Below are 57671 nucleotides of genomic sequence, written 5' to 3'. Positions count from 1 at the left end.
ATTTTGTATTAATATGCTTTTATTCAATAATTCTTCCAGTAAACGTGCTTCTTTTGATGACATATTTTTTAATAGCTCTATAGTCTTATATGATATAGATTTAGGCGCATTAATTTCACTAGCTAATAGCTTAGCCCAAATCTCTTGCATCTCTTTATTACTAACAGTTCCGACTGCATCATAAAATTTAATAAACCAATCAAAATCAAATTTATGAATAGTATCATCTGTAGGTTTATCTTTGATATATTTATCAGCTATTACTGCAATCCCCTCAAAATTTGATGCTTTATAAAACTCGGTATATGTAATTAACTTATTATCTAGCAAAGTTTGTGCTATTTCACCAAGCTTAGCAATTTTTAGTTTTTCAAACTCAACAGCTTCTGTATTTTTCCTACAAAAAATAGTAGCAAAAATTCCTTTCGCTAATACCGTTACAATTGGGGTAGCAGGTGAGAGTGCCTGAACAATCGGAATCATACTATTTATATCCATATTGAATACTCCTATAAACCTATCAAAAACGGATAGCTCATTACGAGCTATCCGCTTATTTCTTTGGTGATCCAGGAGGGATTCGAACCCCCGACCCACGGCTTAGAAGGCCGTTGCTCTATCCAACTGAGCTACTGAACCATGTGGATTACCTATATATGTAATTATCTATTATAGTATAAATTATGTACTATGTATCGTCAACTGTGCTCTATTGCAGTTTACCCCAAAAAAGGCAAAAAAAAATGGAGCGGGTGAAGGGAATCGAACCCTCGCGACCAGCTTGGAAGGCTGGGGCTCTACCATTGAGCTACACCCGCAAATAAAAAAATGGTCGGAGCAGCAGGATTCGAACCTGCGACCCCCTGGTCCCAAGCCAGGTGCGCTACCAAACTGCGCTATGCCCCGTCATTAATTACTTGCTAATTATAGCAAACCTGGTAGTTGATGTCAACCACTACTCTTGCTGAGTTTTTACTCTGTTGAGTATCGCTCTGCAACGAAAATTATTATATCATTGATACAAATTAGTGACAAGTACTTTTTTACAACTTCATTAATTTTTTAAATTTTATTCATCTATATACAAAACATGCACCTCTTTCGAGGTGCATGTCATATTGTTCTATAGTTATTTTATGGTTATGCCAATGCTTTTACAGCAAATAGATTAACCTTCGTAGCTACCGTCTTCTACTACTTTAGGATTCTTAGCGATACCTTGTTTTACAGCAACTTCAGCAACTGCTTTTGCAACAGCTGGAGCTACACGAGGATCGAATACGGATGGCATTACGTTTTCTTCGTTCAATTCGCTATCTGGAATCAAGTTAGCCAATGCATCAGCAGCAGCTAATTTCATTTCGTCAGTGATTTTGGATGCGCGAACATCGATAGCACCGCGGAATACGCCAGGGAATACTGCTACGTTGTTGATTTGGTTAGGAGCATCGGAACGGCCAGTACCAGCGATGCGAATGCCAGCTGCTTTCATGTCAGCATATGTTGCTTCTGGGTTAGGGTTAGCCATTGCGAATACGATTGCATCGTCAGCCAAGTTTTCCAAGATGTCTTTAGTGAAAGCACCTGCTGCAGATACACCAAGAAGAATATCAGCACCTTTAGCATTTTCAGCCAAGTTGCCATGTTTTTCTTCAAGTTTAAGCAAGTCGATCAATTCAGCTTGCAAGGAGTCAAGACGTTTGTAATCTTTGTGCAATACGCCAGAAGATACTAACAATGTAATATCACGAGCGCCTGCAAGGTATAACAAACGAGCAATGTTTGCACCAGCAGCACCAGCACCGTTTACAATGATTTTAGCAGTAGCTAAATCTTTTTTAACTAAACGAAGAGCGCCTTTTACACCAGCCAAACATGCGATTGCAGTACCGTGTTGGTCATCATGGAATACAGGGATTTCCAATTCTTCTTTCAAACGGTTTTCGATTTCATAGCATTTAGGAGAAGAAATATCTTCCAAGTTAATGCCAGCAAAGTTTTTTTGCAATAATTTTACAGTGTTGATCAATGTATCAGCATCTTTTGTATCTACAACCAATGGAATGCAGTCTACATCGCCGAATTTTTTGAATAATAAAGATTTACCTTCCATTACAGGCAATGCTGCTGCAGCACCGATATCGCCAAGACCAAGTACACGAGTACCGTCGGATACAACGGCAACCATGTTGGAACGGCAAGTTAATTCAAAGGATTCTGCTTCATTATCTTTAATACGCAAGCATGGTTCTGCTACACCTGGTGTGTAAGCTACAGATAAATCATGAGCGTCTTTTAATTCATATTTTGTTCCTACAGTAAGGAAACCTTTTAATTCACGTTTCTTTTGTACAGCTAATTCACGTACGTCCATAATAATTCTCCTTTGTGGATAAACTCGGACTCTTTTGAGTCGGTAATTAATACCTTTAACTAATTGTATTATACAAAATGATATATAACAATTCAAGTTTTTTCGATATAGTTTTCCGAATATTTTAGAATTAAATTCAATTAATCTAATTTAGTAATAAAAATGATAATTAAATAAAAGTAGATAAGCCATATACGACTTATCTACTTTGGTACTATATACGTATTATCCGATAGGACACATAGCATACAGAATATATATTTTAGTTATGCTTTTACAGATGGCAAATTACGACCATAGAAAATTTCCATCATTTCTTGTTTTAACTGATGTTTAATTTGTTTGATTTCTCGTTCACTCAATTCAGATTCAGTAATACCAAAGAGATAGTTATCTAAATCAAATTCTTTTAACATCATTTTTGTGTGGAAAATATTTTCTTGATATACGTTTACATCAATCATGTTGTACATATTGCGAGTTTTTGCGTTGATGTAGTTTTGGATAGAGTTGATACGATGATCGATATAGATTTTCTTACCAGATACATCACGTGTAAAGCCACGTACATGGTAGTCCATTGTAAGGATATCGGAATCAAAGCTTTGAATCAAATAGTTAAGTGCTTTAAGGGGAGAAATCTGACCACATGTAGATACTTCAATATCGGCACGGAACGTACTAACCCCTTTGTGCGGATGGCTTTCAGGATAAGTATGTACAGTAAGATGAGATTTATCAAGATGCATGACTACATCTTCCTTTTCAATTTCCTCTTCAGAAATCAAAATCGTAACAGACGCACCCTGAGGGTCGTAGTCTTGTTTCGCTACGTTAAGGATGTTAGCACCGATAATGCGGCTTACTTCTGTTAAAATAGCTGTTAAACGATCTGCATTGTATACTTCATCAATGTACTGAATGTATTGCTTTTTCTCTTCTTCCGTACGAGTATAACAAATATCATAAATATTAAAACTCAATGTCTTTGTGAGATTATTAAAACCATATAATTTCATTTTAGGCTTTGCTTTAACTGGTGTATCCATGATATGTCATAACCCTTTCCATGCATAGACTTACTATTTTTTGAAAGCTTAACCCGTCGAGGCTCAAAGCTTTTACCATATAACTAAACAATATCTTGTTTATACACAAATTCTACACTAAACTGTCCATTATCGTAGGTAACGATAGCAAATGTACCGCCTGAGCGGTCACGAGCCAACGATATACTGCCGGGATTCACAAATACCGCATCACGAACACGAACCTCACCATGATGATGACTATGACCGGACACGATGAGTCGCGCCCCCATATCAGTGCCTAACTCAATCAGTTTTTGTATTCGATTATAATATGATACCTCATGACCATGAGTCATGTAAATATAGGTATCCTCTAGAGGAATCAACTGTTCCCGCGGTTCTAGAGGCTGTACACGGTCATTATTACCGCGCACTGCATACACAGGAATATCAGTATGTTCCTGCATATAGCGTGCATCATCACCATAATCACCAGCATGAAGCCACATATCAATTTCTTGGTCTGCTGTAGCCTCCAAGACAAGATCTATATCATCTAGATACCCATGAGTATCACTTAAAATACCAATTCGTTTCATTTTATAAGTTCTCTAATACTATTATATTACATATTTATATGAACTATACCATATAGTTCGAAAATATTAAAGCTTGTTAATTAATTTGCGTAAAGCACGGCCACGATGGCTGATGGTTTCCTTTTCTTCAATGCTAAGTTCTGCCATTGTCTTTTCAAATTCAGGTACATAGAAGTATGGATCATAGCCAAAACCATTGTCCCCTTTTGGCTCATCTTGAACAAGTCCATCACAATAGCCTTCAGCCGTCACTTCACGGCCATCAGGATATACGAGAGCTAAGGCACATACATAATGACCTGTGTGGTCACTTTTACCTTGCAGTTCGCGAATTAATTTTTCATTATTAGCTTGATCATCACCATGATGACCTGCATAACGCGCAGAATATACACCTGGTGCCCCATTAAGAGCATCTACGGTGATGCCAGAATCATCGGCAAGACATGGACGATTTGTTGCCTTTGCATAATAGTGAGCTTTTAAAAGAGCATTTTCCATAAAGGTTGTACCCGTTTCCTCAGGTTCCTCAATGGTAACAACCTCTTTTACCGGTATACAATCGATAGATAAATGAGAGAAAGCCTCAGAAAATTCACGAATTTTCCCTTTATTGCCTGTAGCTAATACGATTTGTTCCACCTTACACCTCCGGAGCTGTAGGATATACCTTACCTACTTTATCTGCTGTTGTGCCAAGTACTTCACGTTGTTTTGCCATGAGCTCATCTGTAGCAGCCTCTGCTAAATCAAGTAATGCATTGAGCTCATCACGGTTAAAGGTACCATGTTCGCCAGTACCTTGTACCTCAACCATATCACCAGAGCCGGTGCGCACCACGTTCATGTCAACGATAGCTGCACTATCCTCTTCGTAGCAAAGATCCGTAATAGGCCCCTCTGGACCAATACCTACTGAAATAGCAGCACAAAAATCGGTAATCGGGAATTTGCCTGCGCCACCAAAGGTGAAGTCCACCGCATCAACGAGGGCCACAAAAGCACCTGTAATAGATGCTGTACGCGTGCCGCCATCGGCTTGGATTACATCGCAGTCGATTGTAATAGAACGTTCACCTAATGCTTCAAGATCTACAACAGCACGTAATGCACGACCGATAAGGCGTTGAATTTCTACAGTACGGCCCGTTTGTTTACCCTTTGCAGCTTCACGGCTTACGCGAGTTTTCGTAGAACGTGGCAACAAGGAGTATTCAGCGGTTACCCAACCTTGGCCAGAACCTTTGAGCCAGCGCGGCACAGAATCCTCCACAGTAGCTGTACAGATAACCTTAGTCTTACCGCACTCAATGAGTACAGAACCTTCTGCATACTCTGTAAAATTCCGTGTTATTTTAATAGGTCGTAATTGACCTGCTGTTCTATTATCGCTGCGCATAGGAACCTCACCATTCTAAATCTAAACATTAGAACGCCCCTTACACAAAGGGGCGTTATCTTTTCTTATTATATCACAATTTAACTATTTTTTATCACTACGAATCAGATTATAGTTACCAATTCTAACACAGTATGGTTCATTACCAGGAGTCACAACTTTGAGAATCTACCACTATACCTCGTATTGTCCATCGCCAAGTGGATCTACCACAACATAACGGCTTGCACCGCCTTCTACTTTAGCCCGTTTGGCCTCTGTAATGGCATCTTGACGAGTTCCCTCATCAGCTTGCCAAGGAATGAACATGGCATAAACACTTTGTGGCCCATAGGGTCCATATTGGCCTCGTGAAAGTACACTATGCCAGCCCACCTTATCTTCATACATACGCACTTTTTCAAGACGCTCCTCTTGTACACCTGTTTCATCGTAGTACACATTGTAGCGGTTCGACCATATATCGCCTACACCAGTGCGTTCCTCTTCGGCCATCTTATGACGGTTAGCCCATTGTACCTTCCACTTAGCGATAAGGTCATCAATATAAGCGGTTACATTTTGGCTTTGCTTATATTTAACAGGGTCAAAGGCAGGTTCGACGACCTTGCTGTAATCAAGGCCTGCCATGGATAAAATAATACCAGTATTTACATATGGCAATGCTTCTTGTACGGAGTAACCACCTTCTAAGACAGCTATATCTGCTTGCAATAAATCTACAAGCTCAGCATAGCCCTTTGCGGTTACCTGCATATTAGCCAATAGATCGCTAAAGTGATTATCTTGCCCTGCAGAATTAATAACTATGTCTGGATTGAATTCTTCTAGGATTGGCAATACTAACTCACGCATAACCTTCATCAAGCCTTCGTCACCAGTCCCAGGTGGCAATGGGATATCTATATTTCCACCGATGGCTTGTGGACCACCAAATTCATCCATAAAGCCTGTGCCAGGATATAAGGTCCGTCCATCTTGGTGGAAACTAATGTATAGCGTATCTGGATCATGATAGAACACATCTTGAGAGCCATCACCATGATGTACATCTGTATCCACCACAGCAACCCGTTTAATACCATAGGTTTGACGCATATGTTGAATCATGACAGCTTCAATGTTAATGGTACAGAAACCACGAATACCATGAACCATGGCCATCGCATGATGCCCTGGCGGTCTTACTAAGGCAAAAGCGCGATCTACTTCACCGCGCATAACCGCATCAGCAGCGGCAATAGCACCACCTGCAGACACACGATGTGCTTCCGTTACCCAGGACTCTAAGTCAGGAGCGCCCACATGAACGCGCTCTATGGTATCCCAATCGGCCACGATAGGATTATATTCCACAATATTAGGTATATCTAATAAGCCTTCCTCAACGATTTGATCACGCGTATACAGCAACCGCTCTTGTCGTTCTGGATGAGTTTCAGAAATCTTCCAGTCAAAGGCAGGGAAAAACACTAGACCTAAACTATGCTTTGATGCATTTGTATCAGTATGTAACGTATCATCTACATTTGTATTAATACCTTTATTCATACCCGCATGTCCAAGTCCATGACGTTCACGATAGGATAAGCCTTTATTCCACATACTGTTTCACCCCCGCTGCTAGTTGTACTTTTACCATTATTAATCGTTCCATTGATTGCCAGCCCTCTACTACAGGGAAATCTTCTATACTAATGACCTCTATGTCTTGGTTTTTACCAAGGCCTAAACGCAATGCTTCTTCACTGAGAGCTTCTTTAGCTCGTTCCACCACTTGTTCTACTCGCTTCAACGTACAGGTTTGTTGTTTAATCCCTAGTTCAGGAATAACGAGTAAGCGTCGTTTTGTATCGACATGAACAGTGAGTTCAATAGTCGATAATGCTAGGGCTGCTCCGATAGCATTCGCCACCGCCGCATTTTCTGGTATGGTAATCGGTAAATCCATATATTTACCTATACTAGGTCCAAGGCTTGGCGCCGTTCCACCTACTACCACGATTTGAGCAGGCACAAAGACATCGGGGTTCACAATATCCGCTACTACATAGATAGGTCGTTTGTTTTCTGCCCTTACCACCTCATCGATGCCATGCTGAATTGTTTGCAACGCCTTATTTACGATTGATTGAGCAACGTCTGAAACAGTTACATCCTCTGCAAATTGTTGTTGAGTCTCAGTTGTATCTCCGTTTGTACTAGCATTTAGTCTATTAGCCAATACCTCCATAGCTCGTTCAGCTAATCCAACCTTACCATAACTCGCATAACCTAGTACAATGAGAGCATCCCCTAATGTAGGTTCTACACCTCCTAAAGCTACCGATGGGCCCACCCGTTCAGGTCCGACAGTAATTTCACCATCTACAATGCGAACGACAGATTCACCGCCAATACCAACAGAGGTAACGGCAAAGGAGCGTACCGCACTTGGGTATTCACGAATAGATACACCACTTTTAGTCATCAACGGTCTGCCTTGTTTCCACAAAGAAATATCTGTAGTGGTACCGCCAATATCTAAAGCAACTGTATGTTCATTCCCAATAGCTCCAAGAGCAGATAAGCCCAGTACGGTTGCCGCAGGTCCTGTAAAAGCGGTCTCTACTGGTCTACTCACCATATGTTCCATAGGTAAAGAACCTCCATCGGCCTTTAATATATGAAGTGGAGCCTTAATGTTTCGCACGCTCAACGCATCTTCTACATTCTTCTTAAATACTGTAAATACCGGTGTTACAGCGCTATTAAAATATGCACTAATAGTACGACGTGGAAAATTCAAAGAGCCGCTTAATAAGCTGCCATTAGAGATAGTATTATATCTATCTTTCAAGGCTTCTGTTATAGATAATTCTTCTTGAGGATTCCGTACCCCAAATTTAGCAGATACAGCAGCCAAATCTGTGCCACTGCGAGATTGTACCATTTCTGCTATATGTCGAACTGCATTTGTAGGTGTACGTTCCACCACAATACCTCTATGATCAGTATAGCCTTGAAGATAGATAGGATTTACAGGGAATATATCGTCCACATTTCGGCCAGGTCCCGTTACTACAAACAGGTCTACCACTTGCTCTTTCTCTTCCACGATGGTGTTTGTTACTACAGTAGTAGACAGCGTAACTTGATCAATATTTGTAGTATCACAATGTTGGAGAATTGCATCAATGGCCTCGCCTATGCCTTGCATTAAATTATCTTTGGTAGTCCGTCTTTTAGCAGATGCTACTACACGATGGCCATCGATGATGACCGCATCTGTAAAAGTACCACCTACGTCTAAACCTAGTAACATATGACCTCCTAATTAGTATAAAAAAAGCTGTACCCATCTCTATGTGATGAGTACAGCCTTCTGTTATTTACCAGATACAGATGCGTAATTTTTAATGATAACAATCGGAGTCATTTGACTATCATTACCAAATGGATTGTCAATTAACAATTGTGCAATTTTATTACCGTCAATACCACGGCTTGTACCTAACACAGCGGAACGTTTCAAGTCATTAACGTCAGCTACAACAGCGCCATAACAGCCTGTGCGTGATACGATTTTCTCAGCTACTTTATCTGGATCCTTTGGACCAAATACGATGTGCTTGTCGAATGGAGGCATTGTACCAGTTACATCATCTGTTAAAGATGCTGCACGAGCAATTGCATAGAATACACCTGGCTTGCGGAAAATCTTAGCAATAGCACCTAAAATGAAGGCACCCAATACTTTCCATTTACCATCTAGATTCATAGCGGATTGCATGCCATAAATGGATGCCATAGATCCATCTGGATGGATAAAGCGATTAATTAAACGAGCTTGCCAGCAAACATTTAGTTCTTCAGGACGTGTAAAACGACCTTGTGTAATAGCTACTACAGATTCAGCTACACATACGATATCTTCAGGTCCAATATTATGACCGCCAAATTCAACGATAGCATCCACGATGTCATCATTATCTGTAAGAATACGTGTTGGCACACATACTAACTCTAATTCTGCCATTGTTATGCCTCCTTATTGAACCAATGCTGCTTGAACTTCTTCAGCAGTCAAACGAATACGTTGTTTATCGATATGATAATCTGTACGGCCTACGATTTGGTAGTAAATATCGATGTCCATATAAGGGAAGCCCTTAATATCTTCACGAATATTGCCATTTTTACCTGTTAAGGTAACGAATACACGAATAGTACCACCTTTGCGAGGTTTGATAATAACAGCTTCAAAATAGCCATCATGACGAGGACGATTAATGTCCATAGCCCATGCATGTACTTTCACAGCATCAAAATGTTCCTCTGGCAACAATGGACGTGGGAATAAGTCCATAATTGTACCAAGTTGACGTCCTTTGTTCACAAATGGAATATCACAGAACAAGGTAATAGATTCAAAATTACGGTCAGATACTTGGAAGTTTGTTGCACGTTTTGGCAATAAAATAACCTTTTCATTACCTTGTTTCAATACGAACAAACGGAATAATAAATACAAAGCTGCAATAGCTACAATAATAGCTATTACTACACTTAGGATGTTATAAAACCACATAGGGCATCTCCTTTATAATGTAATATGTTCAATGCTGCGACGACTTGTATTAAGGAAAGAGGCGCTCAGCTTATCACCAAGCTCAATATCCTTTGTAAAATACAATGACACAGTACCCGCCGTTTTTTGAGGGTTAAATAAATCTTTACCCTCTAATCTGCGGCGAACAAGTTCACTCGTTTCAAAAGCAGGGTCGATGAATTGAATGCGCCCTGACGTTAGTTCCTCTAGCAAAGGTTGTACAAATGGGAAATGAGTACAGCCCAAAACTACGACCTCAATCTCTCTGGACAATAAAGGCTCTAGATATTCAGTACATACATCGCGTACAAAATGGTCATCTAAATGACCTTGCTCAATAAGGCCTGCCAATTCAGGACATGGTTGCTCCCATACGAGCACTTCATGATCAACTTCAAGGGCTACATGTTTATGAATATGACTATTCACAGTTGCTACCGTCGCCATGATACCAATGGTCTTGCTTTTGCTTTGACTAATCGCTGTTTTTACGCCTTGTGATACTCCAATAACGGGTACAGACACGCGTTCACGTACCGCATCAAGGGCTACAACAGTAAACGTATTGCAAGCAATAACCATCAATTTTACAGGCTGTTTTTCAAGAGCCTCTGCAATATGACAAGCTAAATAAGTAATTTCATCATCACTACGATTTCCCACCGGGTTATTCGCATTATCACCAATATAGATGAAGTCTTCGTTATGGAATTGTTCTTGTAAGACCTTTAAAACAGATAGCCCGCCTACACCGGAGTCAAACACGCCGATAGGCAATTGTTGTACATTACTCATTAGGCATCTCCTCAACAGCTGCTAACATAGGCTGATAAAAAGTATCGTCTAATCGCACAATTTTACCTGTTGATTTTGACATAAATGCATTCTTGGTCTCTCCCGTAGCTAGGAGCGCACCATCACTGGCACGGCGCATACGATAACGGAATATCATTTGAGCACGTGTCATCTTAACCAAATATGTTTCGATGTGAAGTTCATCATCAAAATTTGCTGGTTCTTTATAATTGCAAGATACATTCATGATAGGAAATACAATATCCTCATTCATCATATCCCACAAGGTTACACCGATTTGACGAAGGAATTCAATGCGTGCCATTTCAAACCATCTAAAATGATTACTATGGTGCGCAATACCCATCATATCGGTTTCGTAAAAGCGTACATTTACTGAAGCAATATGCATATATTTATCCTTTTTTTTCATAGAATACAACCTTCATTGTATATCTATTACTTTAGCGTGTCAAATAAATAAAGGCAGTTTAATCGCAACGGATCAAACTGCCTTAATGGTTAAAAGCTAGTTACTGCCACCAAATGGGAAGTATTTTTTTGCCTCTTCTTGATGACGAGTTTTAATGTAACGATTGGCAACCTTGAAGGCAAGGCCAAGCACGGCTACATCATCTATCCAACCTAATACAGGAATTGTATCCGGTACAATATCAATAGGTAATACGAGATACCCTAAGGCACCAGCAATGACTGCTTTTACATATTTTGGAGTGTCCTTGTCACGCATACAAAGGAACAAGGTCACTGCTCGTTGTACAAAGGCAAGCTTCTTACCATATCGTCCTAAAAAAGCGGCGAATTTAGATTCGTTAAAATACTTACCATATTTAATAATTTTTAATGGATTCATCTTCATAATCCTTTAGCGCCTATTTGCGCAAACCACCAATTTTATCTTTTGCTGTATTAACAGTGTTTGTAGCAACATCTTTTGCTGTTTCAACAGCATCATTAGCTTTAGTTTTTGCAGTTTCTACTGCAGCTTGTGCAGAAGCTTTAGCTACTTCTACGCCACCTTTAGCTAATTCTTTAGCTACATCAATATTTCCTTTAGCAACATCAATTTTCTCTTTTGCCGCATCGGTTACTTTCGCCACAACTTCTGCTGCATTGTCATGGATTTGATATTTTGTTTCTGTATTCCATTTATCGATAGCAGGTGTTACTTTTTCTTCGTAAACTTGTTTCAAAGTTTCTTTGGCAAGACCTGTTTCATTAGCAATACCAGCCCAAACGTCGCGTTGACCTTGTGTGAAAGGAATGCTAGCGCTTGCATCACGGATGATGTCACCTGCTATAGCTTTACCGCTTTCAAGGAATTCAGCAACCATTGGTTTATAACGTTCGATATCAGAAGGCATACCATCTTGGATCCAAATGTGAGCAATTTTACCGATAGCATATGTTAAACCAACTGCTACAGGAACGCGAACTGCTTTTAGAGGAACAAGAAGAGAAATAGCCGCTGTACCTACAGCTGTGCTAAGACCACCAACTAGACCCACTACGGCACCAGATTGCAATTCTACTTCGTAAAGATGTGCAATGCGAGTTACCATATACGTTGCATTGGCGCACAAAGCAACACTGCTGAATTTAGGGGATAATGCCAATGCCGCTGCACGACCTGCACCCCAGAAAATAAATTGTTCAACTTGATAGTCACGATCTTGAGAACCATCCATAAGTGGCTCAAGTGTTACGCCATTATATTCTGCCATAAGTATTCTCCTTTGTTGTGAACCAACTATAGGTCATATTATTAGTATTATTATACCATTCTATTGCTAGAAGTGAAATGAATTTTTCTAATTATCTATAGATTTAAAAAATAAAATAACTTCCAATATTTTCTATCTTACCAACTAGTGAGACCACCATCGATAGTCCATGCTGCCCCCGTTACAAAGGAAGCTTTATTACTCAATAAAAATACAATAACCTCCCCAATTTCATGAGGTTGACCAATGCGTCCCAAGGGATAATGTTGGCCCATTTCAGCCTTAGCAGCCTCTGCATTTTGCTGAGCATTTGCAATTTGTTTATCTACTAAAGAGGTATCCACATCCCCAGGACAAACACAGTTAACGCGCACATTATGTGGTGCCATTTCAAGGGATAATGATTTCGTAAAACTCACTACCGCACCTTTTGAAGCACCGTATACAGAGCAAGCCACATTGCCTTGTAAGCCTGCATCACTAGCTACCGTTACAATACTGCCCTTTGTAGCGCGCAAATAGGGCAATGCCGCTTGGCACAAGAAAACCGTACCTTTCACATTGGTGCCAAACATTTCATCAAAGGCTGCTTCTGTTACATCTGTTAGAAGCTCTTCTTCATAATAGCCTGCTGCTGTTACGAGAGCAGAAACACCGCCAAATAATTTCACGGTTTCTTTTACAATACGCTGACAATCTTCAATCTTCGATACATCCCCTTGGATGTACTGCACTCTTGAAGAATAGCGGCGCAATTTCATCTTAGCCTTTTGTCCTGATTTTTCATCACGACCGTTAATGACAACACACCAGCCCTCTTTAAGAAGCAATTTTGCCGTAGCAAATCCGATGCCCGATGTGCCACCACTAATCAATGCCACTTGTACATCACTTTTATGAGGCATACCTTGCCCTCCTATAATGTGGAAACATAGTCATAGACTAATTTCAACAACATAACTGTCGTTACCGACAAGAATACAACACGTACCAACGACGAACCCTTAGCAATAGCTAAATGAGATCCTAAGTAAGCACCTATAATTTGGCCTACCCCTGTAGCTAAGCCGTACTTAATATTGACGTGACCTAAACAGAAAAATACGATTAAGGATGCTAAATTACTGGTAAAATTCAATATTTTTGCATTCGCAGAAGCATGCAGAAAATCAAAGCCAGTAAAAATAAAGCCCATAATCAAAAATGTACCTGTCCCAGGGCCAATAAAACCATCATAAACACCAATGCCAAGAGCAAAAGCCATGCAAATATACAATGCTTTTCCTGCTACTGCTGAGGTACGGTTTATTTCGCCCCAATCCTTTTTAAATACCACAAAAAGTGTGACACAAACGAGTAGGACGATAATAATAGGCTTTACATACAAGGGTGGCAATGATACAACTGCTAAGGTACCAATCATGGATCCTATAAATGTAAAAGGTAGTAATTTACGAACTAGAGAAAAATCAACCATGTGATTTCTTAAGAATGTAATCGACGCACTGCCAGCTCCAAATATGCTAGACAGCTTATTACTGCCTAAGGCCATACTCGGCGGAAGGTTCGTTAATAGCATAGCAGGAACAGAGATTAGGCCCCCACCACCCACAATGGAGTCTACAAAGCCGGCAAAAGCACCTGCTACAGCGAGCAAAACGAGAATTAGGATATCAAATGGTAAACCTGTTACCTCAATAAGCCACTCCATATAAACCTCCTGTAGATAGCACATCAACGGTAGCCAAAAGGCCACCGTTGTCATGCTAGTTTATTTTATTTTGCACCTAGACGATCTAAAGCTAATGTATATCCATCAGCACCATAGACTAAGCATCGTTTGACACGACTAATAGTAGCCGTACTCGCACCTGTTTCTTCTACAATTTTTTCGTAGCTATCACCGGCACGTAGCATTTTTGCTACTTGTAAGCGTTGAGACAAAGCTTTCAATTCATTAATCGTACAGATATCTTCAAAGAATGCATAGCACTCCTCAGTATTTTCAAGCGTTAATATAGCGGTGAATAGCTCATCGTTTTGTTCACTTCTCAACTTCTCATTGATACTCATAGGATCCTCCTACTTCTTATTCATCGCTTTAGACCAAGCATCGCCAATCATTTGGACTAATTGTACCAAAATAACCAAGATGATAATGGTAGCAATCATAATATCAGCTTGGAAGCGTTGGTAACCATAGCGGATAGCAATATCACCAAGGCCACCGCCACCGATAGCACCAGCCATTGCAGAGTAACTGATGAGGTTAACGATAAGAACCGTTACATTATCGATAATCGTAGGCAATGCTTCAGGTAATAATACTTTCCAAATGATTTGGAGTGGACTTGCACCCATGGATTGGGCCGCTTCAATTACGCCAAAGTTAATATCTTTAATAGATGTTTCTACAAGGCGTGCTAAGAATGGAATTGCAGCGATTGTTAAAGGCACACAAGCTGCAGTGGTACCAATAGATGTGCCTGCCACCATACGAGTGAATGGAATGATAGCTACCATCAAAATGATAAATGGTACGGAACGCGTTGCATTAACGATAGCACCTAGCACCTTATTAAGCGCTACATTTTCTAAGATATGACCCTTAGAGGTTACTACTAAAATAACACCGAGAGGGATACCAAGTAACATAGCCATGACCGTAGAAATAATGGTCATTTGCAATGTATCAAGGGTACCAGTTATGAGAAGATTAATGATTTGCTCTGACATAACCGATCACCTCGCTTTCAATTGGTAATGTTTTGATGTAGTCTAAGCCCTCTTGCGCATTTTCTGGGTCACCATTCAAGATAACGATAAGGCGACCAACGCATGTATTTTGGATATAGTCGATGCCACCAAAAAGGATACTTACATCGAGGTTAAAGCGTCGTACGAGACCTGCCACTACAGGTTCATCTGTAGATTGACCTGTAAATTTAAGGCGTACTAATGGAGCTGTACCTGCAATCCATTGATCATGTAATTCCAAATGTTCTAACGCTTCTGGCGGTAAGTTATCACTCACAACAGAGCTGATGAATTCTTTTGTAGTATTTTCACGAGGATGTGTAAATACTTCAACAGTGCTACCTTCCTCGAGGATTACACCGCCTTCGATAACCGCTACACGATCACAGATTTCACGAATTACGTGCATTTCATGAGTGATGAGAACGATAGTAAGGCCCATTTTTTCGTTGATATCTTTCAACAATTTCAAAATGGATTCTGTTGTTTGCGGATCCAGAGCAGATGTAGCTTCATCACAAAGAAGAACCTTTGGATTAGACGCTAAGGCACGGGCAATACCAACACGTTGTTTTTGACCACCAGACAATTGAGATGGATAGTTATTCATACGCTCAGTAAGGCCTACGATATCAAGGATTGGCGTAATGCGTTCCTTGATTTCGGATTTGCTCAAGCCTTGTAATTCCAACGGAAATGCCACATTGTCATACACTGTACGAGAGGACAAAAGGTTAAAATGTTGGAAAATCATACCAATATCTTTGCGTGCTTTACGTAAATCGGATTTGCTAAGTGTTGTTAAATCTGTACCATTGACGATAACAGAGCCAGATGTAGGAGCTTCGAGCATGTTGATGCATCGAATCAATGTGGATTTACCGGCCCCTGATTGACCGATAATGCCAAAGATTTCACCCTCTTTAACATCAAGGTTAATATCTTTTAATGCTTCCACACGAGTAGCGCCCTCATAGACTTTACTAATGTGTTGTAATTGAATCAAAATAATGTCCTTTCTTAAGGTAAAAGTTTACCATGTAATGAAAGTAGATTACCTATTAAGGCAAACCTTCTTCCATCAATTTTTCTAGTGCTTCGCGTAGACGAAGTGTAATAGCACCTGGTTTACCACCAGATACTGGATTTCTGTCTAGCTTAGTAATTGGGATGACACCACCAATTGTATCGGTAAAGAATAATTCGTCCGCATCATCTACAAAGGCGCGGTCAAATTCTTTTTCGATGAGAGTAATACCTAGAGATGGTGCTACGCGGGTCAAAATCATTTGGCGCGTAATACCTTTTAAGATATGATTATCTGCTGGATGCGTGTACAAGATACCATCTTTGACAACAAATACATTAGATGTTGCACCTTCTGTACAGATGCCATCACGGAACAACATGGCAGTATAAGCAAATTTCTTCTCCGCTTTAGTTTGAGCCAAAATATTTGGAATCAAGTTAGTAGTTTTAATATCTACATGATCCCAACGTTCATCAGGCAATGCGATTGCTTTTACACCTTCACCCAATTTATTAACTGCATCCATATCCAAATTACGGATAGACATGAGCATTTGTGGTTCTAGTTTAGAACGATCATATGCATGATGACGTGGCGCTACACCACGAGAGATTTGCAAATAAATATAGCCCTCTTTGATTTCACTTTGCTCGATTAAAATTTCGTGCAATTCTGTTAAATCATCTGGGGTCATTTTTACTGGAATATCCATTTCACGCATAGAGCGATACAAGCGATCTTGATGGTAAGACAATGCGAAGCAACGGCCTTTTACAACACGTACCACTTCGTATACAGAGTCACCAAACAAATAACCACGGTCATCAATACTGATAACTTTGGCACCTGGTTCAACGAATTCGCCATTAAAATATGTTAATTCTTGCATAGGAGCACCTCTTTTTCTATATCGTTACTCTATCAAGTAGTAATCATCATGGACTTATTATATCACAATTACTTTCAAATTTTCACACTTTACTTAGTGAAAGATATAACTTGGATATACAAAAATCCGCTAGGATACCATAGTTAAAAACTATATCCTAGCGGATGTATATTATTAATGTCCTAATATAAATTTACGTAATGGTTTAGGTACATGGTTTAATGTCACGGCAGTCAAATAGGACAGGCCTAGCGCCATAGCATACATGGCAAGTACATTGACCACTGTATACAAAAGATTGTATTTAGCCATCACCCCAGAGATAATTAACAACCAGAATGGATGTGATAAATAAATACCATAGGACTTATCCCCTATTTCCGACCAAGTGGACTCCATAGTCGCATTCATTGGTAAGGTTTGGAACAAGAACAAGCTAAATAGCGTTCCCAATCCCGTATAGAGAACACCCATTGGGCTCATTTGATGAACTGTATAGATTGCTTCTAGAACAGTATAATGCCATACGTCCATGACATAGTAGTAGGATCCGAGCATCAATAAAATAGAACCTACCGCACTAACACCTAATAAGTAGCGATAGCGCCACATGTATTCGCATACCGTTTCATATCTTTCAGCACATACAGCACCCAACAAGAATATCCACACATAATGGATAACCCAATAATTAAGTCTCATATCAAAGAGATATTTCAAGACAGGATTATTGCTGAGGTGTTCTGTTACCCACCGGCCGAGCATGTAAGACGAAACATAATCGATGCCAACTTGGATGATAAATAATAGAACCATCCAAAATACAGGGCGTTTTAAAATGACTTTCACCATAGCTCGCCATAGTGGCATCATCACATAGAACCATAGGAGGATAACCATAAAGTACAGATGATACATAGACGTACCAAACAATAAATTTACCGCCAATGGTCCCGGATGTAAATTACCAAGGTTATGCGCCGTCAGTCCTGTGTAGAGCAGATAAAATATGGACCACGTAATATATGGAAATAGCACCACCTGAATACGGCGGTGCATAAATTCCTTATATGAGAATGGTCCCTCTACAGAGGTATGATAAAACAATCCAAATGCAGAAAGGAAGAAAAATGCTGGCACCCCAAAGCGCGATAGAATTTCTAAAACGCTAATGAGTTCTAAATTTACAAAAGGATTTTGTAATGCGTAAGAACCTACGTGAATGCCGATTACACCGAGCATACAGAGGCCACGCATATAAGTAATTTCCGGTAAAAATGCTTTTTTCATAGCCAGTCCCTATTCATTATTGACCAGGTACAACTGCTGGTGTTGGTACAATACGAGGACCTTGAGATGTTGTTGCCGGTTGTTTTACTACTGGAATTACAGATGATGTAGTTTGAGCAGCTGTTGTCTTTGCTGGTTGAGCAGGTTGTGCTGGCGCAGCTTGACCATTAGCCTTAGCTTCTGCTTCTGCTTTAGCCTTAGCTTCTGCTTCAGCTTTAGCTTTTGCCTCTGCTTCACGTTTCAAGCGCAATTCTTTTTCAAGAGGCACTACAGGTTTATCGTAGATTGTAATATCTGTTTCAAATAGACGGCCCCAAGGGAATGTAGCTTTTACTGTACGAGGGTCAACTTTAAGATATTTTTCAGCGAAATCTTGGATACGTTCGCCTAAGTAACTTTCAAGACGTTCATTCAACTCGCCAGAGTAACGTACATTATCTGTACGAATAGAATCTTGCATGCGGTAAATATCTTTGCGGATATTTGCTTGGTACGCCCAGTTATCCAAATATTGTTGAGTCAACATTTTACGGTGACCTTCTGGGCTCATAGTTTTGAGCAATACCCCTTGCGCAATGGCGTAGCCTACCGTATTACTTGCGGTATTCCAACCATTGTACGCACCGATTTTGTATAACATATCGCGTTTGTACATAGCAGCTACTAATGTATTGTCCGCACCATTGTTATAAGCAATATCAGCAACGCTTACGTTTACACCAGAATCAACAGCTTGTTGAATTCGATCTACGAAAGCATTTGTAGAATTAGAAATCATCGGGAAGTTCTCGAAGCTTTCAGATTCACCAGTACTTGTAGTAAGTGGTGTATTTACTGCTAACAACACAGTTGGTTTACCTTGTGTCACCATTGTGCCACCTACGGCCTCAACGTGTTGAGCAATTGTTTTATCAATCGTTTGGTCTTCGTAACCTGGCAATGTTTTGCCGCCACCACCGAGTGGGTAAATTACAGAGAATGTAGGTTTTTCTGTACTTTCATCTGTACGAGAACGAGCCATCAACAAGAGCCCAAGTTGGTCGGCACCAGGGAAGCTACCATATTTCTCAGCAGGAATATCCTTAGAGTATTTACTTAAGTAACGACCTTCTAATGCAGATTGGGACAATTGAGATGTATCATCATGGCCCAATGCAAAGTAATCGAATACACCGCTACGAGTTTCGTCGATCAACTCTTTGTTGATTTTCATATTTTTTTGACGGCGGTCAAACCAGTCTTGTAAATATTCTACAGGAACAGAGGCTTGTAAGCTCATCAATTTTTGAGTTTCCTCTTGTGTTAAGGAGCCAGAGTCTAATTTATCTTGCAATGCGGCAATTTGGAAGATAGTAGGACCGTATTCCGCATAATAAGCTGGTTCAGTGCCGCCACCACTAGCACGTGGAGAACGCATTACAGTGCCAAAACCATAAATACGCACGTTTTTATTACGAGCTTTTAAGGATTCAATACGTTTTAAACGGCTTTCCAATGTAGTAAGTGGAATGTTGTGTTTACGAGAGTCTACAAGACCACCATAAATAAGCGTATCTGTACTCAATACCATCACATCAGCACGACCTGCATTTTGTTCAACCCAAGCCATGATTTGATCTGCTTGACCTTGGTAATTCTTACCAGAAATCAAATTTTGAGGTGGTGTCAATATAGTCATACCTGCTTCGCGAGCTGTATCTACAGTATATTGTAAGCTTACAGGGCGATCATCTTGAGGTACATACAACACGGTTTCCGCATCAATTTTAATAGATGTACCAGTAGCGATAGCTGCAGCCATAAGTGCTACTTTCAACCATTTATTCGTCATAAATCAAATCTCCTTCTGTGTAGCGAGTACTCCCGACTCGCGAAATTAACTGTTTTATAATACTCTCTTTTTCTGACACTTTTATGAAATGTTCATATGCTCAATATTATAATTATATCATTTGACTATTATTTCGCAACCGGCTTGGTTTTTCCTACCTTAGGCAGACTCCAATTGTACTTGAGGGCTAGCAGACGGATAACGAGTACTACTGTGAAAGCACCATATACGGCCATATTGTCCCAACTCGATGTGACCATAAGATAATAAACGATGCCACCAATAATACTAGGCAAGGCATATACATCCTCTTTCAAAACAGATGGGATGCGTTGCGCCAACATATCGCGGATAATACCGCCACCAACAGCAGTGATTGTACCGAGCAACACAATAAAGATAGGTAACTCTGGATAGAGTTTAAAACCTGCAGAAGCACCTGTTACGGTAAATGATGCTAACCCTAACGCATCGGCCAACAAGTAACTAGCTCGACTACGAGGCCCCATCGCATGCTTGCGATATCGGCTGTTATAAATTAAGAACACGATAACAGTTACCACTAAAACAACAGTAACATACACTATATTTCGCAATGAATTCGGCGGAAAATAGCCGAGCAACACGTCCCGTACAATACCACCACCAATAGCAGTAGCCAATGCAAGGACAGTCATACCAAATATATCCATCTTCCGGGATACCCCAACGAGTGCACCGGATACAGCAAAGGCAATGGTGCCAATCATATCAAATATATACCAAATAATGTCCATAATTCCCCCAAATAATCTATTCGCATAACTGCGTACACTATGATAGACTTTATGTAAGATATTATACATGAAGAGGTATGCCAATGACAAAAGACATTACACCTACAGACATTGAAAATATGGATGAACGCACACGGGACGAATATTTTATGGCCATTGCCATGGAAGAAGCACGAAAGGCTTATGAACTTGGAGAAATCCCTATCGGTGCCATTCTCGTAAAAGATAATACTGTCGTTTCGAGCCACCACAATCGTCGTGAACTCGATCATGATGCAACGGCCCATGCAGAGGTCCTCGTAATCCGAGAAGCATGCGATGTACTCAAGCGCTGGCGGTTGACTGGTTGTACCCTGTATGTTACGATAGAGCCGTGTCCGATGTGCGCTGGAGCCATTATTAACAGTCGTATTGATCGTGTTGTATATGGTGCAAGTGATTACAAAGGAGGCGCCGTGGAATCGCTATTCAATGTGCTCTCTCATCCTGGTTTAAATCATGAACCAGAACTAGCATCTGGTGTGCTTGGTGATGAATGCAGCCAAATTATGAAAGACTTCTTTAAAGAGCGCCGTAAAGCACGGAGGAGTACCCAAGAGGCTGAAGGGTCCGCACTCGAAATGCGGTAGGTCGGGCAACCGGCGCGGGGGTTCAAATCCCTCCTCCTCTGCCAACTGAACTATATAAAGCGCTAACCATGGTTAGCGCTTTTTTTGTATCTATATTTATCAATACTTTAGTAACTTTATGAGTTATAATATACACAAGATATAATTACTGCTATTAAATAGACTCAAGGGGACACTACTATGAAAAAATATTACCCTTATCTCATTACAGTGAGTCACATGATCAACGACTCCTGTCAAAGTGTGTTGCCTGCCCTCTTACCTCTGTTCATTTATACCTATGGACTGAGCTTAGAGCAAGCAGGTTTTCTCATCTTAGCTAATACAGCGTTATCATCATTATTACAGCCTTTACTAGGTTATATATCAGACAAGATCAATCAACCGCGGCTCATTGCCTTCGGCGTTTTATTATCTGCATGTAGTACAGGTATGATGGGCTTTGTTACCTCTTATGAAAGCCTCCTCGTTTGTGCTACATTAGCTGGCGTTGGCTCTTCCATTTTCCATCCTGAAGGCGCGAAGATTATGAATCGTCTCGGTGGTGGCAAGAAAGGTAAGGCCATGGGGACCTTTGCTATCGGCGGCAGCTCAGGATTCGCCTTTGGTCCACTCTTTGCAGGTGCTATCGCCTATACAGTGGGCCCACATGGATTAGCGGCTTTCACCGTAGTAGGTATTATTATATCTACTATATTGTTCGTACTAATGCCTCGCATCGTAGCTCATGCACGTACTATCGACCAAGCAGTAGCTACTGAAAATCCAACAGTGGCGGCAAAACCGCTGAAGAACTACTGGAAATACTTTGGCATCTTGTTCATTATTATCTTGAGCCAATCAGTAAACTTCCGCGTTATTAATGCGTTTATTCCGATTTTCTGGACTCGCGAACTCGGTACAAGCCCTGAACAAGGTAGCTTTGCATTAACCGTATTCTTTAGTATCGGCATCTTCATGACTTATATTGGCGGTCTATTGGGCGATAAATATGGTCCTATCAAAATTATCAGACTATCCCTATTAGTTTGGTTACCTGCTATGTTCCTATTAACAGAGGTGCCAACCTTCTCACCACTCATCATGATGCCTGTAGCCTACTTGCTACTACTCATGATTGGTGCTGCTAAAGCAATTAGCTACAGCCCAGTTATCGTACTAGGTCAAACATATCTAGCCAAAAGTATCGGCTTTGCATCGGGTATCACCCTCGGCGTGAGCCAAACTATCGGTGGCGTCATCGCTCCTGTCGTAGGTAACCTAGCAGATACCTACTCCCTACCTGTTGCTATGATGACACTCGTGCCATTCCTCGTAATGGGCCTTGGGGCATCATTGATACTCAAAGATCCTAAAAAATTACACTAAAAAAGCCCCCTTACGGGGGCTTATATTTTTAGCTAAATTAGTGTTTTAGCATTTCATTCAAGATAACTACGTCCGTTTCTTTCATACCTCGAGCCACAGTACCGATACTGCGGATGGTTTCATCAACGGAGTATGCTACAAGGCCATCGCCTTTTTGGTAGTTCTTATTAAGGCGTGCTTGTTTATATCCCATAAAGGCGCCATCAAGAGAGATTGCAATTTTACCTGCGCAGGATGGTTTTGCACCATCACATACGATACCAGATAGACTTGCAAGACCATTTACAAGGGTATTCTCGATGATATCCTTGCTATCACCTTTCAAGAAGGCAATACCTGCTACACTTACAACACCAGCAGATACAACACCGCAGTAGGCGGATAATTTACCAATGCCAGATTTAACGTATAGTGTTAACAAGTTAGCAAAGACTAGCGCTCGATAAAGTTCATCATCACTTTTACCAAGTTCCTCGGCAGTCGTAATAATTGGTACAGATACGGTTAAACCTTGGTTACCAGAGCCAGAGCAAATTACAACAGGCAATGGGCATCCACTCATACGCGCATCGGATCCAGCCGCTGCACGAGCTTTACATTTTGTTTCTAGAGACGGGTTTTCTTCATCCAACAACAAGAGCTGGCCAATATTGGAGCCATAATCATTAGACAAACCTTCTCGAGAAATAGCCGTATTGTATTCTACTTGCTGTTTGATTTGAGGAATGATGCCAGAAATATCTGCCGTTTTAGAAAATTCGTAAATGCTATCAAAGGTCATTGCATATTCGGTTTTGGCTGCTTTCTGAATTTCATTGATTGTTTCAGACACAATCTCACCATCTACAGCAACATAGGTTACATTCGTATGGTCATTTTCAATGCGAACCACTGCTGTATGTTCATCTGTTTCAGCAGTGATTTCAATATAAAGATTATCTACACCTTCAGCGAGTGAGACCGTACAGAAGTTAGCATCTAGCAATGTGCCAAGCCATTTACGATCTTCATCTGTAGCAGATTCTAATACCTCTAGCTCACGCTCAGGATGACCTACGATAGCACCAAGGGTAGCAGCCGCTTGAAGGCCCTTTCGCCCACCAGAGTTAGGAATGACTACGGATTTTACATTTTTAATAATATTCGCGCTGCATCGTGCGTGAATATGGTTAGGAAACTCATCTAAAACAGAGACTGCCTTCGCAGCCGCATAAGCCAATGCAATTGGCTCAGTGCACCCGAAGGCAGGACGCATCTCTGATTGTAATAAGGAAATATAATCCATCTTATACTTCCGCAATAATTTCCACTTCTACCAAAGCACCCAATGGAAGGTCTTTTACTGCTACGCAAGAACGAGCTGGTTTAGAAGTGAAATATTTAGCATACACTTCGTTAAATGCTTTGAAGTCAGCAATATCAGCCAAGAAACAAGTAGTTTTAATAACTTCAGAGAAGTCAGAACCTGCTGCAGCCAATACAGCATCAATGTTTTTACATACTTGTTCAGTTTGCTCTACGATACCACTTGCAACAATGGAACCAGTTGCAGGATCGAGTGGAATTTGACCAGAAGCGAATAATAAACCGCGTACTACTTTAGCTTGAGAGTAAGGACCTACTGCTGCTGGAGCTTTGTCTGTGTGAATTGTGTTCATAATAATTCTCCTTTAAAATATAATTGAAAATAATATAGATCATTCTAATGCCGCCATACTCACATTAGTAATTACCTTGTAAATGACATACTTCGTGAAAGCATATCTATCATAAATTATTTAATAGATTTGAAGGCGTTGTCAAATATCGTTTTGAAATAATCCCGTTGTACATCAGTTGTTACACCTACGTATAGTACCGGTTTGCCTGGCTTTAACACAAATGCAGTATTTGCATAAAGCGGAGTTTGTACATTTCCATCCGCATATAACAAGCGAGAACTTGCTGCATAAGTTTGATATTTTGTACCAGCCACAGGATGTACTTGTTCCGCATTTTCTACGGTAAGCGTTCTAGGTTTTATAAGCAGTTCACCTGACCGAGTCTTAAGATTAGCATAACGTTTCGGATCATTTAAAGGGACTACAGTTGTAGTAGTTGGAATTTGCTTGTTAATGGCACCTAGCATGAGTTGCTCTGTAACAGGATCAATTTGACCTTTATCTAGAGCTGCCATTGCAGCTACAAACATAGGATCATTTGTCTTATCTTTAGCCACTTGCTGTGCTATTTGTTTAACATCTACAGCTACTACTAACGCATCCTTTTGACCTGTTTTGTCAGCACCTTTTAATTGGTATACGTCAAAAGTAGTGCCAAAGTTTTGAAGAAGCTCCTTGGCCATCATATTTGCCATTGAAGATTTTGAAGGGTTCTCATTCAATTGTTTTTCTACAAAATCACGTGTATTTGTTTTAGATGCAGAAACAACATTTACATTGTTAGGCACTACCATAGAACCTGCAATAGTTTGCACATCCTTAGCGAAACCTACGCCAGATACAGTACCTAATAAACAGGCTGCACAAGCCAATACTTTCAAAGATTTCATATTATTTACCTCCCTTGAGAGATTGTGTTTGATACATATGATTCAACTCATTAGCCCAATAATCATAGCTAGAATCATCAGATGATAAAATCTGTAAGGATACACCTTTATCTGTAGGAACGGCATAACCAATCAAAGCATAAGAATTTCTAAAACCATCATAGCTAAGACCACCACGCAAATCGCCTGTTACAGCCGTACCATAACGTGTTTGAACAGGTTTATATCCTACATGAGTTGCATCTAGGCTCACTTGTTTTGCCATAAAGTCTACATAAGAACGGAGCTCTTCTTTACTTTTAGGAGATAAATTCTTTTCTGTAGCAAGCATTTTATCAACTACCCCCATAATGTGAGCAGGTAACTTATCATTTAGCATCTTCAAATCTTTCGCTAATTTAGCACCTTCAATCGTATTGCCCTTCAAACCTTGTAATTGTTGTTGAGCCTTCTCTTTAGAGTAGGAATCTACATATTTAGAGATAGAGCTTTTTATTTTAGCTTTTTCTGCATCTGGAACCTTTTCTAAAATAGTCTTATTCATATTAATCACTTGATCTATAGCATTTTTAGAATAGTCTACAACAACTAACTGCCCTACATGGTGACCTTGTTTGTCAGTTCCTTGTAATTGATAGAGGGAATAACCATCAAGAACATCCCCCTTCATCGGTTCAACAGAAACACCAGTTTGTGCTTTCACAGTATTATTAACCACATCAATAGCAGTTTTATTTGTCATTTTAAGAAAATTATTTTCTTCTTGATTACGCAATTTAGGATCAGTGGAAACATGCATAACCTTAGCTACCTTCACTGTAGGAGACGTATTGCCATACAAGCCATATCCTAAATCTACTGTATCAGCACATGCCACTGCACCCATGCCAACAGTTAAGCACGTCGCACAAGCCAATGTCATCATTTTTTTATTGAGAGCTCTCATAAGACACCTCACGATTTAACAATACACTATGTATACAGATTATATTCATAACCTGTACTGCATCTATAAAGATTTCAAAAAGATAATCTATACTGCATATACTAATTATTATACTATATTGAGATGTATAACTGTATAGTGTAATTTACAACCTATCAGTTCTGCTATACAATACTTAAATAGATATGTAAACATATGGTATGAGAAATAGAAAGGAGTGCACACTTGGTGTGCTTTTATTATGATACAAGAAATAATTCCACTCACTAGGCCTCGTACATTAGTGGCTGCTTTAGGGCCTACTATTTTAGGTGCTGCCTTTAGCTATTACGCATTTGGGGCTGCACAAGGTACAGGTCTCGCCATTTTCCATACGATTTTAATATTTTTAGCTGTTGTAACAGCTCAAATTGTTGCTAACTTATGGAATGAATATAAAGATTTCAAATCTGGTCTCGATGCGGGGCAGAAGGTCGGCAATGCGGGTTCTATCACCCGTGGTGCCATTACACCAGAGCTCATCGTTACCATGATTAAGGTACTCATGGTTGTACCTATTATCATCGGTCTTTATCTATCGGCAACTATCACTTGGTACTATATTCCAGCTGGTTTTCTTTGCATTCTCATCAGTTTTCTCTACTCTGGTGGCCCAAAACCAATTTCTCGCACACCATTTGGTGAAATTTCCTCTGGTATTGCTATGGGTTTTGCCATCGTCCTCATTACAGGCTACGCATGGACGCGAGACTTATCTTTAGCATTATTAATCCCTGCTATTCCATCTACATTGCTCGTTGGTTCCATTATGCTCACGAATAACATTCGTGATATTCGAAATGATGAAAGCCATGGTCGTCGTACATTACCAATCGTATTGGGTCGTGAACGTGCCCTCAGTTTAATGAGCGTCACCTACCTATTCAATTTCATTTGGATCCTTGCATGGATCATCGTAGGTCACATGACATGGTTCTCCCTCTTCGCCTTTCTCGCAGCACCACTAGCTTTCAAAACAGTACATACCTTAAGTACTAAAACAGATGAATTCCTACTAGACAAGGTAATGGGGACCACTGCAGGGGCCGCAATGATTTACCAAATCATGTGGTCCATTGGACTTATCATAGGTAAATAAGGTTGAACCATAGATACAATTATTAGCAAATAAGTGTTTACCAATACGTACATACATTAAATACAGTTACATAAAATAAAGAGAGATTTCCAAACACTATCAACTATTTATAGATACTAGTTTGGAAATCTCTTTTTGGTATAACTTTAAGCTATGGAGAACTCGTAATAATTCCTTCTTGATAGATAGGAAATAATTTAGTACTATAAATGTAATATTTTATATGAAATGATTGTAAAAGGAGTGTGTCTAATGAGAAAATTTTTAGCATTAGCAGCTACTGTAATCCTTGGCGGTGCTTTATTGATCGCTGGTTGCGGTAATGACAATAACAAACAAGCTGCTAACAACGGCAAACAAGTATTAAAAATTGGTGCTACAGCAGTACCTCACGCAGAAATTTTGGAACAAGTTAAACCTATCTTGGCAAAAGATGGTATTGATTTACAAATCACAGAATTTACTGATTACAACACACCAAACCTTGCTTTGGGTGATAAAGAAATCGATGCAAACTTCTTCCAACATGTACCTTACATGGATGAGTTCGCAAAAGCTCACAACCTTCCACTAGTATCTGCTGGTGGTGTTCACCTTGAGCCAATGGGCTTATATTCTCGTCAAATCAAAGATTTAAAAGATCTTCCTAAAGGCGCTAAAATCGCTATCCCTAATGACCCTACAAACGGTGGTCGTGCATTATTGTTATTGCAAAAAGAAGGTCTTATCACATTGAAAGACTCCAGCAATATCTTATCTACAATTCAAGATATCACTTCCAATCCTAATGGTTACCAATTTGTTGAATTAGAAGCAGCTCAAATACCTCGTTCTCTTGACGATGTAGCTTTAGCAGCTATTAACACAAACTATGCATTAAATGCAGGTCTTAACCCTAGTAAAGATGCATTGGCAATCGAATCTAAAGATTCCCCTTACGTAAACATCGTAACTGTACTTAAAGGCAATGAAAGCGATCCTCGCATCAAAAAATTGATGGAAGCTCTTCATACCCCTGAAATCAAAAAATTCATTGAAGATAAATATCAAGGTGCAATTGTTCCTGCATTCTAAGGTATAACAAAAAAGAGACCACATCGGTGGTCTCTTTTTTACTATAAGCTGTCCGCACCAAATCTAAATGGTAATAACTCATCAAGACTAATAACTTTATAATTTCCTTTTAGATTAGCCAAGATAATCTGTGGTATGTCAAATTCAGAAATCACTTGACGACAGGCACCACATGGTGCACAAGGCCCTTCCGTATCAGCAACTACGGTGAGGGCCTTAAAATTTGTACGACCTTCTGATACGGCTTTAAATATAGCAGTTCGTTCTGCACAGTTAGTTAAACCATAAGATGCATTTTCTATATTGCAACCTTCATAGATTGCCCCATCCTCACACAGAAGGGCTGCACCCACTCCAAAATGGGAATAGGGACTATAGGTTTTCTCACGAGCTACTATGGCACGATCAATAAGCTTTTGAATTTCCTGTTCCGTCATATCAGTTTCCTTTTCTATCATATGGATATCCTCATTCCACCATATCAAGAATCGTATCCACTACAATTGGTGCAGTTTTGCCAAAGGTAATTGACTCTAAATATGTTTTACTAGCATTGGCGAGCAAGCTTTCATCTGAAGCATACAAGGTGGCTATACTTTCACCAGCTCGAACAGTATCACCTGTTTTCTTATGCATTACGATGCCCGCACTATAATCGATAGGACCATCCTTAACGGTACGACCAGCTCCAAGCATAACAGATGCAATACCACATTGTTCTGTATTCATGTGTGTAATGTAACCATCTTGAAGCGCTGTAACATCATAGGTAAATTTTCCGATTGCTAATAAGCTTTCATCATCAAGAACTCGGCTGTCTCCACCTTGAGCATCAATCATCATGCGCAATCGTTCAAGAGCTGATCCCGAATTAAGGGCCTGTTGTACGCGACTGAGAGCAGTTTCATAATCACAAATTTGGCTCAACACGAGCATATGAGCTGCCATGATAAGACATTCATGAGTTAAATCCTCTGGGCCATGACCTTTCAAGGTGTTAATAACCTCACGAATTTCCAAAGCATTACCAATGGCGTGACCTAGTGGTCGGTCCATATCGGTTAAAACAGCCTTAACAGAGCGGCCATTTTCCGTTCCAATATCTACCATAGCTTTCGCCAATGCGCGAGCATCGTCTATGGTTTTCATAAAGGCGCCACTACCAACCTTTACATCCAGCAAAATGGCTTGTGCCCCAGAGGCTAATTTTTTACTCATTACAGAGGATGCAATTAGAGGGATACTATCTACGGTGCCTGTTACATCACGCAAAGCATATAGCTTCTTGTCTGCAGGTGCCAGCCCTTCAGATTGTCCGATAACGGCAAGACCAATTCGATTTACTTGGTCAATAAATGCTTCTTGGTCTAGTGACACCTGTAAATTTGGTATAGCTTCCATCTTATCGATAGTGCCACCCGTATGACCTAAACCACGGCCAGACATTTTCGCCACCTTGCCTCCACAAGCAGCTACCAAAGGTCCTATGATAAGAGTTGTCTTATCCCCTACACCACCAGTACTATGCTTATCTACTGTTATCCCATCAATATTGGACAAATCTACCATGTGCCCCGATTGTGCCATTGCCATAGTCAATGTGCCTAGTTCACGAGCATTCATCCCATTAAATACAATGGTCATCAATAAGGCACTCACTTGATAGTCAGGGATGTCCCCATTTACATAGCCTGAGATAAGAAAACGAAGTTCCTCATCTGTTAAGGGTAAATTAGACCGTTTTTTTAGAATAATATCATACATCCGCATGGTTATACCGCCATTCTAAGAAACCACCTAAGCACGGCCTAGGTGGTTTTCTATTATACTTCTTCGTCTAAATGATCTTTAAGTAGTTCTACTGCTGCACTGGCGCCGATACGGCTGCAACCTTCTGCAATATAGGCTTTCATGTCAGAGATAGAACGAATACCACCGGCAGCCTTAATTTTTACATTAGGACCGATATGCTTCTTGAATAAACGAATGTCTTCAAGGCTAGCGCCACCGCTACCAAAACCAGTAGAAGTTTTAATGTAGTCTGCCCCACCATTGGTGATACATTTACAGAGGGCCACCTTTTCAGAGTCGGTAAGATAACAAGTTTCGATAATAACCTTTAAGATTTTATCGCCACAAGCCTCTTTAAGGGCCCCGATTTCATTCGTTACAGCCTCAAAATCGCCTTGCTTTACATCGCCGAGGTTTATTACCATATCGATTTCAGAGGCCCCTTCTGCAAGGGCTTGTTTTGTTTCAGCCACCTTAACCTCTGTCGTTTCATAGCCTAAAGGAAAACCAATAACAGTACATACATTAAGGTCTGGGTACACTTCATGGGCGGAAGCTACAAAGTCCGGTGGAATACATACAGATGCTGTTTTATAGGCTACGCCAGCATCACAAATTTCTTTAATATCATCCCATGTAGCTGTAGGACGCAATAGTGTATGATCCACATAAGATAATAATTCTTTACCTAACATAGTGTCTCTCCTTACTAAAAGAACGACATTTGCTCTGGCTCAGGTTCTTTATGTAAAGCCTCTTGAGCAGCGCGATTTTTGTCATCAATAAATGGTTCTAGTGGTACACCTGTAGCCTTCAATAAATCTGGCAAGCTATTAACGCCCTTAGCTTTAGCCGCCTCTAATACAACCTTAGCACATGTTTCCGCATCATCTAATGCGTAGTGATGTTTAAACTCAACCCCGATATATGCGGCCATCGTGTTTAGCTTATGGTTTACTAAATCTGGCCATACTGCACGTGAAAGTTTCACCGTACATGCATAATCAAGATCAGGCCAAGGGATTTTATAGTAATCCAGTGTAGCACGCAATACATTCATATCGAATTTTGCATTGTGAGCTACCATGATATTCCCTTTTAAGTGATTTTCGTAGATAGCATTCCACAATTGATCAAATGTTTTCTCGTGGATAACATCCTTTGGTTGAATGCCATGAATTTCAATACATTCATCATCGAAGCTCATAAATGGTGGTTTAATAAGGCTGTATGCCTTTTTTATAATCTGTCCATCCTTTACGGTAATAACCGCCAAGGAGCACGCACTATTTTTAAATTTATTTGCTGTTTCAAAGTCTAATGCAACAAAATCTAACATAGGACTCCTTTCAAAATCTATATATAAGAATTATATTCATTTACTCTCCTTATTATAGCATGAAACAGTCTATAATCTACCGCTTAAAGGTGACCAATAATCACCTCTTTCACATCAATTTTAATTGACAGATGGGCCCTCTGTATGTGAAAATTATTTAGATATATATGTAGTATGGAGGTTGCAACATGGCAGATGACAGATTAATCGTTGCCCTTGACGTATCCACGATGGATGCTGTAAAAGAAATCGTATTATCCCTCGGTGATTCGGTTAGCTTTTACAAGGTCGGAATGGAGCTATTCTACGCCGAAGGAGCAAAAACAATTCGCTTTTTACAAGAGCAAAACAAACAAATATTTCTTGATTTGAAATTGCACGACATTCCAAACACCGTAGCCCATGGAGTTTCTTCCTTAACACGTCTCGGCGCTAGTTTAATCACTTTGCATGGTCAAGGTGGCCCTGTCATGATGAAAGCCGCTGTAGAGGCAGCTCGTGAAAGCGGTGAAACACTAGGCGTTGAGCGACCAAAATTATTGGCTATCACTGCTCTAACTAGTTTCGACGATGAATCTTGGACTGCTATCGGTGGCCAACTACCTATTTCCGACCAAGTAATTCGCCTTGCTAAGCTCGCTAAAGATTGTGGGATGGATGGCGTTGTGTGCTCCGCCTTAGAAGCTAAGATGATTCGCGAAGCATGTGGCGATGATTTCCTCATCGTAACACCTGGTATTCGTCCTTCCTTTGCAGCAACAGACGACCAAAAACGCGTTGCTACTCCTGCTAGCGCATTACAAGATGGCGCATCTCGCCTCGTTATCGGCCGTCCTATTACACAAGCTGAAAATCCTCGTGAAGCAGTTCGTTTAATTATTGAAGAAATGGAGAATGTATCCAAATGATGACAGAACAAGAAGTAAAACAATTATTGATCGACACTCAAGCTATTTTAGAAGGTCACTTCCTTTTGACATCTGGACTCCACAGCCCAATGTACGTTGAAAAATTCAATGTATTGCAACATCCAAAATATACAGAAGCACTTTGTAAAGAATTAGCTGAACGCTTCCGTGATCAAAACGTTGAGCTTGTTATTGGCCCTATGACTGGTGGCATCTTACTAGCTCACGAAGTGGGTAAAGCACTTGGCACACGTGCAATTTTCACAGAACGCGAAAAAGGTGTTATGACATTGCGCCGTGGCTTTAAAATTGAGCCAGGCACACGCGTACTTATCGTTGAAGACATCGTAACAACTGGTGGTTCTGTACAAGAAGTAGTAAATGTTGTAAACCAATCCGGTGGTGAAATCGTAGGTGTAGGTTTGCTCGTTAACCGCTCTGGTGGTAAAGCAGAATTCGGCGTACCTCACGAAAAAGTACAAGCATTGCTTAACCTCGAAGTTCCTACATATAAACAGGAAGAATGCCCTCTTTGTAAAGATGGCGTAGCTATGACCGAACGTGGTTCTAAACACATCAAATAAAATTATAAACAGATACAAAAAGAGCTCCTTCACTGAGGAGCTCTTTTTGTTTGTGTGTAGTTATTGTGTGTAAGAGAGAGATTCTGATACGAATGTATCACGTAGAGTGTATGGCTCTACGGTGGCCATGAATGCACTTTCATGACCACGCACTCTAAAAGTGTTGTGAGAGAAAAGAATCAATAGAATACTATTGATTTTGAGTAGTCTGTGGTGCACCTTGTTCCACAGGTGGTTGAGGCGCATTACCATTTGGTTGTCCCCCTTGAGGCATTTGGTCAGGTTGACCTTGTTGCCCTATTTGACCTTGCGGAGACATTTGACTATTTTGATACATATGTTGACCATTATTTGGCCCCATACCATCTTGAGGTATCATTTGGTTTTGACAATTTTGGTACATATGTTGACCATTATTTGGCCCCATACCATCTTGAGGCATCATTTGATTATTTCCATCCATCATATGTTGGTCCATATGCATATTAGAACCATCATGTCTATGTGGTTTTCTAAACTGTTGTTCATTGGTTTTCATCCATTCGCCAAAATTTGGTAAATCATTTACAGCAAAGGATGTACCTACCCCTACAGCACTGATTACAGTTAGAATGGCAGCAATTATAATTCGTCTCATAGGTCCTCCTTAATCTACATTGCTGAAATAACGTTCGCGTACACCACGAAGTTCAATACCAATAAAGATACATGTAAGGCCCCCAAAGAGACCTACACCACCAAGTGCAACTAAAGTTACCAATGATAATACAGGAAATGCCGTTACATTCTCGAATGGTTGCCAAGAGCTACCTAATAAATACAGGATTGCCGGCGTAATAATAAATATAAGAACCCCTACAATATATGACAAACCACTTCCAATAGATAACAATGTTTTAGATGCTTTTTTAGCCATACCTGGCAACTGCGGCAATAAACGCTCTTTGTAGTCATCAAAGCGAGCATAAATTTCTTGCATATTAACAGATTTACTGTTACCACCATCTTGGCCTAATGTATCTGTAATAATGCCAGCATCCACATAGGATGCATAAATCTCCTCTGGGGTCCCCAAAGATTTAATAATTTCACCATCTGTAAGGCCTTTTTCATAACCTACGGCAAAGTGCTCTTCATAAACCTCTATAATACTTTCTACATCTGCAACGCGTGCCTGCTTAAATATATTGCGCAGTGCTTCTAAAAAGCTATTTTTGTCCATTATAGTCGACTCCTTTCAACAGGATATTGATGACACCAGAAAATTCATCCCATTCTTGGCGCATCTGATTGTATGCTTTACGGCCATCTGCCGTGATGTGATAATATTTTCGAGATGGTCCTGTAGAGGACTCCTTCAAATAGGTCTCAACATACTTTTCTTTCTTTAATCTATTAAATAATGGATATATCGTTCCTTCCGAAATTTCAATATATTCGGAAATGGTGCTTACGATTTCATATCCATAGCGATCACTTTGTGTTAATAGTGCTAGCACAAGCATATCCATAACACCTTTTTTTAATTGAACTTGCATAGTTCCTCCCTTTAGGTTGTGCCTACCTGCCAATGTGAAAGCTCTCTTACGGTCACTATCATGTACTGACAAATACATAATAACACAAGGTACATCGTAATGCAAGGTACCTTGTTAAAAATATATTTTGCAAAATATAAATCCACGCTTTTAACGACCTATAAACACTGATAATATCTGCTTTTATAAAACAAAAACTATCTTAATTTTTTCTAATTTTACTAATGTCACCCTATATGTATCACACATACTTCGGCTACAACATAAAAATCCCCATCCAACGGATGAGGATTTTTCATTGATTTTAAAATAATCTATTTACTCTAACATCAGCTATTTATTTTGAAGTTGCTTGGCCTAATTTAAGCTGTGTACTCTTCATTTTGCCATTGTGAGTATAAGATACCAAAACTGTATCACCAGGGCTCTTAGCGTCAATTTGCTCTTTTAATTCTAACAATGTACTAATATTCTTGCCATCAATTTGAGCAATTGTATCGCCTTCTACTAAACCAGCCTTTGCAGCAGGACCATTCGCATCAAGTTGGACAATAAGAAGACCTTCACCTTCATAGCTTACATTGTTACGTGCTGCTGTTTGACGATCTACAGCCCATACACCAATATAAGGACGTACAACCTTACCATTTTTAATAATAGAGTCTACAACGGTCATAGCGGAATTAATAGGAATGGCAAATCCCATACCTTCCACACCTTCTTTAGAAATCTTAGAGCTATTAATACCAATTAACTCTCCATCCGCATTGATGAGAGCACCACCAGAGTTACCTGGATTAATAGCTGCATCTGTTTGAATCAACGGGAAGCGTTGCCCTTGATCATCAATAGTACGTGCTAAGGCACTGATTACACCAGATGTAACAGAGCCTTTAAACTCTAGGCCTAAAGGATTACCAATGGCGATAGCCGGTTCCCCTACTTGCAAGGAATCAGAGTCACCAATTTTTATAGGTTGAATATCCTTTGGTGGATCGATTTTAACAACAGCTAAGTCTGTTTGGGCATCTGTACCGATAACTGTACCTGTGACGGTAGATCCATTGGACAAGGAAACTGTAACCTCTCCATTTTTAGCACCAGCTACAACGTGATTATTTGTTACGATATGTCCATCATTATCAATCAATACACCAGAGCCTACACCTTCCCCAGCATAGATGGTACGGTTAAAAATATCCTTTTGGAAAACTTGTGTAGTAATCCCCACTACAGCCGGACCAGATTCTTTTGCCGCTTGAACTACGTATGTATTACGTGTATCTGTAATAGGTTTAGTTTGTTTAGTTTGCTCCTTCACAGTTGTTTGATGTGTAACAGGATTACCAAAGAAATAGTATCCTCCACCTACGCCAATACCGAGGGCTAGCACACAAGCAATAATTGATTTCTTATATTTTGAAAAATTCATGCATATCTCCTTATATCATCTTTTAATGATTTCTTATTGTTATATTTCTTATCATATAAACTGCCAATCGCAATCGAATACACACTGTAACAACAATGTAATATAGCAGTATGTAGCAGTATATAGCTACTTTCACCAAAATCAATTTTATAAAATCAATTTTTGATGAACCTATTATAGTACGCAAGACTTTACATTGCAAGATAACAATTTATTACATCTATTATAAAAATATAATTTCTATAAATAATATGTATCTTGTAATATGTTAAAAGCAAAGCTAATTTCAAGACGATTCAACTATAGAGAAATTACATATAAATATATCTATATAAAAATGTACCATATAAAACATAAAGGGCATTCACTAGCCGTCGCTAGGAATGCCCTTTATGCATATAGTTTGAGAGTGTAAGGACTGTTGAGAGAGAGTATATGTGATCTAGATAAGTTGAGAGAGAACTTATTAAGAGAGAGAAGTTTAGTTGTTTCTTATCTAGAATCAAAAGTCAGCCTTACTTAGATAAGTATACATGGAATATCTAAACTATCAAAGGAAGTATATAAACAATTTTTAAATCTTTGATTATATCTATATAATAACTTCCTATAAACTCATATTTTATCAACAGCCACCAAAAACGTGAGCGTTATATGAAAGTGATTTCAGTTATCAAACAAATTTATAACCAACGCCCCATACAGTAATGATGTGCTTACTATCGGATGGATTATCTTCAATTTCTTCACGTAAACGGTTGATATGTACAGCTACTGTTGCATAATCACCATAGGAATCTAGCCCCCAAACGCGAGAATATAATTCTTCTTTACTAAATACAATATCACGATTGCGCATCAAGAATTCTAATAACTGGAATTCTTTCTTTTTAAGGTGAACTTCTTTTTCGTTTACCCAAACTTTCATCATCTTAGGATCAAGACGGATTTCTCCAGATTGAATCGCATTGGTTTCCATAGCATCACGCTCTGTTAAACGCTTATATTGTGCTAACATAGCTTTGATTTTTGCAATCAATACAGATGGAGAGAATGGTTTTTCAATATAGTCATCAGCACCTACACCGAGACCACGGATTTTATCGATATCATCAAGTCGGGCTGTTACCATAACAATTGGTACACGAACCTTGTCACGAATTTGGCGGCAAACTTCAAAACCATCCATTTCTGGCAACATAACATCAAGGATGATAAGGTCTACAGGAGTATTTAAGGCAGCCTCAATACCCTCAGTACCATTAGTCATAATAGTTACATCATAACCTGCCACCATCAAATAATCACGCTCAATATTGGCGATATCCAAATCGTCTTCAATAATTAAGATATGTTCACTCATGATTCTTCTCCTTGTTTAGGAAATTCTAATATAATACGTAGACCATGTGGTCTTACATTTTCAATCACAACTCGGCCTTCAAAGATTTCCATAATTCGACGAATAATCGATAATCCAAGACCACTACCTTCTTGTGGATTCGTACGAGATGAATCTACACGATAGAATGGACGCATTAGACGTTCTAGAGATTCTGGTGGTACCCCTGGGCCATCATCACTGATAACACAGTATACAAAATCATCATCACTAGTTACATCAATAACACAATGACCAACATCGGCCATTTTATACTTAGCACTATTGTTCAACACATTTTGTAAAACTCGCTGTAACAATTGTGGGTTTGCATTAATGAAAGCATTTTCCGTTGCTATACGAAATTTAATTTCTAGACCTCTTGTTTGATAAGGAGCCAAATGATCTTCTACAAAATCACGTACATATTGACCGAGTTCAATTCGTTCAGATGGACGCGACTCTTTTTTATAATTCAAAGTTGTAATGAGGAATAACTCCTCTAACATCGAATCTAAATCATTAGCACGTTTCAAAATGATTCCCATGTAGCGTTTTTGTTGCTCTTCTGTTGGTGCTATACCATCGCGAACACCTTCTGCATATGCTTTAATCGCTGTTAACGGCGTTCGAATATCATGGGAAATCCCTGCTAGTAACTCTTTTTGTTGCTCCTGTTCCATTTCAATCTGACGATTGGCCATTTCTAAGGATTTTGTCATATTCTTAACATGAATCATGATAAAGCGTGTAACAAATCGGTTAATAGCAAAGAATGTAACAATAAAGAGTAATATAGCCACTACAATAATATAGAAGGAAACTGATTCCATTAAGCTATCACTACCATGAGTAGCGCGCTTTATAGCAATATGATATACGTAAGCATGACGCCCATCGTATTTCCGCATTTCATAGACAAACGTATTATTGGACTGATATACAATACCTTGTAATTCAGGGTTTACATCAATAAGACCAACAATAGCAGAAGCGCTATAGATTTGAGGATTACCATAGCTGTACACCATATTACCTTGATCTAGTACCTCTACATATACTTCCTTTGGATCAAGTAGACTATAGCTAGGCTTTACTAAGCTATCTATTAAGTTGTTTTCTAAACCATAAAAGGTAATTGTTTCAGTGATTCGACTGACACTTTTAAACTGTTGTTCCTGCTCAATACGCAAATAGTAACCGGCATTAGCCAATATGCGCAGACCTGTAAAGTATAGCAAAAATAAGATAATTGCTATCAAAATAGGCACTACAAAGAGCACAACATTGGATATCCAAATCCGTATTTGTAAATTCACAGGGTTACCTCAATATCATAAATATTAGATACTTCTTATAGTTTACGCTATTTTTAATACTTAAAGCAAGTATATTAATCAAAAAAATAATGTAGCTTTCATTTCTTATTCATTATCAGTTTATAATTAGCCGTTATTACGTGTGTTCTATATGTCTTTTATTATCTAGTGTTTTTAAATTTTAAATACAATCTACACGTATCCGGGTAATTAATTTCTATATAGCATGGGTAGTTTTTAGGACATCAAAACAAGAGCTGATGAATACTTTTTAAGCAAAAAAAGAGGATTCCTAAGGAATCCTCTTTTACTTTTTAGATTAACGACGATTTGCATCGAAGAAGTTAATAGCAACTTCTGGGAACATAGCGTAAGTCAATACGTCTTCGTCAGTGATACCATTATAGCCTTTGGAAGCCAAATCTTGACGGTAACCATCCAATTCAGGTTCGATAAGATCTGCTGGACGGCAAGTGATAGGTTCTTCATCACCAATGATAGTGTGACGAATTTCGTCAGAAATTTTACCAGGCAACGCACCATATTTACCGCGTACAAGGTCTTTAACTTCGTTAGGAACCATTTTGTAACGGTCGCCCATCATAACGTTCATCATAGCCATTGTACCAACGATTTGGGATGTTGGAGTTACCAATGGAGGGTAACCCAAGTCTTCACGAACGCGTGGCATTTCATCCATAACGTCGAAGAAGCGATCGCCCATACCCATTTCGTTCAATTGGTTTTGAGTATTGGACAACATACCGCCAGGAATTTGGTAACGACGAACAGCTGGGATTACATCGCTAGCTGGTTTCAAGTTGAATTCTTCAGCGATTTGTTGTTTTACTTTACGGAAGTGGTCAACTAATGGAATGTATTTATCAAGGTCAAGACCAAGATCCCATTCAGTACCTTTGAACATTTCGATCATAGTTTCAGTAGCTGGTTGGCTAGTTGCATGAGCGAATGGAGAGATAGCAGTATCGATGATATCTACGCCAGCTTTAGCAGCTTCCCAGTATGTAGTGCTTGCAAGACCGCAAGTGAAATGGCTGTGCAAGTCGATTGGCAATTCACCAAAACGTTTTTTGAATGTGGAAACCAAATCATATGCATCAGCAGGTCCTAACAAACCGGACATATCTTTGATACAAAGGGAATCAGTACCCATTTCTACCAATGTTTCAGCTACTTTCAAGAAGCTTTCAGTTGTATGAACTGGAGAAATAGTGTATACCATTGCGGATTGAACGTGTGCGCCTGCTTTTTTGGAATATTTAATAGCAGCTTCCATGTTACGAGGGTCGTTCAATGCGTCGAAAATACGGATACGGTCAATACCATTTTTTACAGCAGCTTTACAGAATGCTTCCACTACATCATCAGAGTAATGTTTGTAGCCCAACAAGTTTTGGCCACGAAGTAACATTTGTAGTGGTGTATTTTTTACATTAGCTTTTAATTTGCGAAGGCGTTCCCATGGATCTTCATTCAAGAAACGAAGACAGCTATCATAAGTAGCGCCGCCCCAACATTCAAGAGCTTCATAACCAATTTCATCTAAAAGGCCAAGCACTGGTTCCATTTGTTCATAACGCATGCGTGTTGCCAAAATAGATTGATGACCGTCACGAAGAACGGTTTCGCAGATTCTTAATTTTTTAGCCATGTTAATCCTCCAAATCGAAATAGTTTTGTGTATGTAATTTTATACATCCACCACACAACTATCTCATACCTATTTTTTTACGATTTTTGTAGAACTTGCTCACACAGGCAAATACTCTACAAATCGTTAAGACATACTTATATTAGACTACTTATAGAATTCTTTGTCAACAACCACATTATGCAATTTACTCATGATTTCATGTGTTCTTTTATGATTTTTTCGTGATGGAACTCACAATAAAGTGCTAAAAAGCTAGAGTTTAACGTGTATTTTTAATCAAATCTTCTTCTTATTAATTGCTCTTTTTAATGAGAAACAAAAATTTATTTCGTAATAATTTTTAGTTATTATTTATCAGCTTTCAAAGTATATCGGTATTTATAAATCTAGTAATTCGACAATCATCGGTACACTTATAACCTTATCAATTTTATTGATAATAACCCCCGTATTTCTACATTTTATAAATATACAAAAGAACCTACCTTTTATAGGTAGATTCTTTTACTAAATGCTCTTTATCATATTATTTTTCAGGTTTTACCTTTTTAGGTGCTGTTTCAAGAACAATATTTTTACCATCTCTTTTGACTTGGATAGAGAAGTCTCCTTCCCCTTCTTTAAAGTATTCCATCTTAATGTCGAGCAACATTTTACCAATTAATGTTTCTACCTTCTCTGTAAGGAATTCACGATAAAATGCATCTTCCTTTTGTTTTGGACTTTGATGTACTACAGGTTTCTTTGCAGAACGTTCCATATCTAGCATAGTATCTTCAAAATTTTCAGTATCTTTAAAGTTTTTCATCATATCCGCATCGGATAAACCTTTTTGAATTTTAAACTTTGCCATGTTTATCTCCTATCAATTCGAAAATCGCCTTTTTCACTCTTACGGAGTCAATACCAGACATACAATATTGATCAGGCTTAGGACAGCGTCGTTTACGACAACCTAAGCAATCTAACTCATCATTAACAAGAACCTTAAAGTTTCCCGTTAATGGACCCCACAGTTTAGGATCCGTAGGGCCAAATAATGCTACTACTGGTTTATTTAAAGCCAATGCAATATGTAATGATCCTGTATCAGCAGTCACTACTACATCGCAACTTTCAATTAAAGCCCCTACCTCTTGAAGTGTAGTTTTCCCCAGCATATTTAGCATAATTTTATCAAGGCCATCAGCTGTTAAGGAATCCATTAATGGTTTGTATTGAGTAACCTCCTTTGGACCACCTAAACAAACAAAATTAGCTCCATACTGAAGGGATTTAATAAGAGAATACCATTTCTCTTGAGGCCACTCTTTCGTCGCCCAGGACGTGCCTAACACAAGACCTACACGTAGTGGCTTTTCTACTTCGCTACGCTCCAAAAATGTGTCATAACTAATTGATTTCCACTGTTCTTCTGCCCAAACATGCAAATTAGGTGGCACAAAAAAGTCCATGTGGTATAGCTTTTTACCAGTTACCCCATTTGCTATACAAGGTTTTACATTATCCTCAGAAACAGCACTGGATACATTTAGGTCACTATGCTCTGTAACAGCAGTATTCAGTAATTCTGCTACCTCTATATATCGCTTAATAACATGATCCGTACTTGGCTTTGCTTTGTAGTTTGTAAACAGCCAATTTAGTTCTTTTGTACCACCAAGGCCAAGGCGAATAGGTGCACCTGATGCTAATAAAACGAGCCCTGTTATGAGTCGCCCTTGTACATCCACAGCCACATCAAATTTATATGGTTTCAACTTATCTCTAAGCTCCCACCACATGCGCCACATCGTTGGAATATGTAGTTTTTTAGAATGTGCTTCGTATTCATCCCGTTCCCATGGAATGATTTCATCTACATAGGGATTGTTCTTTAAAAGTTCTACCATACTAGGTGTTACAATCCAATGGAGCTTTGCCTCTGAATAGTGTTCTTTAATCCAGCGTGCTGCAGGTGTAGCATGTAGTATATCGCCTATGTAGCTGAGTCGTACAAATAATATATTCATATATATCCTTTTAGTACAAACTAGTATAGGAATAAAGCCTTTATAATGAATCATTATAAAGGCTTTTTCTTAAGATTTCTTTTTGCTATCACTAGAAGATTTAGAAGATGTATCATCTTCTGTTACCTTCGTAGTTTCGTCACTACCATCCTTAATGATAGTTTTTACATCAGACAATGTTAATTCATTGAATGTTGTTGGATGATTGTATTTATAAACTGGTTTGAAGCCTACACCGAGTTTACCAGTGTAAACAGTTAAGGCATTGTTATCCTCATCAACACGAGCAATATAGATAGTTTTATCCATATCAACACCGATTAAGCGGAATCGTCCTGGTGGGTTGATAACACGCCAACCACCTTCAATACCATTAAACATGAAGATATCCCCAGTCTTGGCATTATCATAGAAGAATCTATCTTCATCATAGAATACGCCAATATGACCAATATCTGTAGCTTGCATATAAACGCGACGCGTATCATAGTTAGCATCAGTACGATAAATGCGATATGCGTGTTCTTGAACCTTTACCTTCATATAAACAACGTTTGTCGCTTCAGAATACGCAGCATCTACGATTTTACTGTTACGAGGCAAATCTTCAAGTTTAGTATCTACTTCATGTTCAGGATCATCCGCATTGAGACGAGCCATAACAACCTCTCTAGAGTCATATAGACCCATGATAGCATAGTTACGGTCAGGCATCCAACTAAAGTAACTAATAGAACGGCCCTTCAAATCAATCGTTGTAGGCTTGCTTTCATTAGCCTTATAAATTTTTAAAGAGCTTTCAGTAACAACCGCCATGAACTGACGGTCATAAGATACATATTTAGTTCCTTCCTTTACATCAGGAAAGTTCTTAGTATCATCCTTTGAAGCACCAGCCACATTAAAATCCGTAGTCGGTGCAAACATATATTGATCAAGGTATAGGTACACCCCACCTTGCAGAAGAATACCTACCGCAAAGGCGCTCAGTACACGCGTAAAAGGTTTCATGTGTCCTCCTATTTCACGATAAACGCCGTTGGGATCATGCGTTCCCCTAACAAATCGGCTGGTTTGTTTACTACTTTACCATTGAGGTATAGCGTAGAACTAGAACCACCATCTAAATTCGCTGCAATATAGCAACCTTTTTCATAGAGAATATCTTGTACGTCACGTAATGTAGCGCCAAGAGAATAACCTGGTTGACGACCATCAATTACGAGGAATAGTACTGTACCATCTTTCTTTTGACCGATAGCAGTACGTGGACCTACGCCCCAGCCGCCATCGCCTTCAGTAATCATCTTCTTACCATCTACGATAAGAGGTGGGCCAAAGGTAATACCTTCCATGGCTTTCATATCACCAAGTTGTGTTTTGTCATAGTTACCTGCAATAAGGTTACCAGATTTAGAGAAGCCTACAAAGTCTACCGCTTCCTCAGGTCCTACATCTTTACCGATGACATATTCACCATCATGCAAGATAAAGCCATATGGCAAACGGCCTGTACCAGTACCATTAGGATCGTGGAAACCACCGCCATTGATAGCAGCTACCGCATTATTCATCTTCGCAATATTACTTGTAGTATCGCCTTTTTCTTGAATATTAGCAGCTGTACCGACTTCAATACGACGAGGATCTGGAATTTCAAGAATATAGCCTACATAACGAGCAGACTGAATTTTTTCAAGGTTTAAACTCTTATCTTCACGAGCATTAAACTTGAACAAATCTTGGCTTTTAACAACACCAACAGTGCCCAAAATAGATTGCAATTCATCTTCACTGAATAGCCATGTAATGTAATGAGGATGGCGAGATTGCAATATGGCACCAATAACGGCGCGCTTTACATTATTAAACGGTCCAAAGAGCACCACGAATGGTGAGGTTACAACGGTAAATAGGAACACCATGATGATGAACTTTACCCAATTCTTTTTGAACAATGTATTTCTCCTTATAAATCAGTGAAATGCTCGGTGCTAATGCGTTCTTCAAAATGTTTGATATCAACAGCATTACCAACCCAAACACGCAAAATGTTATATGGATTATCACCTGTATGAGCCCAGCCAGATTTCATGGCCATACTCATTTTAATGCCCGCTTTTTTAGTGGCAGCATCGGTGAATTCATTTTTATCTCCATAAGGGTAGCAGAACCAAGGATTATCCTTAATGCCTACTTCTTTTGCAAGAGCTTCTTGAGCCTTCGTAATATTTTCTATTTGCTTAGCTTCAGACAATTGGCCCATTTCGATATGTTGGAACCCGTGATTAGAAATGGTGATACCATTCTTATGCATTTCACGAATTTGATCCCAAGTTAACCGAGTGCCTACATCGCCAGGATTGATAAATACAGTAGCTGCAAAACCATATTCTTTCATAAGTGGATATACGATAGAATACGTATCAGCATATCCGTCATCAAAGGTTAATACAACTGGTTTCTCTGGCACTGCAGCACCATTTACAACGTATTCATACAATTGGTCCATCGTCAATGGATTATAGCCATTATCCTTGAGGAACTTCATTTGTTCTCTGAATAAATCCTCACGAATAACCGCATCATTATCTTTATCGTCGCCAATTTTATGATACATAAGGACAGGAATGCCCGATGGATGTACCATCTTAACTTCTTTTACTGGTGGCGCTGAACTAGTAGGCTCTGTTTTTTGTGAAAGCAGTCCACATCCTGCTAAAACCATTGTCAATGCGACAACTAATAGTGTTACCAATGGAATCCGTTTCATAGGTCCTCCTCTATTAGAACACAATTATATACAGAATATTATAACATTTCTATGAAGAATAGTAAAAACTTCCCCCATATACGTATAGCTAAAACAGATGATTTATAACCTAAAGAGATATATACTCTAAAACACCTTTAACGATAATTTATGTTGTAATCTAGAATGGAATACTTTAAGTTGTAATCTAGAATGGAATGCTTTAATATTCTAATTATAATACAAATCACTAAAATTATACGCTTTTAATCGATAAAGGATTTGCCATGAAAAAACGCTTAGCCCTCTTACAAATGGACGTTCACGTAAACGACGTAGAATATAACTACAATCGCGTTCAAGAGTTACTCACTCAATCACTTACAGAAAATCCTGATATTATTGTATTACCTGAAACCTGGAACACTGGTTTTTATCCATCCACAGATTTAATCAATATTGCCGATAATAATGGGGACCGCACCAAAGCCCTATTAAGTGCATTCACTAAAGAACATAATGTAAATATTGTGGGCGGATCTGTAGCTGTGTCAAAAGATGATCTAGTATTCAATACATCTTATGCATACAACCGTGAAGGTACTCTCGTAGGTGAATATTCCAAAATGCACGGCTTTAGCCCCGCTAAAGAAGACAAATACTTTGCTAGTGGTACTCATACAACTCATTTTGAACTCGATGGGATTCCTTGTAGCACTGTTATCTGTTACGACATCCGCTTCCCTGAGCTTGTAAGAATGGCTGCATTGCCTGGCACAGAATTATTATTTGTGCCTGCTCAATGGCCTACTATGCGTCTACGACACTGGCAAGTACTCAATGAAGTGCGGTCTATTGAAAACCAACTCTTCGTCTGTGCCGTAAACGGCTGCGGCACAGTAGGCCGTGTTCAAAGTACAGGGCACTCCGCGGTATATGATCCATGGGGTACAAACCTACTCGAAATGGACACTAACGAAGGTATTGCTTCCGTAGATATCGACCTCGCTGTAGTCGAAGATATCCGTAACAAAATTAACATCTTTAGAGATCGCAAACCTGAACTCTACAACCTATAACAAAAAGTACATTATAAAGGCACATTGTTTTAACTACCATCTTAAATAATACATATATAGATGGTCTGCGCATAAAACAATGTGCCTTTTATTTTTATTGTGCTGTATTAATAAAATAAATGACTCTAGTCTGCTCTGGATTAACGGCCATACCTGCAACAGTAAACATATTATATAAATAATCAAATTTAAAGATATAGAATGTATAATCTGCGTTAAATGGTTGCTTTACTTCCTTATACGAATAGTAACCTAAATATTTTTTCTGTAAAGCCTTATTTTCATCATTGGACAACACTTTATCAGAACTTAATTGACTAGTATCTTGCTCTAAGTCCAAATCCATTTGATTGTTCATTTGGTTAGAGAGCTCACGATCCACCTTTCGCTTAATATTCTCATTACTTAGCGCCATCTTATATTGATACATATTATTGAATGTATTAGTTACTTCAATCCATTCTTCTGGCAATATAGTAGACAGATATTTTCTATACTTCATCTTAACATCTTCATACGGTTTAATAGAAACACGTTCAGCCTCACCCTTAGTAATAACAACCTTAGCATGATTTTCTGCATCTTGAATATAAGGCTTTAGCTCTGATGGTTTTCCTGTGAAAGAAACTTGAATGTACCGACCATCTTCAATCGCCTTAGGCGGCTTTAAATGAATATCAACCTTCTTGGCAAAAGAAGGTATTTTCTTTGGAAAACCGGATAAATCATTCACTTTATCTACATCTATATGATTGTAATATTCCTTATCATTAACAGGATACTTAATGCTTTCTCTAAAATTAATAGCATCTACAATTTGTTTTTCAATTTCTTCTCGAGTATAAGGATTTTTAATTAAGTCTCGTTGTGGCGTACTTCTTATTTTTCTATTATGTTCCTCAATATGTGCATGCATACGCGATTCTTCATCTCGCTGCTGTAATATTTGTTCGTTATATGTTTTTTTAGCAAGATACATAACGGCATAAGATAATTCTGTTTCACCCGTTACTTTACTTTCCACATAAGGCATAACCTCTAAAGATTGGGCTCTATCAACTTGAGTAGTCTTTGTGCCCAAAGGTGTTCCTACAGATGGAGTAGATACCTGCTCAGCATTTGTTATTCCTATATTAGCAGCCAATGCGGTCACAACAAGTATAAGTCCTTTTAACTTCATTCATATCTCCATTAAATAAACCATATAAAAGAGTTGCTGTACATGTTATATAGCTACTCAGGTAATTTAAAACTCAATAAGGCGCCACATATCCTCTGGAACTTGTTCTAGAGGTTTGTTCTTAGCTATAGCGTCTTTTAGAATATCAATCGTATCTTGTACTTCTTGTTTATCCTTTGTATCTGGATCGTGAAGAACAACACGATTGAGAGAGTCTTGTCCAAATTGTTTTAAGTATTCTTTTTCTACTTGATTAAGTTCACGACGTAAGTATTTCATAGTATATCCTCTATTTGTAAATATCTTTTCTGTGCCCCACTTCTAAGGCTAAAATAATACATCTATCATCATTAATATCAGCAATGACTCTATAATTACCAATGCGATAACGCCACAGCCCTGTCTTACTACCTATTAGTGATTTTCCTGAATATCTAGGATTTTCTACATTATCTACGTTCTTGATAAGCCAATTAAAGAGATAACGTTGTGTTGATTTATCGAGTTTAGAAAATTGCTTGTCAAATCGTTTAGAGAACTCAAGTTTATAAGCCATATTTTGCACGCATTTCCGCCACAGAATAAGTAACAGGATCTTGCTTATATTCTGCTAATGCTTTTTGACCTACCTTAAGATCAAATTCATCTTCAATCTTTTCTAGTAAAGCCTTCTTAAAGAGAGTAGAAAGTGTTTCATCCATAAACTCGGCATATGTTTTAAATAACTCTTCTTCTTGTTCATTTAAACGGACTGAAATATTTGCCATATAAAGCACCTCCTTATGTAATACATTGTATTACATAAGGAGGTTTTAGTCTATTCCTTAAACTCACAAACAGCTGCATTTTAATAAAATTTTATATTTAAAAAATTAGAGAATAAAAATGATTTATGGATACATAATACTATAGATTTAATTACGCAAATTAGGCATACAAAAAAGGCACACCACCCTTCTCTCGTCTCTCAGCGGCATGCCTTTTTATGTATATAGTTACTCTCGAACTATATCGTATGTCAGTCTGGCTAACTCTCTCTAAATCCCTTTAACGACACGCCAGTATGTCACCTTTAATATACAATTATAAAATAACTTTGTCAATATTTTATAAAAATTTTATCTTCTTTATTTGCCAATAAATACTTGCAAAAGATTTATATAAATTGTAATATTAATAAATTTTATGACATCAACGCTTAATTTACTACCATTAATCATTTACATAAATCGTCTATAAATGGTATTATTAGCAGTGCACTAGAATTTGGTTATTATGAAAGAAAGGTAATAACTATGTTTTCATTTCTACAACCAAAAGAGGCAAAACCATCGGTTCCACAGAATATGATTATGAATTTATATTACAAATATAGATTTCAATCTCTAGCCGGTATATTTATTGGTTACGCTGCGTACTATATCGTTCGTAACAACTTTGCCTTATCAACTCATTTTTTATCAGATATCTTACACATGAGCAAAACGGAAATCGGTTTGCTATCTAGTGGTATGCTTATCGCCTACGGTCTAAGTAAAGGCTTCATGAGTAGTCTTGCTGACAAAGCTAGCCCTGCAAAATTTATGGCTTTCGGTCTTATTTGCTGTGCAATAATCAATATTTTTATGAGCTTTGCCGACAGCCTCGCTTTCTTCTTAGTATTAGTAGTTCTTAATGGTTTTTTCCAAGGCTTTGGTGTAGGCCCATCCTTCATCACACTCGCTAAATGGTATCCAAAACAAGAACGTGGTCGCTTTGGGGCAATTTGGAATATCTCCCATAATCTTGGTGGCGGTATCGTAGCACCAATCGTAGCTGCTGCGTTATACTTCACCACTACTGATCACTGGCAATTAGGCAGCTACGGTATTCCTGCAATTATTGCGATTGTAGTAGCTGTTATTATTGGCTTCTTGATTAAAGAAAGTCCAGAACGAGAAGGCTTACCACCAACTAGTGAAATCATTGCCGATACAGCTCATAAAGCACATAGAAGTGCAGAAGCACCTCACCTAAGCACAAGACAAATTTTTGTACAATATGTATTAAAAAATAAAAATGCTTGGTATGTGTCTCTAGTTGATACATTCGTTTACATGATTCGTTTCGGTATGCTTACATGGTTGCCTATTTACTTATTACAAGTAAAAGGCTTCTCTAAAGCAGAAATGTCCATCGCATTCTTATTCTTCGAATGGGCAGCCATTCCTTCTACAATTTTTGCAGGTTATATTTCCGATAAATTCTTTAAAGGTTATCGTATGCCACCAGCAATCATTGCAGTAAGTATTATCTTCTTCTGTATCTTTGGCTATTGGCAAAGTGAATCCCTATTATGGGTTACATTCTTTGCTGCTGTCGTAGGTTGCTTAATCTACATTCCTCAATTCTTAGCATCTGTACAAACTATGGATATTGTACCTCCATTCGCTGTAGGCTCTGCCGTTGGTCTTCGCGGCTTCATGAGTTACATCGTCGGTGCCAACCTTGGTACAACACTATTCGGTGTGTTAGCAGATAAATTTGGTTGGAATGCAGGTTTCTATCTCTTGTTGGTAGCATGTGTTCTTTGTGTTACATTCTGTGTACTTGCACACTTTGGCGCAAAAGAATTAGATGCTAAAGAAGCAGAACTTGAACAATTACAACCAGCTGAAGCAAACAGCTAACAACTAAATTCTAGAGCAAACCAAAAGGTAGCAACATATATTGTTGCTACCTTTTATTTATTCTTAAAGAAATTTGCCAAAAACCAAATAATTGGCCCTATGAATCTCACCTTCTTAACAGTATCCATTTTATCTAGAATAGCCTTAGTTATCTCTGCATTGCTTTCAAGCAACACATATTTTTTATCAACATAAACACCTTTGGAATACTCTGTCGTATGAGTCCGTTTTTCAATAGTAAGTATATGAGTGCCATTATCATCTTCATACTCTTCATAACGAGAGAAAGCACCAATATCTATATCCATATCTATATCCCCTCTTGTACCTATTGCCATCTGATAACTTCGATGAACTACGTTCATATCAGATGGTATTACTTTGCCACATAACTTTGTAAACTGATATACATCATGTTTTTCATTCCAACTGATCCAAAACTCAGCATTATTCTTATGTTTAACCAACTTATACTTATACCAAATTTTCCTATGAGTATCAATGTAACGAATTTTGCCTAGGATCGTATATAACTCATTTCGGATACGCAATGTATCACCATAGTTAAATTTCATAAAACACTCTCATTCTCAAAACAATTTAAATTATTAATTACTATGATTGTACATATAATATGAAATTCTGCCAATATGGATATAGTAAAAAGGTAGCAACATATATTGTTGCTACCTTTTATTTTTACAATCAACCTTGTTGGCAGAAATAAATGATATAGTTACTATCTGGACTGACTGCAGCACCTAAAGAATAGGGATGATTCCAACTGCCACCAAAATCAAATACATATAATACATAATTATCAGGTATTTCTACTGAATCTTCATTATATGACAATCTATGCAAATATTGTTGCTGAAGCTTTCGATTTTCTTTTTCAGTATAAGTTGGATACACTTTATCTTTGGCACGCTTATTTTCATAATCTTGTTTAGGCTTTAATGCATCTCGCGCATCTTCTATTCGTTTACGAGTTTCAAAATATCTCTTATACTTTGCACTTTTGTCTTCATCTGCAATCTGTACCTTATTAAATTCTGCTAGCACTTGATTTTCTAACTCATATATTTCATCTACAAATTTATCAATTGGATGGTCTTGTCGCTCTTGTATAAATTTACCCATCGGCACAGTTGTATTCTTTACAGTCAGTATCGACCTTGGGATTAATGCAGATAGGGAATCTGCATAGTCCATCTTCGAATCAATAAATTGTTTAACATACACATGGGATAAATCAGATTTTAAAATAACCACTTTAGAGTTAGAACGTGCTTCATCAATATATGGCTTTAATTGTTCCGGTGTACCTCCAAATGTAAGTTGTACGTAAGCCCTGCCTTGAAAAAAACTTGGATTACTATGCATATGAATATTTTTTGCAAAACCAGGTATTTTCTTTGGGAAACCAGGAATCATAGGCATCATTTTATAATCTTTGGGATTATTGATAGGATACTCAATTAATTCTATAGGTTTCAAAAGGCTCTCTAGTGACTCTTTTATTTCCTGTTTAGAGCGAACGGTAAATAAATCATGCCCTTTATTTTGATCTAAATACTCTCGAATTGCCTTTTCATTTGCTTTATCCCGATCAGCACGCGTCCTATAATCTTTAGTATTAATGGGATTTGTTAGCTTAATCTCTCCTTGACCATTCTTTTTCATATATGGGCTCACGATGCGTAAAGGTTTTTCTCGACCACCAATAAAATAACCTTGATTACGTGTTGATTCAGTATTATAGTTTTTAATTTCTTTTAGTGCTTGTTCATCCTTATCATTATAAAGTGGATCAAACGTTTTGTATTCACTACCAAAATCAGTTTTTTCTGATATTTTTAATCGCTGAGAAGCGTGCTCCTTCTCCTTCCGTTCTAATGTAATTTCATCTTCAATTGAAAGCTTTTTTGGATTTATAGATTTATCCCTTATAACAGCTTTAAAAGCACCAGGAATAATCTCAATAAAATCTAATTTCACAGGAGCTTTAGTTTGTACAGGCTGATTTGACTTTGCATTATTTTTCAGTTCAGCACTGGTATTGGGGTTTACTCCGTCCACTGTTGCCGCTAAACTAAACTGACTAGATAATGCTAGTGAAAGCAGCATCAATACAAAATATTTTTTATTCATTTCTCTCTCCTATATATACCTACAACTTTTAAAGTCATAGTAAAAAGGACCTACAGCAAACTGTAGGTCCTTATATTTTGGTGCGGTTGGAGGGACTTGAACCCTCACGAGCGTACGCTCACCACCCCCTCAAGATGGCGTGTCTGCCATTCCACCACAACCGCATGGAATACAAATGGTGCCTCAGGACAGAATCGAACTGTCGACACACGGATTTTCAGTCCGTTGCTCTACCAACTGAGCTACCGAGGCACGTTTTTTTGTAAAAAAAAATGGCGACCCCGATCAGATTTGAACTGACGATCTTCGCCGTGACAGGGCGACATGTTAACCGCTACACCACGGGGCCGCGTATCAACTCTCGTTGACTACTCGTATATATTAACATGAGGTAACCTACTATTGCAAGTACTTTTTTCTAATTTTTTGATGAATTTTTCTAAAATATGTGAAATTTAGAACTATCTACTAAAAATCGCAAATATTAGCCATTTATTTTCAGTATGCTTGAATATACTTCAAATTATGCCTATAATCATAGAAATTAAAATCACCATCACCTATAAAACGGATGCTTTTCTGATTTGTGACTTTGTCACGAACCAGCTTAAGGATAATAATAAAATTGGCACCTAAAATTCTACAAGGGAACTTTAGGTGCCAATTCAAATATAACTATACTAAATTAATTATTATATAGTATTTCTACAGATATGATACTAATTATAAATGATCCCAAGGACCGTCACGCAAGTCTTGTTCCCAGTAATACTCAACCTTCATATCACTGCGTTTAACCTTATCAAACATCTTAGAACGTGCCGAAGTCATCATATTTTCACTATGTTTACCACCAAAGTACGCATATCTAGACTTACCTAAAGTATACATAACAGATACATAAGGTTCCACAGAGCTAATATTACTTTTACCAATTCCTAAGTCTACAGAGATATGAGGCGTCACATTCATTTTAGCGCCTACCTTTAGCCCATGTATAGACTGCCACTTATGTTGGTCAATATAGAACATCTCTGTTGGCTGTTCTCCTGGTGCTTTTGTTTTCCAATGATATCCTTCCACATAACTAGATAGCCAACGAGCATTCTTATAATCACGTGTATACCGTATATCAAAGCCATCCAATACATGTTCATAAGAATATCGGGGTGTTCTACGAATACCATCAGGTGGTGTACTAAAGCTATCATGGAAAATTATTGCCCGTGGTACTTGACGCAAAGGTGTGTTAATGTCATAAGGTCCCACCTTTTTTTCTGATAGTCCATGGTATACATTGACACTAATCGTATTTAGACCAGCTACATATTCTAATCCTGCACTAACACGAGAAAATTTATCCTTAAAAGCATAGTCATAGAATACATTGGCACCGACGTAGGCATGCTCATGTGTACTAAGACGACGATAGCCAATACCAGTAGTACCGACAACACCAAGAGTATCATGTTCTACTACTTCACCTTTATCAATATAACTTCCTTGACCGTCAATTCTTCCAAGATCTGCGTCCGACCCATTCCAATATGTAGTAGTGGAAACTTTTTCGCCACCATTACCATCTAAGCGACCTTGTACAAACACCACGGATTTTCCATCTTTACCATATTGTTTTATGGGTTGTAATGTTTCTATAAAATACTTTGAGTTCATTTTCTGCTTAGAGTTATGATTCCGGTAATGGAATCGTGAATCATAGCTTAGATTATTATCGGTCATTTGTTTATTAGGCATTGCATAGTCATGATAAGAATCTTCCTGAGTCCCTTTGAAACCAATACCTATATCCGTACGATCCATCCAGCTTGATTGAACTGTTTCCCCATTATCCTTATCTGCAGCAAAAGCACATGTAGCAAAGCTAAAAGTCAATGCCGTGCATACTAAAGATTTGATAATAACCCTTTTACTAACCATAATCTACCCCTCTTTTATATGAAAATTTCATGAAAGATACTTTTATTATATATCCTTTAGCCAGCTAAAGCAATAATATATCTTATCCACTTTACAGCATATATATTCTTTATAGTTTATTAGTGCATATATTTGAAAGTTCTATTATTTTAAGTATCACTAATTAATAATTATAGTGAAGGGTCTTTGACTATGATAAAATAAATATATATTATATAAATAATAAGAATGTAATATAAAATACTTTGGAGCAATACAATGAAATCAAAATCACTTATAACCATCTTAATTATTGCTATTGTTGGTGCCTTAGCAGCAGCGTGGTATTTCATGTGGTACATTCCCCACACACCAGCTTATACGCTAAAAATTATCCATCAAGCCGTACAAGATAAAGATGCCGATGAAGCCTTACGTCATATAGATACGAAATCTATTGTAAAAAATATATTAGAACGGGAAGGCAATAAATATATAGATACATCCAATCCATTTGGCAAAGCTACTATTGCAGCAGCTAAAACATTTGGTCCATCTTTAATTGAAGATGTGATACGAAAATATATTGAAGATCCAGATAGCTTTAAATCTCAGCCAACTACAACAGACACTAATAATACGGCTCAAAGTGATGACAATATGTCCATGGTCGATCGTCTTGTAGATGGTCGCCTCTTCAAAGAGCATGATGTAGAGGTTAAAAACATTAAATCTGAAGACGATGGAGATACAGCTACCGTAACAGTAACAATCCAAAATAATAAAAAAAATATGACAAAAGATATCCGAGTTTTAATGCGTCACTTAGGTGATGGCACATGGGTTATTTACGATATTCCAGACATGGAAGACTTATATACAGTGACTCGTAAATAGCAAATAAAAAGTAATAAATAATAAGTAACTATTAATTTATACAAAATCTAAAAAGGACAGTAGATACTAAAATAGTATGTACTGTCCTTTTATCATTGCCTATTATCTATTGCTTATTACCTATTCTATTACCGATCAAAGTCCACAATAGATAGTGTTACGGTTACTTGGGAAATAAGTCGCTCTGCATCGTCCATCATATCAAAGCGCCACACATGGGATGTTTTCCCTTTTACCAGTAATGTGCCGTGAGCTGTTAAGGCCCCTTCACATCGTACAGGGCGCAAGTGGTTGGCCGTAATGGATTGACCTACGCCAAATTTATCCGGTCCAATGAGTTCGTTACTCATCATGCCGGAAATGATTTCAGCAAATGCCAAGGTGGCTCCACCGTTTAAATAGCCTTGAGGCTGTTTGTGGAATTCTCCTAAGTTCATTTTTGCAATGCATGTAGTATCGCTCGTCATACGAAGTGCTTCAATTTGTAAGGATTCTATTAAATTCATAGTGTTCGTTTCTCCACACAATACGCTTCTAGTCTATCATCAAAGACGGTTACACCTAAGCCATCTCCATCAGGAACGTGCATAACCCCATCCTTAAAGGTTAAATCTGGATAGATGAAATCTCGTTCAAAATATCTATTAGAATCAGATAGGTCTCCTGCCATATAGGAATCACCTAGAGCCGCTAGTTGAGCGTGCAACATTTTAGAAATGCCCGACTCTACCATGCTCCCCACCCAATACGGAATATGACACTCTCTACAAAGATTAATAGCTGCCTTCGTTGGTACGAGACCACCCATGCGGCCTACTTTTATGTTGAGTACGTCAATCAGTCCATACTCAATAGCATAGGATAAATCGTCATAGCCCAAGATGGACTCATCTAAACAGATAGGCGTTTCAATATGCCAATCATCGTTATTAAGGCGTTCCCACTTCCACTCCTTATAGGATTGAAGCGTTGTTATAGTAAAAGGCTCTTCTATACAAGCTAACTTCAAATCGTTAAATTGACGGATCTTATCAATATCATCATAAGAATAGCTTTGGTTTGCATCGGCTGCCAAGACTAAATCAGGATAATGCTTACGTATTAGGGCCATCCGGTCATAGCCGTCTGTAGGATTCACCTTTATTTTGATGCGCTTACAACCATTTGCCACATGAACTTCTACGGCATCTAGCAATTGTTCCATCGGTACATCACCGATAACAACACCACTTTCAATGGTATCTTGTAAGGGCTGCCCCATAATATAGGAAACAGAGTTCACACCCAGTCTCTCACAATGAAGATTGATAAGGGCATTTTCTAAGGCAGCAATGGTCATTGGCATATGATCTCGATTTAGCCAGAACTGCAACTGACGTACATAGGTCATAAGCGGTTTAGGCCGCATCATGCGCAAATTAAAGATATAATCATCTACTAATGTTTTCCAACATGTATCTACGGTTTCCGCTGTATAGAATGGGTCTGTGAAAGCTACACACTCACCATAACCGACATAACCTTGTTGGTCCTCGATGCGGATGACGATCGTTTCTCGTTCTTTTACTTCACCTTTGGCAGTTTTAAAGTTAAACTTTAGTGGCAATTTAAGGCGATATGTAGTTATACTTTTAAAGTTTAAAATATCATTCATAGGCGCCTCAATCTTCTAAACGCAGTTCATTACGCACAATTTTACCTGTGCCATTACGAGGTAATGCGGGTAAAATTTTTACATATTTAGGAACTTTATATTTTGCCAAAGAATTAGTCATAAAGAATAGAATCTCATCAGACGTCATGCTTTCACCATCGTGAAAAGCCATAAAGAGTGCTGGTACTTGGCCCCATTTAGGATCAGGTACAGGTACAACGGCACATTCCTTGACTGATGGCAATGTGTAGACTAAATCCTCTAATTCCTTAGGATAAATATTTTCGCCACCAGATATGATAAGGTCTTTGCGGCGATTCAGAATATATACAAATCCATCTTCATCGACATAACCGATATCGTCTGTATTAAGATCGCCATCAATTGGCTCCTTGTCGATATACCCAGTCATAACCATGGGACCTGTCAAATGGATTTCCCCTACTCCATCCGCATCAGGATTATCAATGCGAATCTGCATTCCTGGTAATGGTCTGCCTACGGAATCTCGTTTATGAGGGTAATCCAATACAGCGAATGTAACGCTTTGACTAAAGGTTTCCGTCATGCCATAGGT

62 protein-coding genes and 7 tRNA genes (2 of these 69 only partly in view) are annotated in these 57671 nt (G+C 38.6%); 10 read left to right on the top strand and 59 right to left on the bottom strand.

Annotated features, from left to right (window positions below; genetic code table 11):
• The 26 genes from VEIT17_RS02175 to VEIT17_RS02050 all read right to left on the bottom strand — a co-directional run.
• Nucleotides 1-498 carry the 5' portion of a DUF2806 domain-containing protein gene (locus VEIT17_RS02175; protein ID WP_178884557.1) on the bottom strand. 375 nt of this gene lie to the left of the window's left edge, so 498 of the gene's 873 nt are visible here — the first part of the coding sequence; the start codon lies at nt 496-498; its stop codon lies beyond the left edge, outside the window.
• Nucleotides 499-562: 64 nt separating this feature from the next.
• Nucleotides 563-639: transfer RNA gene (locus tag VEIT17_RS02170), tRNA-Arg, on the bottom strand.
• 105 nt (nt 640-744) lie between these two features.
• Nucleotides 745-818: transfer RNA gene (locus VEIT17_RS02165), tRNA-Gly, on the bottom strand.
• A gap of 11 nt (nt 819-829) precedes the next feature.
• Nucleotides 830-906: transfer RNA gene (locus VEIT17_RS02160), tRNA-Pro, on the bottom strand.
• 262 nt (nt 907-1168) lie between these two features.
• Complete coding sequence (locus VEIT17_RS02155) at nt 1169-2374, bottom strand: NAD(P)-dependent malic enzyme (RefSeq protein ID WP_119208415.1); 1206 nt, start codon at nt 2372-2374, stop codon at nt 1169-1171.
• 266 nt (nt 2375-2640) lie between these two features.
• A complete protein-coding gene (gene speD, locus VEIT17_RS02150) occupies nt 2641-3423 on the bottom strand; it encodes an adenosylmethionine decarboxylase (protein WP_060924105.1) in 783 nt (260 codons plus the stop codon).
• Between the two features lie 83 nt (nt 3424-3506).
• Nucleotides 3507-4004, bottom strand: a complete 498-nt coding sequence (locus tag VEIT17_RS02145) for a metallophosphoesterase family protein (RefSeq protein WP_024066691.1) — start codon at nt 4002-4004, stop codon at nt 3507-3509.
• Between the two features lie 66 nt (nt 4005-4070).
• Nucleotides 4071-4646, bottom strand: a complete 576-nt coding sequence (locus VEIT17_RS02140) for an XTP/dITP diphosphatase (protein WP_119208417.1) — start codon at nt 4644-4646, stop codon at nt 4071-4073.
• A gap of 1 nt (nt 4647) precedes the next feature.
• Nucleotides 4648-5403, bottom strand: coding sequence for a ribonuclease PH (gene rph / locus VEIT17_RS02135; protein ID WP_178884555.1), 756 nt, complete (start codon nt 5401-5403; stop codon nt 4648-4650).
• Between the two features lie 174 nt (nt 5404-5577).
• Complete coding sequence (locus VEIT17_RS02130) at nt 5578-7008, bottom strand: histone deacetylase family protein (RefSeq protein ID WP_178884553.1); 1431 nt, start codon at nt 7006-7008, stop codon at nt 5578-5580.
• A complete protein-coding gene (locus VEIT17_RS02125; protein ID WP_178884551.1) occupies nt 6998-8707 on the bottom strand; it encodes a hydantoinase/oxoprolinase family protein in 1710 nt (569 codons plus the stop codon). Before VEIT17_RS02125 ends, VEIT17_RS02130 begins: the two co-directional genes overlap by 11 nt.
• 63 nt (nt 8708-8770) lie before the next feature.
• A complete protein-coding gene (locus VEIT17_RS02120) occupies nt 8771-9421 on the bottom strand; it encodes a coenzyme F420-0:L-glutamate ligase (protein ID WP_005387981.1) in 651 nt (216 codons plus the stop codon).
• A gap of 12 nt (nt 9422-9433) precedes the next feature.
• Nucleotides 9434-9973: a hypothetical protein gene (locus VEIT17_RS02115; RefSeq protein WP_005387979.1), complete on the bottom strand. Its 540-nt coding sequence runs from the start codon at nt 9971-9973 to the stop codon at nt 9434-9436.
• A gap of 12 nt (nt 9974-9985) precedes the next feature.
• Nucleotides 9986-10789, bottom strand: coding sequence for a glutamate racemase (gene murI / locus VEIT17_RS02110; protein ID WP_178884548.1), 804 nt, complete (start codon nt 10787-10789; stop codon nt 9986-9988).
• The gene (locus tag VEIT17_RS02105; RefSeq protein WP_005387975.1) at nt 10782-11201 is read right to left on the bottom strand and encodes an acyl-CoA thioesterase; all 420 of its coding nucleotides are present in this window, start codon (nt 11199-11201) and stop codon (nt 10782-10784) included. Before VEIT17_RS02105 ends, murI begins: the two co-directional genes overlap by 8 nt.
• 117 nt (nt 11202-11318) lie before the next feature.
• The gene (locus VEIT17_RS02100) at nt 11319-11663 is read right to left on the bottom strand and encodes a YkvA family protein (protein ID WP_024066183.1); all 345 of its coding nucleotides are present in this window, start codon (nt 11661-11663) and stop codon (nt 11319-11321) included.
• Between the two features lie 19 nt (nt 11664-11682).
• A complete protein-coding gene (locus tag VEIT17_RS02095; protein WP_005387972.1) occupies nt 11683-12534 on the bottom strand; it encodes a hypothetical protein in 852 nt (283 codons plus the stop codon).
• Between the two features lie 137 nt (nt 12535-12671).
• Nucleotides 12672-13439: an SDR family NAD(P)-dependent oxidoreductase gene (locus VEIT17_RS02090; RefSeq protein WP_178884546.1), complete on the bottom strand. Its 768-nt coding sequence runs from the start codon at nt 13437-13439 to the stop codon at nt 12672-12674.
• A gap of 11 nt (nt 13440-13450) precedes the next feature.
• Nucleotides 13451-14245 carry a TSUP family transporter gene (locus tag VEIT17_RS02085; RefSeq protein ID WP_039969619.1) on the bottom strand — a complete coding sequence of 265 codons (795 nt, stop codon included), beginning with the start codon at nt 14243-14245 and terminating at the stop codon, nt 13451-13453.
• Nucleotides 14246-14310: 65 nt separating this feature from the next.
• The gene (locus VEIT17_RS02080) at nt 14311-14607 is read right to left on the bottom strand and encodes a YerC/YecD family TrpR-related protein (protein ID WP_005387967.1); all 297 of its coding nucleotides are present in this window, start codon (nt 14605-14607) and stop codon (nt 14311-14313) included.
• A gap of 9 nt (nt 14608-14616) precedes the next feature.
• Nucleotides 14617-15270 (bottom strand): methionine ABC transporter permease, encoded by a 654-nt coding sequence (locus VEIT17_RS02075; protein ID WP_005387966.1) that lies wholly within the window; start codon nt 15268-15270, stop codon nt 14617-14619.
• Nucleotides 15251-16297, bottom strand: a complete 1047-nt coding sequence (locus tag VEIT17_RS02070) for a methionine ABC transporter ATP-binding protein (RefSeq protein WP_178884544.1) — start codon at nt 16295-16297, stop codon at nt 15251-15253. The genes VEIT17_RS02075 and VEIT17_RS02070 overlap by 20 nt, the downstream gene beginning before the upstream one ends.
• A gap of 55 nt (nt 16298-16352) precedes the next feature.
• A complete protein-coding gene (locus tag VEIT17_RS02065; RefSeq protein WP_178884542.1) occupies nt 16353-17210 on the bottom strand; it encodes an aminotransferase class IV in 858 nt (285 codons plus the stop codon).
• Nucleotides 17211-17384: 174 nt separating this feature from the next.
• Nucleotides 17385-18500: an acyltransferase gene (locus VEIT17_RS02060; RefSeq protein ID WP_178884540.1), complete on the bottom strand. Its 1116-nt coding sequence runs from the start codon at nt 18498-18500 to the stop codon at nt 17385-17387.
• Between the two features lie 16 nt (nt 18501-18516).
• Nucleotides 18517-20331 (bottom strand): DUF4127 family protein, encoded by a 1815-nt coding sequence (locus tag VEIT17_RS02055; RefSeq protein WP_178884538.1) that lies wholly within the window; start codon nt 20329-20331, stop codon nt 18517-18519.
• A gap of 128 nt (nt 20332-20459) precedes the next feature.
• Nucleotides 20460-21107: a trimeric intracellular cation channel family protein gene (locus tag VEIT17_RS02050; RefSeq protein ID WP_039969616.1), complete on the bottom strand. Its 648-nt coding sequence runs from the start codon at nt 21105-21107 to the stop codon at nt 20460-20462.
• An 83-nt stretch (nt 21108-21190) separates the two neighbouring features.
• Between VEIT17_RS02050 and tadA the strand changes: the two genes are divergently transcribed.
• The 3 genes from tadA (at nt 21191) to VEIT17_RS02035 (ending at nt 23104) form a co-directional block, all read left to right on the top strand.
• Nucleotides 21191-21736, top strand: a complete 546-nt coding sequence (tadA, locus tag VEIT17_RS02045; protein ID WP_197923046.1) for a tRNA adenosine(34) deaminase TadA — start codon at nt 21191-21193, stop codon at nt 21734-21736.
• Nucleotides 21690-21780 (top strand) — tRNA-Ser (locus tag VEIT17_RS02040). Before tadA ends, VEIT17_RS02040 begins: the two co-directional genes overlap by 47 nt.
• A 136-nt stretch (nt 21781-21916) precedes the next feature.
• Nucleotides 21917-23104, top strand: a complete 1188-nt coding sequence (locus VEIT17_RS02035; protein ID WP_178884536.1) for an MFS transporter — start codon at nt 21917-21919, stop codon at nt 23102-23104.
• 37 nt (nt 23105-23141) lie between these two features.
• On the opposite strand, the gene VEIT17_RS02030 is transcribed toward VEIT17_RS02035, so the two are convergent.
• The 4 genes from VEIT17_RS02030 to VEIT17_RS02015 form a co-directional block, all read right to left on the bottom strand.
• Nucleotides 23142-24389 (bottom strand): L-cysteine desulfidase family protein, encoded by a 1248-nt coding sequence (locus VEIT17_RS02030; protein ID WP_178884534.1) that lies wholly within the window; start codon nt 24387-24389, stop codon nt 23142-23144.
• Between the two features lies 1 nt (nt 24390).
• Complete coding sequence (locus tag VEIT17_RS02025) at nt 24391-24762, bottom strand: RidA family protein (RefSeq protein WP_005387948.1); 372 nt, start codon at nt 24760-24762, stop codon at nt 24391-24393.
• A 116-nt stretch (nt 24763-24878) separates the two neighbouring features.
• Nucleotides 24879-25655, bottom strand: a complete 777-nt coding sequence (locus VEIT17_RS02020) for a hypothetical protein (RefSeq protein WP_178884532.1) — start codon at nt 25653-25655, stop codon at nt 24879-24881.
• Between the two features lies 1 nt (nt 25656).
• Complete coding sequence (locus VEIT17_RS02015; RefSeq protein ID WP_178884530.1) at nt 25657-26601, bottom strand: hypothetical protein; 945 nt, start codon at nt 26599-26601, stop codon at nt 25657-25659.
• Between the two features lie 241 nt (nt 26602-26842).
• On the opposite strand from VEIT17_RS02015, the gene menA reads away from it, so the two are divergent.
• Both menA and VEIT17_RS02005 read left to right on the top strand, forming a co-directional pair.
• A complete protein-coding gene (gene menA / locus VEIT17_RS02010) occupies nt 26843-27739 on the top strand; it encodes a 1,4-dihydroxy-2-naphthoate octaprenyltransferase (protein ID WP_178884528.1) in 897 nt (298 codons plus the stop codon).
• A 252-nt stretch (nt 27740-27991) separates the two neighbouring features.
• Complete coding sequence (locus VEIT17_RS02005; RefSeq protein WP_178884526.1) at nt 27992-28813, top strand: MetQ/NlpA family ABC transporter substrate-binding protein; 822 nt, start codon at nt 27992-27994, stop codon at nt 28811-28813.
• Nucleotides 28814-28854: 41 nt separating this feature from the next.
• On the opposite strand, the gene VEIT17_RS02000 is transcribed toward VEIT17_RS02005, so the two are convergent.
• From VEIT17_RS02000 to VEIT17_RS01985, 4 genes are read right to left on the bottom strand one after another with little or no spacing between them, the layout of a single operon-like run.
• A complete protein-coding gene (locus tag VEIT17_RS02000) occupies nt 28855-29271 on the bottom strand; it encodes a cytidine deaminase (protein WP_277872758.1) in 417 nt (138 codons plus the stop codon).
• A 10-nt stretch (nt 29272-29281) separates the two neighbouring features.
• Nucleotides 29282-30583, bottom strand: coding sequence for a pyrimidine-nucleoside phosphorylase (locus tag VEIT17_RS01995; protein ID WP_178884524.1), 1302 nt, complete (start codon nt 30581-30583; stop codon nt 29282-29284).
• Between the two features lie 53 nt (nt 30584-30636).
• Nucleotides 30637-31299: a deoxyribose-phosphate aldolase gene (gene deoC / locus VEIT17_RS01990; RefSeq protein WP_178884522.1), complete on the bottom strand. Its 663-nt coding sequence runs from the start codon at nt 31297-31299 to the stop codon at nt 30637-30639.
• Nucleotides 31300-31313: 14 nt separating this feature from the next.
• Nucleotides 31314-31943 carry a 3'-5' exonuclease gene (locus VEIT17_RS01985; RefSeq protein WP_005387936.1) on the bottom strand — a complete coding sequence of 210 codons (630 nt, stop codon included), beginning with the start codon at nt 31941-31943 and terminating at the stop codon, nt 31314-31316.
• A 188-nt stretch (nt 31944-32131) separates the two neighbouring features.
• Between VEIT17_RS01985 and pyrF the strand changes: the two genes are divergently transcribed.
• Both pyrF and pyrE read left to right on the top strand, forming a co-directional pair.
• Nucleotides 32132-32851, top strand: a complete 720-nt coding sequence (gene pyrF / locus VEIT17_RS01980; RefSeq protein WP_178884520.1) for an orotidine-5'-phosphate decarboxylase — start codon at nt 32132-32134, stop codon at nt 32849-32851.
• Complete coding sequence (pyrE, locus tag VEIT17_RS01975) at nt 32848-33435, top strand: orotate phosphoribosyltransferase (protein WP_178884519.1); 588 nt, start codon at nt 32848-32850, stop codon at nt 33433-33435. Before pyrF ends, pyrE begins: the two co-directional genes overlap by 4 nt.
• A gap of 190 nt (nt 33436-33625) precedes the next feature.
• Here the strand turns inward: pyrE and VEIT17_RS01970 are convergent, their stop codons facing one another.
• From VEIT17_RS01970 to VEIT17_RS01915, 12 genes are all read right to left on the bottom strand, one after another.
• Nucleotides 33626-34072, bottom strand: a complete 447-nt coding sequence (locus VEIT17_RS01970; protein ID WP_005387933.1) for a hypothetical protein — start codon at nt 34070-34072, stop codon at nt 33626-33628.
• A gap of 9 nt (nt 34073-34081) precedes the next feature.
• Nucleotides 34082-34657, bottom strand: coding sequence for a DUF1700 domain-containing protein (locus VEIT17_RS01965; protein ID WP_178884517.1), 576 nt, complete (start codon nt 34655-34657; stop codon nt 34082-34084).
• Nucleotides 34644-34973 carry a PadR family transcriptional regulator gene (locus VEIT17_RS01960; RefSeq protein ID WP_178884515.1) on the bottom strand — a complete coding sequence of 110 codons (330 nt, stop codon included), beginning with the start codon at nt 34971-34973 and terminating at the stop codon, nt 34644-34646. The genes VEIT17_RS01965 and VEIT17_RS01960 overlap by 14 nt, the downstream gene beginning before the upstream one ends.
• Before the next feature lie 337 nt (nt 34974-35310).
• Nucleotides 35311-36405, bottom strand: a complete 1095-nt coding sequence (locus VEIT17_RS01955; RefSeq protein ID WP_178884513.1) for a S1C family serine protease — start codon at nt 36403-36405, stop codon at nt 35311-35313.
• Nucleotides 36406-37078: 673 nt separating this feature from the next.
• Nucleotides 37079-37768: a response regulator transcription factor gene (locus VEIT17_RS01950; RefSeq protein WP_005387927.1), complete on the bottom strand. Its 690-nt coding sequence runs from the start codon at nt 37766-37768 to the stop codon at nt 37079-37081.
• Nucleotides 37765-39105: a sensor histidine kinase gene (locus tag VEIT17_RS01945; RefSeq protein ID WP_178884511.1), complete on the bottom strand. Its 1341-nt coding sequence runs from the start codon at nt 39103-39105 to the stop codon at nt 37765-37767. Before VEIT17_RS01945 ends, VEIT17_RS01950 begins: the two co-directional genes overlap by 4 nt.
• 319 nt (nt 39106-39424) lie before the next feature.
• The gene (locus tag VEIT17_RS01940) at nt 39425-40777 is read right to left on the bottom strand and encodes a pyruvate carboxylase subunit B (protein WP_156719618.1); all 1353 of its coding nucleotides are present in this window, start codon (nt 40775-40777) and stop codon (nt 39425-39427) included.
• Between the two features lie 529 nt (nt 40778-41306).
• Nucleotides 41307-41633 carry a hypothetical protein gene (locus VEIT17_RS01935; protein ID WP_178884509.1) on the bottom strand — a complete coding sequence of 109 codons (327 nt, stop codon included), beginning with the start codon at nt 41631-41633 and terminating at the stop codon, nt 41307-41309.
• Complete coding sequence (locus VEIT17_RS01930) at nt 41620-42792, bottom strand: glycosyltransferase family 9 protein (protein ID WP_178884507.1); 1173 nt, start codon at nt 42790-42792, stop codon at nt 41620-41622. The genes VEIT17_RS01935 and VEIT17_RS01930 overlap by 14 nt, the downstream gene beginning before the upstream one ends.
• A 69-nt stretch (nt 42793-42861) precedes the next feature.
• Entirely contained in the window at nt 42862-43803 is a 942-nt protein-coding gene (locus VEIT17_RS01925; RefSeq protein ID WP_005387918.1) for a hypothetical protein, read from the bottom strand.
• Between the two features lie 8 nt (nt 43804-43811).
• Nucleotides 43812-44750, bottom strand: coding sequence for a phosphodiester glycosidase family protein (locus VEIT17_RS01920; RefSeq protein WP_039969603.1), 939 nt, complete (start codon nt 44748-44750; stop codon nt 43812-43814).
• A gap of 11 nt (nt 44751-44761) precedes the next feature.
• Nucleotides 44762-45565 carry a polysaccharide deacetylase family protein gene (locus VEIT17_RS01915; protein ID WP_178884505.1) on the bottom strand — a complete coding sequence of 268 codons (804 nt, stop codon included), beginning with the start codon at nt 45563-45565 and terminating at the stop codon, nt 44762-44764.
• Between the two features lie 266 nt (nt 45566-45831).
• Here VEIT17_RS01915 and VEIT17_RS01910 point away from each other — a divergent pair, with 266 nt between their 5' ends.
• The gene (locus tag VEIT17_RS01910) at nt 45832-46623 is read left to right on the top strand and encodes a carbon-nitrogen family hydrolase (RefSeq protein ID WP_178884503.1); all 792 of its coding nucleotides are present in this window, start codon (nt 45832-45834) and stop codon (nt 46621-46623) included.
• 94 nt (nt 46624-46717) lie between these two features.
• Here VEIT17_RS01910 and VEIT17_RS01905 read toward each other — a convergent pair whose 3' ends face one another.
• The 4 genes from VEIT17_RS01905 to relB all read right to left on the bottom strand — a co-directional run bounded on the left by VEIT17_RS01905 (nt 46718) and on the right by relB (nt 48570).
• Nucleotides 46718-47803: a hypothetical protein gene (locus tag VEIT17_RS01905; RefSeq protein ID WP_178884501.1), complete on the bottom strand. Its 1086-nt coding sequence runs from the start codon at nt 47801-47803 to the stop codon at nt 46718-46720.
• A 66-nt stretch (nt 47804-47869) separates the two neighbouring features.
• Complete coding sequence (locus tag VEIT17_RS01900) at nt 47870-48082, bottom strand: hypothetical protein (protein WP_178884500.1); 213 nt, start codon at nt 48080-48082, stop codon at nt 47870-47872.
• A gap of 10 nt (nt 48083-48092) precedes the next feature.
• Nucleotides 48093-48359 carry a type II toxin-antitoxin system RelE family toxin gene (locus VEIT17_RS01895; protein WP_178884498.1) on the bottom strand — a complete coding sequence of 89 codons (267 nt, stop codon included), beginning with the start codon at nt 48357-48359 and terminating at the stop codon, nt 48093-48095.
• Nucleotides 48349-48570, bottom strand: a complete 222-nt coding sequence (gene relB, locus VEIT17_RS01890) for a type II toxin-antitoxin system RelB family antitoxin (RefSeq protein WP_005387906.1) — start codon at nt 48568-48570, stop codon at nt 48349-48351. The genes VEIT17_RS01895 and relB overlap by 11 nt, the downstream gene beginning before the upstream one ends.
• Before the next feature lie 528 nt (nt 48571-49098).
• On the opposite strand from relB, the gene pgtP reads away from it, so the two are divergent.
• Complete coding sequence (gene pgtP, locus VEIT17_RS01885) at nt 49099-50472, top strand: phosphoglycerate transporter PgtP (RefSeq protein ID WP_060924140.1); 1374 nt, start codon at nt 49099-49101, stop codon at nt 50470-50472.
• Nucleotides 50473-50525: 53 nt separating this feature from the next.
• Here the strand turns inward: pgtP and VEIT17_RS01880 are convergent, their stop codons facing one another.
• From VEIT17_RS01880 to VEIT17_RS01855, 6 genes are all read right to left on the bottom strand, one after another.
• Nucleotides 50526-51047, bottom strand: a complete 522-nt coding sequence (locus tag VEIT17_RS01880; RefSeq protein ID WP_178884496.1) for a DUF4178 domain-containing protein — start codon at nt 51045-51047, stop codon at nt 50526-50528.
• 130 nt (nt 51048-51177) lie between these two features.
• Entirely contained in the window at nt 51178-52626 is a 1449-nt protein-coding gene (locus VEIT17_RS01875) for a hypothetical protein (protein WP_178884495.1), read from the bottom strand.
• 78 nt (nt 52627-52704) lie between these two features.
• Nucleotides 52705-52790, bottom strand: a tRNA-Leu gene (locus tag VEIT17_RS01870).
• 12 nt (nt 52791-52802) lie between these two features.
• Nucleotides 52803-52878, bottom strand: a tRNA-Phe gene (locus VEIT17_RS01865).
• A gap of 21 nt (nt 52879-52899) precedes the next feature.
• A tRNA-Asp gene (locus VEIT17_RS01860) sits at nt 52900-52975 on the bottom strand.
• Nucleotides 52976-53349: 374 nt separating this feature from the next.
• Complete coding sequence (locus VEIT17_RS01855; protein WP_178884493.1) at nt 53350-54564, bottom strand: inverse autotransporter beta domain-containing protein; 1215 nt, start codon at nt 54562-54564, stop codon at nt 53350-53352.
• A 258-nt stretch (nt 54565-54822) separates the two neighbouring features.
• Here VEIT17_RS01855 and VEIT17_RS01850 point away from each other — a divergent pair, with 258 nt between their 5' ends.
• Nucleotides 54823-55440 carry a DUF2939 domain-containing protein gene (locus VEIT17_RS01850; protein WP_178884491.1) on the top strand — a complete coding sequence of 206 codons (618 nt, stop codon included), beginning with the start codon at nt 54823-54825 and terminating at the stop codon, nt 55438-55440.
• A gap of 128 nt (nt 55441-55568) precedes the next feature.
• Here VEIT17_RS01850 and VEIT17_RS01845 read toward each other — a convergent pair whose 3' ends face one another.
• The 3 genes in view from VEIT17_RS01845 to menE are tightly spaced (at most 7 nt apart) and all read right to left on the bottom strand, a layout consistent with a single transcriptional unit that may run on beyond the window.
• Nucleotides 55569-55946, bottom strand: a complete 378-nt coding sequence (locus VEIT17_RS01845) for a PaaI family thioesterase (protein ID WP_178884489.1) — start codon at nt 55944-55946, stop codon at nt 55569-55571.
• Nucleotides 55943-57094, bottom strand: coding sequence for an o-succinylbenzoate synthase (gene menC / locus VEIT17_RS01840; protein ID WP_178884487.1), 1152 nt, complete (start codon nt 57092-57094; stop codon nt 55943-55945). Before menC ends, VEIT17_RS01845 begins: the two co-directional genes overlap by 4 nt.
• Nucleotides 57095-57101: 7 nt before the next feature.
• Nucleotides 57102-57671 carry the end of an o-succinylbenzoate--CoA ligase gene (gene menE, locus VEIT17_RS01835; RefSeq protein ID WP_178884485.1) on the bottom strand. The gene runs 816 nt beyond the window's last position, so only the last 570 of its 1386 coding nucleotides appear in the window; the start codon falls outside the window, past its right edge — the gene reads right to left on this strand; the stop codon is at nt 57102-57104.

Origin of the sequence: Veillonella nakazawae, from assembly GCF_013393365.1 — a bacterium.
Taxonomy (GTDB): domain Bacteria; phylum Bacillota; class Negativicutes; order Veillonellales; family Veillonellaceae; genus Veillonella; species Veillonella nakazawae.
Note: the sequence above shows the minus strand (reverse complement) of the source record. Positions and strands in the feature narration are given on the sequence as shown.

Coding starts and splice junctions, on each gene's coding strand:
- VEIT17_RS01855 (WP_178884493.1), bottom strand. CDS start 54,564: ATGGTTAGTAAAAGGGTTATTATCAAATCTTTAGTATGCACGGCATTG.
- VEIT17_RS02015 (WP_178884530.1), bottom strand. CDS start 26,601: ATGAGAGCTCTCAATAAAAAAATGATGACATTGGCTTGTGCGACGTGC.
- VEIT17_RS02025 (WP_005387948.1), bottom strand. CDS start 24,762: ATGAACACAATTCACACAGACAAAGCTCCAGCAGCAGTAGGTCCTTAC.
- VEIT17_RS01995 (WP_178884524.1), bottom strand. CDS start 30,583: ATGCGGATGTATGATATTATTCTAAAAAAACGGTCTAATTTACCCTTA.
- pyrE (WP_178884519.1), top strand. CDS start 32,848: ATGATGACAGAACAAGAAGTAAAACAATTATTGATCGACACTCAAGCT.
- VEIT17_RS02065 (WP_178884542.1), bottom strand. CDS start 17,210: ATGCAAGAATTAACATATTTTAATGGCGAATTCGTTGAACCAGGTGCC.
- VEIT17_RS02035 (WP_178884536.1), top strand. CDS start 21,917: ATGAAAAAATATTACCCTTATCTCATTACAGTGAGTCACATGATCAAC.
- rph (WP_178884555.1), bottom strand. CDS start 5,403: ATGCGCAGCGATAATAGAACAGCAGGTCAATTACGACCTATTAAAATA.
- VEIT17_RS01915 (WP_178884505.1), bottom strand. CDS start 45,565: ATGAAACGGATTCCATTGGTAACACTATTAGTTGTCGCATTGACAATG.
- VEIT17_RS01845 (WP_178884489.1), bottom strand. CDS start 55,946: ATGAATTTAATAGAATCCTTACAAATTGAAGCACTTCGTATGACGAGC.
- VEIT17_RS01900 (WP_178884500.1), bottom strand. CDS start 48,082: ATGAAATACTTACGTCGTGAACTTAATCAAGTAGAAAAAGAATACTTA.
- VEIT17_RS02100 (WP_024066183.1), bottom strand. CDS start 11,663: ATGAATCCATTAAAAATTATTAAATATGGTAAGTATTTTAACGAATCT.
- VEIT17_RS02130 (WP_178884553.1), bottom strand. CDS start 7,008: ATGTGGAATAAAGGCTTATCCTATCGTGAACGTCATGGACTTGGACAT.
- VEIT17_RS02050 (WP_039969616.1), bottom strand. CDS start 21,107: ATGGACATTATTTGGTATATATTTGATATGATTGGCACCATTGCCTTT.
- pgtP (WP_060924140.1), top strand. CDS start 49,099: ATGTTTTCATTTCTACAACCAAAAGAGGCAAAACCATCGGTTCCACAG.
- VEIT17_RS01905 (WP_178884501.1), bottom strand. CDS start 47,803: ATGAAGTTAAAAGGACTTATACTTGTTGTGACCGCATTGGCTGCTAAT.
- VEIT17_RS02080 (WP_005387967.1), bottom strand. CDS start 14,607: ATGAGTATCAATGAGAAGTTGAGAAGTGAACAAAACGATGAGCTATTC.
- VEIT17_RS01910 (WP_178884503.1), top strand. CDS start 45,832: ATGAAAAAACGCTTAGCCCTCTTACAAATGGACGTTCACGTAAACGAC.
- tadA (WP_197923046.1), top strand. CDS start 21,191: ATGACAAAAGACATTACACCTACAGACATTGAAAATATGGATGAACGC.
- VEIT17_RS02095 (WP_005387972.1), bottom strand. CDS start 12,534: ATGGCAGAATATAATGGCGTAACACTTGAGCCACTTATGGATGGTTCT.
- VEIT17_RS01950 (WP_005387927.1), bottom strand. CDS start 37,768: ATGAGTGAACATATCTTAATTATTGAAGACGATTTGGATATCGCCAAT.
- VEIT17_RS01965 (WP_178884517.1), bottom strand. CDS start 34,657: ATGGACAAAAATAGCTTTTTAGAAGCACTGCGCAATATATTTAAGCAG.
- relB (WP_005387906.1), bottom strand. CDS start 48,570: ATGGCAAATATTTCAGTCCGTTTAAATGAACAAGAAGAAGAGTTATTT.
- VEIT17_RS02075 (WP_005387966.1), bottom strand. CDS start 15,270: ATGTCAGAGCAAATCATTAATCTTCTCATAACTGGTACCCTTGATACA.
- VEIT17_RS01895 (WP_178884498.1), bottom strand. CDS start 48,359: ATGGCTTATAAACTTGAGTTCTCTAAACGATTTGACAAGCAATTTTCT.
- VEIT17_RS02115 (WP_005387979.1), bottom strand. CDS start 9,973: ATGTGGTTTTATAACATCCTAAGTGTAGTAATAGCTATTATTGTAGCT.
- VEIT17_RS01935 (WP_178884509.1), bottom strand. CDS start 41,633: ATGGCAAAGTTTAAAATTCAAAAAGGTTTATCCGATGCGGATATGATG.
- deoC (WP_178884522.1), bottom strand. CDS start 31,299: ATGTTAGGTAAAGAATTATTATCTTATGTGGATCATACACTATTGCGT.
- VEIT17_RS01970 (WP_005387933.1), bottom strand. CDS start 34,072: ATGAGACGAATTATAATTGCTGCCATTCTAACTGTAATCAGTGCTGTA.
- VEIT17_RS02060 (WP_178884540.1), bottom strand. CDS start 18,500: ATGAAAAAAGCATTTTTACCGGAAATTACTTATATGCGTGGCCTCTGT.
- VEIT17_RS01985 (WP_005387936.1), bottom strand. CDS start 31,943: ATGTTAGATTTTGTTGCATTAGACTTTGAAACAGCAAATAAATTTAAA.
- VEIT17_RS02085 (WP_039969619.1), bottom strand. CDS start 14,245: ATGGAGTGGCTTATTGAGGTAACAGGTTTACCATTTGATATCCTAATT.
- VEIT17_RS02005 (WP_178884526.1), top strand. CDS start 27,992: ATGAGAAAATTTTTAGCATTAGCAGCTACTGTAATCCTTGGCGGTGCT.
- VEIT17_RS01925 (WP_005387918.1), bottom strand. CDS start 43,803: ATGAAACCTTTTACGCGTGTACTGAGCGCCTTTGCGGTAGGTATTCTT.
- VEIT17_RS02090 (WP_178884546.1), bottom strand. CDS start 13,439: ATGCCTCATAAAAGTGATGTACAAGTGGCATTGATTAGTGGTGGCACA.
- VEIT17_RS02155 (WP_119208415.1), bottom strand. CDS start 2,374: ATGGACGTACGTGAATTAGCTGTACAAAAGAAACGTGAATTAAAAGGT.
- menA (WP_178884528.1), top strand. CDS start 26,843: ATGATACAAGAAATAATTCCACTCACTAGGCCTCGTACATTAGTGGCT.
- pyrF (WP_178884520.1), top strand. CDS start 32,132: ATGGCAGATGACAGATTAATCGTTGCCCTTGACGTATCCACGATGGAT.
- VEIT17_RS01850 (WP_178884491.1), top strand. CDS start 54,823: ATGAAATCAAAATCACTTATAACCATCTTAATTATTGCTATTGTTGGT.
- VEIT17_RS02000 (WP_277872758.1), bottom strand. CDS start 29,271: ATGATAGAAAAGGAAACTGATATGACGGAACAGGAAATTCAAAAGCTT.
- VEIT17_RS01940 (WP_156719618.1), bottom strand. CDS start 40,777: ATGGCTAAAAAATTAAGAATCTGCGAAACCGTTCTTCGTGACGGTCAT.
- VEIT17_RS01875 (WP_178884495.1), bottom strand. CDS start 52,626: ATGAATAAAAAATATTTTGTATTGATGCTGCTTTCACTAGCATTATCT.
- VEIT17_RS02105 (WP_005387975.1), bottom strand. CDS start 11,201: ATGCATATTGCTTCAGTAAATGTACGCTTTTACGAAACCGATATGATG.
- VEIT17_RS02055 (WP_178884538.1), bottom strand. CDS start 20,331: ATGACGAATAAATGGTTGAAAGTAGCACTTATGGCTGCAGCTATCGCT.
- VEIT17_RS02020 (WP_178884532.1), bottom strand. CDS start 25,655: ATGAAATCTTTGAAAGTATTGGCTTGTGCAGCCTGTTTATTAGGTACT.
- speD (WP_060924105.1), bottom strand. CDS start 3,423: ATGGATACACCAGTTAAAGCAAAGCCTAAAATGAAATTATATGGTTTT.
- VEIT17_RS01960 (WP_178884515.1), bottom strand. CDS start 34,973: ATGCAAGTTCAATTAAAAAAAGGTGTTATGGATATGCTTGTGCTAGCA.
- VEIT17_RS02120 (WP_005387981.1), bottom strand. CDS start 9,421: ATGGCAGAATTAGAGTTAGTATGTGTGCCAACACGTATTCTTACAGAT.
- VEIT17_RS01880 (WP_178884496.1), bottom strand. CDS start 51,047: ATGAAATTTAACTATGGTGATACATTGCGTATCCGAAATGAGTTATAT.
- VEIT17_RS01930 (WP_178884507.1), bottom strand. CDS start 42,792: ATGAATATATTATTTGTACGACTCAGCTACATAGGCGATATACTACAT.
- menC (WP_178884487.1), bottom strand. CDS start 57,094: ATGAATGATATTTTAAACTTTAAAAGTATAACTACATATCGCCTTAAA.
- VEIT17_RS02125 (WP_178884551.1), bottom strand. CDS start 8,707: ATGTTACTAGGTTTAGACGTAGGTGGTACTTTTACAGATGCGGTCATC.
- VEIT17_RS02145 (WP_024066691.1), bottom strand. CDS start 4,004: ATGAAACGAATTGGTATTTTAAGTGATACTCATGGGTATCTAGATGAT.
- murI (WP_178884548.1), bottom strand. CDS start 10,789: ATGAGTAATGTACAACAATTGCCTATCGGCGTGTTTGACTCCGGTGTA.
- VEIT17_RS02030 (WP_178884534.1), bottom strand. CDS start 24,389: ATGGATTATATTTCCTTATTACAATCAGAGATGCGTCCTGCCTTCGGG.
- VEIT17_RS01955 (WP_178884513.1), bottom strand. CDS start 36,405: ATGAATTTTTCAAAATATAAGAAATCAATTATTGCTTGTGTGCTAGCC.